54 protein-coding genes (2 of these 54 running past the window's edge) are annotated in these 56,607 nt (G+C 68.0%); 35 read left to right on the forward strand and 19 right to left on the reverse strand.

Annotation, left to right across the window (positions count from 1 at the left end; all coding sequences use genetic code 11):
• The 3 genes in view from B840_RS02245 to B840_RS02255 are tightly spaced (at most 5 nt apart) and all read left to right on the forward strand, a layout consistent with a single transcriptional unit that may run on beyond the window.
• Positions 1-1,176: the 3' portion of an ATP-binding protein gene (locus tag B840_RS02245; protein ID WP_042620779.1), read on the forward strand. It extends 21 nt beyond the left edge of the window; 1,176 of the gene's 1,197 nt are visible here — the last part of the coding sequence; its start codon lies off the left edge, out of view; the stop codon is at positions 1,174-1,176.
• 5 nt (positions 1,177-1,181) lie between these two features.
• Positions 1,182-1,832 (forward strand): LuxR C-terminal-related transcriptional regulator, encoded by a 651-nt coding sequence (locus B840_RS02250; protein WP_042620780.1) that lies wholly within the window; start codon positions 1,182-1,184, stop codon positions 1,830-1,832.
• Positions 1,833-2,051 (forward strand): hypothetical protein, encoded by a 219-nt coding sequence (locus B840_RS02255; protein ID WP_052491060.1) that lies wholly within the window; start codon positions 1,833-1,835, stop codon positions 2,049-2,051.
• Between the two features lie 10 nt (positions 2,052-2,061).
• On the opposite strand, the gene B840_RS02260 is transcribed toward B840_RS02255, so the two are convergent.
• A complete protein-coding gene (locus B840_RS02260; RefSeq protein ID WP_042620781.1) occupies positions 2,062-2,475 on the reverse strand; it encodes a hypothetical protein in 414 nt (137 codons plus the stop codon).
• 78 nt (positions 2,476-2,553) lie between these two features.
• Between B840_RS02260 and B840_RS02265 the strand changes: the two genes are divergently transcribed.
• Both B840_RS02265 and B840_RS02270 read left to right on the forward strand, forming a co-directional pair.
• A complete protein-coding gene (locus B840_RS02265) occupies positions 2,554-3,234 on the forward strand; it encodes a hypothetical protein (protein ID WP_042620782.1) in 681 nt (226 codons plus the stop codon).
• A gap of 1 nt (position 3,235) precedes the next feature.
• A complete protein-coding gene (locus B840_RS02270) occupies positions 3,236-4,798 on the forward strand; it encodes a DNA polymerase Y family protein (protein ID WP_042620783.1) in 1,563 nt (520 codons plus the stop codon).
• Between the two features lie 19 nt (positions 4,799-4,817).
• Here B840_RS02270 and B840_RS02275 read toward each other — a convergent pair whose 3' ends face one another.
• The gene (locus B840_RS02275; protein ID WP_042622450.1) at positions 4,818-5,459 is read right to left on the reverse strand and encodes an AMIN-like domain-containing (lipo)protein; all 642 of its coding nucleotides are present in this window, start codon (positions 5,457-5,459) and stop codon (positions 4,818-4,820) included.
• Between the two features lie 197 nt (positions 5,460-5,656).
• On the opposite strand from B840_RS02275, the gene B840_RS02280 reads away from it, so the two are divergent.
• The gene (locus tag B840_RS02280) at positions 5,657-6,565 is read left to right on the forward strand and encodes a ferredoxin family protein (RefSeq protein WP_042620784.1); all 909 of its coding nucleotides are present in this window, start codon (positions 5,657-5,659) and stop codon (positions 6,563-6,565) included.
• Positions 6,566-6,568: 3 nt separating this feature from the next.
• Here the strand turns inward: B840_RS02280 and B840_RS02285 are convergent, their stop codons facing one another.
• Positions 6,569-6,925: a MerR family transcriptional regulator gene (locus B840_RS02285; protein ID WP_042620785.1), complete on the reverse strand. Its 357-nt coding sequence runs from the start codon at positions 6,923-6,925 to the stop codon at positions 6,569-6,571.
• 102 nt (positions 6,926-7,027) lie between these two features.
• Between B840_RS02285 and B840_RS02290 the strand changes: the two genes are divergently transcribed.
• On the forward strand, positions 7,028-8,527 hold the full coding sequence (locus B840_RS02290; RefSeq protein WP_042620786.1) for a SulP family inorganic anion transporter: 1,500 nt from the start codon (positions 7,028-7,030) through the stop codon (positions 8,525-8,527).
• Positions 8,528-8,544: 17 nt separating this feature from the next.
• Positions 8,545-8,874: a hypothetical protein gene (locus B840_RS02295; protein WP_042620787.1), complete on the forward strand. Its 330-nt coding sequence runs from the start codon at positions 8,545-8,547 to the stop codon at positions 8,872-8,874.
• Positions 8,875-8,989: 115 nt separating this feature from the next.
• Here B840_RS02295 and B840_RS02300 read toward each other — a convergent pair whose 3' ends face one another.
• Positions 8,990-10,528 (reverse strand): CitMHS family transporter, encoded by a 1,539-nt coding sequence (locus B840_RS02300; protein WP_042620788.1) that lies wholly within the window; start codon positions 10,526-10,528, stop codon positions 8,990-8,992.
• A 257-nt stretch (positions 10,529-10,785) separates the two neighbouring features.
• On the opposite strand from B840_RS02300, the gene B840_RS02305 reads away from it, so the two are divergent.
• Together B840_RS02305 and B840_RS02310 are read left to right on the forward strand one after the other, a co-directional pair.
• Positions 10,786-12,462 carry a sensor histidine kinase gene (locus B840_RS02305; protein WP_042620789.1) on the forward strand — a complete coding sequence of 559 codons (1,677 nt, stop codon included), beginning with the start codon at positions 10,786-10,788 and terminating at the stop codon, positions 12,460-12,462.
• A complete protein-coding gene (locus tag B840_RS02310) occupies positions 12,462-13,118 on the forward strand; it encodes a response regulator (protein ID WP_042620790.1) in 657 nt (218 codons plus the stop codon). The genes B840_RS02305 and B840_RS02310 overlap by 1 nt, the downstream gene beginning before the upstream one ends.
• Positions 13,119-13,137: 19 nt before the next feature.
• On the opposite strand, the gene B840_RS02315 is transcribed toward B840_RS02310, so the two are convergent.
• The 3 genes from B840_RS02315 to B840_RS02325 all read right to left on the reverse strand — a co-directional run bounded on the left by B840_RS02315 (position 13,138) and on the right by B840_RS02325 (position 15,858).
• A complete protein-coding gene (locus tag B840_RS02315) occupies positions 13,138-13,815 on the reverse strand; it encodes a methionine ABC transporter permease (protein ID WP_042620791.1) in 678 nt (225 codons plus the stop codon).
• Positions 13,812-14,873, reverse strand: a complete 1,062-nt coding sequence (locus B840_RS02320) for a methionine ABC transporter ATP-binding protein (RefSeq protein ID WP_156971812.1) — start codon at positions 14,871-14,873, stop codon at positions 13,812-13,814. Before B840_RS02320 ends, B840_RS02315 begins: the two co-directional genes overlap by 4 nt.
• A gap of 100 nt (positions 14,874-14,973) precedes the next feature.
• Positions 14,974-15,858, reverse strand: coding sequence for a MetQ/NlpA family ABC transporter substrate-binding protein (locus B840_RS02325; protein ID WP_042620792.1), 885 nt, complete (start codon positions 15,856-15,858; stop codon positions 14,974-14,976).
• 109 nt (positions 15,859-15,967) lie between these two features.
• On the opposite strand from B840_RS02325, the gene B840_RS02330 reads away from it, so the two are divergent.
• Positions 15,968-19,126: an error-prone DNA polymerase gene (locus tag B840_RS02330; protein WP_373285068.1), complete on the forward strand. Its 3,159-nt coding sequence runs from the start codon at positions 15,968-15,970 to the stop codon at positions 19,124-19,126.
• Positions 19,127-19,157: 31 nt separating this feature from the next.
• Positions 19,158-19,664, forward strand: coding sequence for a DUF421 domain-containing protein (locus B840_RS02335; protein WP_042620794.1), 507 nt, complete (start codon positions 19,158-19,160; stop codon positions 19,662-19,664).
• Between the two features lie 29 nt (positions 19,665-19,693).
• Here the strand turns inward: B840_RS02335 and B840_RS02340 are convergent, their stop codons facing one another.
• Positions 19,694-19,894, reverse strand: coding sequence for a hypothetical protein (locus tag B840_RS02340; protein ID WP_042620795.1), 201 nt, complete (start codon positions 19,892-19,894; stop codon positions 19,694-19,696).
• Between the two features lie 98 nt (positions 19,895-19,992).
• On the opposite strand from B840_RS02340, the gene B840_RS02345 reads away from it, so the two are divergent.
• The gene (locus tag B840_RS02345) at positions 19,993-20,442 is read left to right on the forward strand and encodes a PH domain-containing protein (RefSeq protein WP_042622452.1); all 450 of its coding nucleotides are present in this window, start codon (positions 19,993-19,995) and stop codon (positions 20,440-20,442) included.
• Positions 20,439-21,794: a PH domain-containing protein gene (locus B840_RS02350; RefSeq protein WP_042620796.1), complete on the forward strand. Its 1,356-nt coding sequence runs from the start codon at positions 20,439-20,441 to the stop codon at positions 21,792-21,794. The genes B840_RS02345 and B840_RS02350 overlap by 4 nt, the downstream gene beginning before the upstream one ends.
• Here B840_RS02350 and B840_RS02355 read toward each other — a convergent pair.
• Positions 21,762-22,538, reverse strand: coding sequence for a metal-dependent hydrolase (locus tag B840_RS02355; RefSeq protein WP_156971813.1), 777 nt, complete (start codon positions 22,536-22,538; stop codon positions 21,762-21,764). The genes B840_RS02350 and B840_RS02355 overlap by 33 nt on opposite strands.
• Before the next feature lie 45 nt (positions 22,539-22,583).
• Positions 22,584-23,903 (reverse strand): HAD-IC family P-type ATPase, encoded by a 1,320-nt coding sequence (locus B840_RS02360; protein WP_342341962.1) that lies wholly within the window; start codon positions 23,901-23,903, stop codon positions 22,584-22,586.
• A 350-nt stretch (positions 23,904-24,253) separates the two neighbouring features.
• Between B840_RS02360 and B840_RS02365 the strand changes: the two genes are divergently transcribed.
• The 3 genes from B840_RS02365 (at position 24,254) to B840_RS02375 (ending at position 27,067) form a co-directional block, all read left to right on the forward strand.
• The gene (locus B840_RS02365; protein ID WP_042620798.1) at positions 24,254-24,760 is read left to right on the forward strand and encodes a hypothetical protein; all 507 of its coding nucleotides are present in this window, start codon (positions 24,254-24,256) and stop codon (positions 24,758-24,760) included.
• Positions 24,761-25,170: 410 nt separating this feature from the next.
• The gene (locus B840_RS02370; protein WP_156971814.1) at positions 25,171-26,334 is read left to right on the forward strand and encodes a sensor histidine kinase; all 1,164 of its coding nucleotides are present in this window, start codon (positions 25,171-25,173) and stop codon (positions 26,332-26,334) included.
• 97 nt (positions 26,335-26,431) lie between these two features.
• A complete protein-coding gene (locus tag B840_RS02375) occupies positions 26,432-27,067 on the forward strand; it encodes a response regulator (RefSeq protein ID WP_042620800.1) in 636 nt (211 codons plus the stop codon).
• Here the strand turns inward: B840_RS02375 and B840_RS02380 are convergent.
• Positions 27,040-27,510: a tRNA (cytidine(34)-2'-O)-methyltransferase gene (locus B840_RS02380; protein ID WP_042620801.1), complete on the reverse strand. Its 471-nt coding sequence runs from the start codon at positions 27,508-27,510 to the stop codon at positions 27,040-27,042. The genes B840_RS02375 and B840_RS02380 overlap by 28 nt on opposite strands.
• A gap of 24 nt (positions 27,511-27,534) precedes the next feature.
• On the opposite strand from B840_RS02380, the gene B840_RS02385 reads away from it, so the two are divergent.
• Together B840_RS02385 and B840_RS02390 are read left to right on the forward strand one after the other, a co-directional pair.
• Complete coding sequence (locus tag B840_RS02385; RefSeq protein ID WP_042620802.1) at positions 27,535-28,389, forward strand: bifunctional methylenetetrahydrofolate dehydrogenase/methenyltetrahydrofolate cyclohydrolase; 855 nt, start codon at positions 27,535-27,537, stop codon at positions 28,387-28,389.
• The gene (locus tag B840_RS02390) at positions 28,382-28,702 is read left to right on the forward strand and encodes a DUF3017 domain-containing protein (protein WP_042620803.1); all 321 of its coding nucleotides are present in this window, start codon (positions 28,382-28,384) and stop codon (positions 28,700-28,702) included. The genes B840_RS02385 and B840_RS02390 overlap by 8 nt, the downstream gene beginning before the upstream one ends.
• Positions 28,703-28,751: 49 nt before the next feature.
• On the opposite strand, the gene metX is transcribed toward B840_RS02390, so the two are convergent.
• The 3 genes from metX to B840_RS02405 form a co-directional block, all read right to left on the reverse strand.
• Positions 28,752-29,885, reverse strand: coding sequence for a homoserine O-acetyltransferase MetX (gene metX, locus B840_RS02395; RefSeq protein ID WP_042620804.1), 1,134 nt, complete (start codon positions 29,883-29,885; stop codon positions 28,752-28,754).
• Positions 29,886-29,934: 49 nt separating this feature from the next.
• Positions 29,935-31,266 (reverse strand): O-acetylhomoserine/O-acetylserine sulfhydrylase, encoded by a 1,332-nt coding sequence (locus B840_RS02400; protein ID WP_042620805.1) that lies wholly within the window; start codon positions 31,264-31,266, stop codon positions 29,935-29,937.
• Between the two features lie 169 nt (positions 31,267-31,435).
• Positions 31,436-33,649 carry an NADP-dependent isocitrate dehydrogenase gene (locus B840_RS02405; protein WP_042620806.1) on the reverse strand — a complete coding sequence of 738 codons (2,214 nt, stop codon included), beginning with the start codon at positions 33,647-33,649 and terminating at the stop codon, positions 31,436-31,438.
• Positions 33,650-34,021: 372 nt separating this feature from the next.
• On the opposite strand from B840_RS02405, the gene B840_RS02410 reads away from it, so the two are divergent.
• From B840_RS02410 to B840_RS02425, 4 genes are all read left to right on the forward strand, one after another.
• Entirely contained in the window at positions 34,022-35,170 is a 1,149-nt protein-coding gene (locus tag B840_RS02410; protein ID WP_052491209.1) for an MFS transporter, read from the forward strand.
• Positions 35,171-35,175: 5 nt separating this feature from the next.
• Positions 35,176-36,075, forward strand: a complete 900-nt coding sequence (locus tag B840_RS02415) for an exodeoxyribonuclease III (protein WP_042622453.1) — start codon at positions 35,176-35,178, stop codon at positions 36,073-36,075.
• Positions 36,076-36,077: 2 nt separating this feature from the next.
• Positions 36,078-36,944 (forward strand): trimeric intracellular cation channel family protein, encoded by an 867-nt coding sequence (locus tag B840_RS02420; RefSeq protein ID WP_084602723.1) that lies wholly within the window; start codon positions 36,078-36,080, stop codon positions 36,942-36,944.
• A gap of 74 nt (positions 36,945-37,018) precedes the next feature.
• Positions 37,019-37,207, forward strand: coding sequence for a hypothetical protein (locus B840_RS02425; RefSeq protein ID WP_042620808.1), 189 nt, complete (start codon positions 37,019-37,021; stop codon positions 37,205-37,207).
• Positions 37,208-37,306: 99 nt separating this feature from the next.
• On the opposite strand, the gene B840_RS02430 is transcribed toward B840_RS02425, so the two are convergent.
• Positions 37,307-38,458: a calcium/sodium antiporter gene (locus B840_RS02430; protein WP_042620809.1), complete on the reverse strand. Its 1,152-nt coding sequence runs from the start codon at positions 38,456-38,458 to the stop codon at positions 37,307-37,309.
• Positions 38,459-38,607: 149 nt separating this feature from the next.
• Between B840_RS02430 and trpS the strand changes: the two genes are divergently transcribed.
• The 4 genes from trpS (at position 38,608) to B840_RS02450 (ending at position 42,810) form a co-directional block, all read left to right on the forward strand.
• Positions 38,608-39,639 carry a tryptophan--tRNA ligase gene (gene trpS, locus B840_RS02435; protein ID WP_042620810.1) on the forward strand — a complete coding sequence of 344 codons (1,032 nt, stop codon included), beginning with the start codon at positions 38,608-38,610 and terminating at the stop codon, positions 39,637-39,639.
• Positions 39,640-39,742: 103 nt separating this feature from the next.
• On the forward strand, positions 39,743-40,822 hold the full coding sequence (locus tag B840_RS02440) for a YhjD/YihY/BrkB family envelope integrity protein (protein WP_042620811.1): 1,080 nt from the start codon (positions 39,743-39,745) through the stop codon (positions 40,820-40,822).
• A 115-nt stretch (positions 40,823-40,937) separates the two neighbouring features.
• Positions 40,938-41,801, forward strand: coding sequence for an RDD family protein (locus B840_RS02445; protein ID WP_042620812.1), 864 nt, complete (start codon positions 40,938-40,940; stop codon positions 41,799-41,801).
• Between the two features lie 43 nt (positions 41,802-41,844).
• Positions 41,845-42,810, forward strand: coding sequence for an amidohydrolase family protein (locus B840_RS02450; protein ID WP_042620813.1), 966 nt, complete (start codon positions 41,845-41,847; stop codon positions 42,808-42,810).
• Here the strand turns inward: B840_RS02450 and B840_RS02455 are convergent.
• The 3 genes from B840_RS02455 to B840_RS02465 are packed head-to-tail and all read right to left on the reverse strand — an operon-like array spanning position 42,807 to position 45,254.
• Positions 42,807-44,036 (reverse strand): hypothetical protein, encoded by a 1,230-nt coding sequence (locus B840_RS02455; RefSeq protein WP_042620814.1) that lies wholly within the window; start codon positions 44,034-44,036, stop codon positions 42,807-42,809. The two genes, B840_RS02450 and B840_RS02455, sit on opposite strands and share 4 nt — an antisense overlap.
• Positions 44,037-44,058: 22 nt before the next feature.
• Positions 44,059-44,976: a C40 family peptidase gene (locus B840_RS02460; protein ID WP_042620815.1), complete on the reverse strand. Its 918-nt coding sequence runs from the start codon at positions 44,974-44,976 to the stop codon at positions 44,059-44,061.
• Positions 44,973-45,254 carry a hypothetical protein gene (locus B840_RS02465; RefSeq protein ID WP_042620816.1) on the reverse strand — a complete coding sequence of 94 codons (282 nt, stop codon included), beginning with the start codon at positions 45,252-45,254 and terminating at the stop codon, positions 44,973-44,975. The genes B840_RS02460 and B840_RS02465 overlap by 4 nt, the downstream gene beginning before the upstream one ends.
• A 101-nt stretch (positions 45,255-45,355) precedes the next feature.
• Between B840_RS02465 and upp the strand changes: the two genes are divergently transcribed.
• The 4 genes from upp (at position 45,356) to B840_RS02485 (ending at position 49,270) form a co-directional block, all read left to right on the forward strand.
• On the forward strand, positions 45,356-45,991 hold the full coding sequence (upp, locus tag B840_RS02470; protein WP_042620817.1) for a uracil phosphoribosyltransferase: 636 nt from the start codon (positions 45,356-45,358) through the stop codon (positions 45,989-45,991).
• A gap of 67 nt (positions 45,992-46,058) precedes the next feature.
• Positions 46,059-46,535, forward strand: a complete 477-nt coding sequence (locus B840_RS02475) for a helix-turn-helix domain-containing protein (RefSeq protein WP_042620818.1) — start codon at positions 46,059-46,061, stop codon at positions 46,533-46,535.
• Positions 46,536-46,584: 49 nt separating this feature from the next.
• Positions 46,585-47,793: an amidohydrolase gene (locus B840_RS02480; protein ID WP_229676548.1), complete on the forward strand. Its 1,209-nt coding sequence runs from the start codon at positions 46,585-46,587 to the stop codon at positions 47,791-47,793.
• Between the two features lie 67 nt (positions 47,794-47,860).
• Positions 47,861-49,270 carry an NAD(P)H-quinone dehydrogenase gene (locus B840_RS02485; protein ID WP_042620819.1) on the forward strand — a complete coding sequence of 470 codons (1,410 nt, stop codon included), beginning with the start codon at positions 47,861-47,863 and terminating at the stop codon, positions 49,268-49,270.
• Here the strand turns inward: B840_RS02485 and B840_RS02490 are convergent, their stop codons facing one another.
• Entirely contained in the window at positions 49,271-50,593 is a 1,323-nt protein-coding gene (locus B840_RS02490) for a short-chain fatty acyl-CoA regulator family protein (protein WP_042620820.1), read from the reverse strand. It lies immediately after the preceding gene.
• Positions 50,594-50,780: 187 nt separating this feature from the next.
• Here B840_RS02490 and prpD point away from each other — a divergent pair, with 187 nt between their 5' ends.
• The 4 genes from prpD to B840_RS02510 all read left to right on the forward strand — a co-directional run.
• Positions 50,781-52,292 carry a 2-methylcitrate dehydratase PrpD gene (gene prpD, locus B840_RS02495; protein ID WP_042620821.1) on the forward strand — a complete coding sequence of 504 codons (1,512 nt, stop codon included), beginning with the start codon at positions 50,781-50,783 and terminating at the stop codon, positions 52,290-52,292.
• The gene (prpB, locus tag B840_RS02500) at positions 52,292-53,221 is read left to right on the forward strand and encodes a methylisocitrate lyase (protein WP_042620822.1); all 930 of its coding nucleotides are present in this window, start codon (positions 52,292-52,294) and stop codon (positions 53,219-53,221) included. The genes prpD and prpB overlap by 1 nt, the downstream gene beginning before the upstream one ends.
• 29 nt (positions 53,222-53,250) lie before the next feature.
• Positions 53,251-54,435: a bifunctional 2-methylcitrate synthase/citrate synthase gene (locus B840_RS02505; protein WP_042622456.1), complete on the forward strand. Its 1,185-nt coding sequence runs from the start codon at positions 53,251-53,253 to the stop codon at positions 54,433-54,435.
• Between the two features lie 292 nt (positions 54,436-54,727).
• Positions 54,728-56,607: the 5' portion of a pyruvate carboxylase gene (locus B840_RS02510; RefSeq protein WP_042620823.1), read on the forward strand. Its footprint extends 1,558 nt past the window's final position; only the first 1,880 of its 3,438 coding nucleotides appear in the window; the start codon lies at positions 54,728-54,730; the stop codon falls past the right edge of the window.

Genomic DNA, 56,607 nt, shown 5'->3' on the forward strand with positions numbered 1-56,607 from the left:
GTGCCCTACGGGCCGGACCGCCCGGGTGCCGGCCCGTACCCGGTGTATCTGCGCCCCCGTTCGGGGCGCGTCGTCGCGGGGGTCGCCGCCGGCCTGGCGGTGCATCTGCGGGTGGACGTCTTCTACGTGCGTCTGGCGTTCATCATCGGTTCCTTCCTCTCGGGGTTGGGCGCGGCGGTGTACGCGGGCCTGTGGATGTTCTCGAAGGCCTCGGAAGAGGTGGTGCTGCCGCCGCGGGAGCGGGAGCTGTCGCGGTCGGTGTATCTGCTCCTGGCGCTGGTCGGCGGCGCGGGTTTCGTCGTGTCCGCGAGTTTCGTGTCGGGTCTGCCCACCGTGGTGCTCGTCCCGCTGCTGTTGGCGGGCGTGGGGGCGGTGCTGGCGTGGCAGGCCTACGACCGGGGGCTGGATTCCGGGCGCAGCCACCTCACCATCGTCGGCGGCGCGGTGCTGATGCTCGCTGGCATCGTGGTGACGATCTTCTACGCGGAGCGGTCGGGGGGATTCGCCGCGGCGATCTTCGCGGTCCTGCTCACGCTGGCGGGCGCGGCGGCGCTGGGGGTGCCGCTGGTGGTGCGGCTGTGGGATTCGCTCGCGGAGGAACGCGCGGCGAAGGCGGCCAGCGAGGAACGGGCGGAGATCGCCTCCCGGCTGCATGATTCCGTGCTGCAGACGTTGGCGCTGATCCAGAAGCGTTCCGGAGACCCCGCGGAGGTCGTCCGCCTCGCTCGCGGACAGGAGCGCGAGCTGCGGCAGTGGCTCTTCGACGCCGAAGAAAAATCCGCCCAGTCTGTCTTCGCCGCCGTGGAGACCGCCTGCGGCGAGGTGGAGGACCTCTTCGGCGTCCGCATCGCCCCCGTCACCGTCGGCGAGGACACCGCGCTGACGGAGGACACCAAGGCCGTGGTGCTGGCGGCACGGGAGGCGATGGTCAACGCGGCGAAGCACGCGGGCGTGGAGAAGCTCGACGTGTACGCGGAGATCCTCGCCGGGGAGCTGAGCATCTTCGTCCGCGACCGCGGCGCCGGGTTCGATCCCGCGGACATCCCCGCGGACCGCCACGGCATCCGAGACTCCATCGAGGGGCGCATGGAGCGCATCGGCGGGCAGGCGCGCATCCGTTCCATGGCAGGGGAGGGTACTGAGGTCTCCGTGACCTACCGGCTGCCGGTATCGTGAGCGGCATGGTGAAGGTGTTCCTCGTGGACGATCATTCCGTCTTCCGTTCCGGTGTGCGCGCCGAGCTCGACGGGCAGGTCGACATCGTCGGCGACGCCGGGACGGTCGCCGAGGCCATCGCGGGTATCGACGCCGCGCGCCCCGACGTCGTCCTGCTCGACGTCCACATGCCCGACGGCGGCGGCGTCGCCGTCCTGCGGGGTGTGGGAGTGGACACCACCTTCCTGGCGCTGAGCGTCTCCGACGCGGCGGAAGACGTCATCTCCGTCATCCGCGCCGGCGCCCGGGGTTACGTGACCAAGAACATCTCCGGCCCCGAACTGGCGGAGGCCATCGAGCGGGTCCACTCCGGTGACGCCTACTTCTCTCCGCGTCTGGCAGGTTTCGTCCTCGACGCCTTCGCCGGCGGAGAAGTGGTGGAGGACCCGGCGGAGGAGCCCCGCAAGATCGACGACCCGGTCGTGGACGCACTGACCCGCCGGGAGCTGGAGGTGCTGCGGCTGCTGGCGCGCGGCTACACCTACAAGGAGATCGGACGGGAGCTGTTCATCTCCGTCAAAACGGTGGAGACCCACGCCTCCAACATCCTGCGCAAGACCCAGCAGTCCAACCGGCACGCGCTCACCCGGTGGGCGCATTCGAGGGACCTGGACTAGATGCGCACCTACACGTTCCAGCCCGTCCGCGTGGTCGTCGCGGCGCTGATCTTCACGGCGCTGGTCATCTGGCAGGCCGACCTCTTCTGGGGCTGGTGGCTGCCCGCGTTCCTCTTCATCGCGGCGGTGTTCGCCGGGATGCACGCCTTCTACAACTGGGCGAACACCCGGCTCAACGAGATGGGCCGCCGGGCCCGCGAGGTCGAGGACGGGCTGTAGGCCCGGCAACTCACGCGTAGGCCAGGGCCCGCGTGCCGTCGATGTGGGGGAAGACCCAGAACATCCAGGCGGAGACGGCCAGCCACACCAGGGCGGTGCCCCAGGCGGGCAGCGGGGCGAAGACCGGCACGACCATGAGTGCCAGCCACACGAAGAACAACGGCAGAACCTGGCCGAGCCGGGGGCGGAGGACGGCGTTCTTCTCCTCCAGGAACTGCTTGATCTCCCGCCGGTAGGGGTGCCCGAACATGAGGAGCAGCCCGACGGCGATCGCGAGGACCATGACCCCCACCTGCACGCCGCGGGCCAGTCCGGTGGACAGGGCCGCCACCCCGAGCCCGATGAGCAGGGAGGTTCCCGTCCGCACCAGGGGCGGGGTGGGGATGGGGGTGCGGCGCGAACGTAGGTCGGAATAGGCGTTCATGCGGGTCAACGCTACCAGTTGACGGGGTCGCGGCCCCCGGCGCATACTGGAGGCGTGAATGGAACAGGTGTTCGGAAAATGCGGGGAGCAACGGACCTCTCCGGCCTGGACAGGGCCGGGCGGGTCGACCTCCTGCGTTCCCGGATGGCCGCCATCGGCGGCGGGCAGGGCGCTGCCCCGCAGCCGGACATGGCAAGTCCCGATGTCCTCCCCGTCCATCCTGAGCTGGCGAAAGTTCTTCCCGGGGGCGGGCTGGAGCGGCGGGCGATGACGGAGGTGTCGGACTGCCCGGCACTCATCGTCGAACTCATCGGGCAGGTTACCGCACGGGGCGGACATGTCGGTGTGGTCGGGTGGCCGGAACTCTCCCTCGCCGATGTGGTCGAAAGCGGGAGGCTGGACAACGTCATCACCGTCCCTGATCCGGGGACCGACCCACTGGGCATCGTCGGCATCCTCGTGGAGGGCCTGGATCTGGTCGTCGCCCGCTGGGCGGCGCCCCTCGAGCTCTCCCCGGTGCGCGCCCGCCCGCTGCTGGCCAGGCTGCGAGGTGGGGTGGCGGCGCTGGTCCTGGTGGGGGCGCGGACCCCGTCGCCGGCCGTGCGGATCGATGCCGGCGTCACCACCTTCCGCGGCATCGGCGAGGGGACCGGGCGGATCCGGAGCGTGGACATCGCGGTGCGCGTCAGGGCGAAGGGGCGGCCCCCGGAATCGGCGACGGTGACGGTGGGCAGGCGCGCGGGACTGAGGGCGGTCTAGCGTGCGGGTCGCGGTGTTGTGGTTCCCGGACTGGCCGGTGCAGGCAGCCCGGATCGAGGATGAGGCGCTCCCCGGGGCGCTGGTGACCGCCGCCCGGCACCGCATCCGGGTGTGCTCCCCGGAGGCACGCCGGGCGGGGGTGCGCCGGGGTATGCGGGTCCGGCAGGCGCAGGCGGTCTGCCCGGGCCTGGTTGTCCTGGCCGAGGACGCCGACCGGGACGGGCGGATCTTCGAGTCTGTCGCCGCGGGCCTCGACGACGTCGCATCCACCGTCGAGGTCCTGCGTCCCGGCCTGGTCATCGTCGATGCGGGCGCCGCGGGTAGGTTCCACGGATCGGAGGGTGTGGCGGTGGAGATGCTTGTCGACGCCGCCGCGCGCCGCGGCGTCGACGCCGCCGTCGGGGTGGCCGACGAGATCGCCACCGCGCTCATCGCCGCGCGGGTGGGGGAGGGCCGCGTGGTGCCGCCCGGCGGTTCCCGGGAATTCCTGGCCGCCCAGCCCGTCGGCCTGCTGGCCGCCGAGACGTCACTGCAGTGCGGCGCGGCGCTGGTGGATTCCTTCCGGCAGCTGGGGGTGCGCACCCTCGGGGAGCTGGCGGATCTTCCCGCGACGGCCGTGTCCACCCGGTTCGGCGTGGCCGGGCAACGTTGCCACCGCATTGCCCGGGCGGCGGCGGACCGCCGGGTGGCGCCGGAACTGCCGGCGGCGGACCTGTCGGTGGCGGTCACCCCGGAGGACCCCATCGACCGGGTGGATGCCGCCGCCTTCGCCGCCCGTCAGTTGGCGGGCGCGCTGCACGGCCGGTTGCGTGCCGCAGGGCTGGCCTGTCTGCGGCTGCGGGTGCTCGCGGAACTCGCCGACGGCACCCGCCTCGAGCGGATCTGGCGCACCCGGGAAGCGCTCACCGAGGCGGCCACCGCCGACCGGGTGCGCTGGCAGCTCGACGGATGGCTCACCTCGGGCGGGTCGGGGGCGATCGCCTCGCTCATCCTGGATCCGCTGGAGACGGCCCCGCCGGATCCGGCGGGTACCCTGTGGCGGGACGGCACCCCGGGGGGCCGGGAACAGGCGCGCCGGGTAGTCAGCCGTGTCCAGTCGACCCTCGGGACGGAGGCGGTTCTCAGCCCCCGCCCCGCCGGGGGGCGGGGGGTGGCGGAGCGGATCTATTTCGTGCCCTACGGGGAGGAGGGGGACGTCGGCAGGCAGGGGAGCTGGCCCGGCCGGATCCCGGGGCCACTGCCCGCCCGGCTGGGCGGCGGTCCCGCGCACCCCGCGTCGTTGGTGCGGCTCGTCGACGCGGCTGCGGGGGACGTCGTCGTCACCGCCGAGGTGCTGCTGAGCGCGAGCCCCTACGTCCTGGGCTGGGGGAAGGAGAGCTACCGGGTCGCCGCATGGGCGGGGCCCTGGCCCGTGGACGCCGGCTGGTGGGGCAGCGGACCCCGCAGAGTCGCCCGGCTGCAGGTGGTCGGCCAGGCCGAGGATGAAGAACACCCCCGCGCCTGGCTGCTGCTCTGGGTGGGCGGGGGCGCGGGGCGCTGGCGGATCGAGGCCAGCTACTTCTAGGCCGGTTGCGCCTGGGCTTTTAGGCGTGCAGGACGTCGATGACCAGGCGGTGGGGCTCGTGGAGCACCTCCACCGCGTACGGCAGTTTCTCGTTCACCCCGATGACGAACTGCGAATGGCCCTCGAAGGTGCCCGCCGAGATGACCTGTGTGATGCGGCCGGCGCCCGCGACGGTGCCGATGCGCGGATCCTCCCGGTTGAGCTCGAAGGGGTAGGCGGTGCCGTCGATGTGGATGTTGAGCGCCACCGCGCCCTCAAAGTCGACGGGGTTGCCGGAACCCTGCTGGGTGGGGTCGGCGGTGTAGTCGATGAACCAGCCGGGCTCGCCGCTGCCGGCCAGGTCGAAGACGACGCGGTCGAAACCGTCGTGGCCGGCCACCCGGACTGATTCCACCATCAGCTGGGCCGGAGTGTCCGGCCGGGCCGTCTTGCGGGTGAGGTCGGCCTGCCCGACCGAGGCGACCCCGGTCACGCCCAGGGTGGCGGCCTGGAGGGTCTCGGAAAGCGAACGGATGTCCGTCCCGGAGTCCTTCGCGCCCTGAGATTCCGCGTCCGCCCCGGAGCCGCAGGCGGCGAGACCGAGGGAACCCGCCGCCAGTATGGCCGCGAGAATGGTACGACGTTGCGAGGGCTTGCGAACCTGCCCAAGTGAATCAGTCATGCTGAACACCGTAGCCATCCGGCCCGCCGCCCACGAAGCTGAAAAGCGGCTTACAGGGGTATCGTGAACAAATTGTTGTAAATAGGGGGCAAGAAACACATTGATATCGCCTGAGAGTGAGATGGGTCTCACCGGCGGAGGCCTGCGTCACGGCCCGACGTCACGGTCCGCGGGCGGGGATGGTTAGGCTGGTCGCCATGACCACTGCTGACCCTGTCCGTTGCTCCGATGTGCCCGGTGAGCCGCTGCCCGGGTCCGCGAAACAGCAGCGGGCGTACGTCATTCTGGAATGGCCCCACGGCTGGAGCCGGGATGTCCTCGACGGCGGCGTCTTCGGCGAGGAGCTGACCGCGCAGCTGAAGGAGAAGCTCGGAGACGAGGCTGGACTGCAGCTGATCCGCCACCCCGGCCGGGACGGCCGTCGCATCGAGAAGCACCACCTCTTCCTCGTTTTCGCGGATCAGGCGAAGATGGAGCTGCTCCGGGTGGACGGCCCGGAGGCGATCCTCGACCTCGACCTCACCGGGCCAGGCCGCAACGGCGCTGAGCCCGTCGACGGCCCCCTCGTCCTGGTGTGCACCCACGGAAAACGGGACGTGTGCTGCGCGCTCAAGGGTCGTCCCCTGGCGGCGGCGCTCTCGGAGCGCAACCCCGGGACGGTGGTGTGGGAGACCTCGCACACCAAGGGGCACCGTTTCGCCCCGTCGATCCTGCTCATGCCCTGGGGTTACAGCTACGGCAGGCTCAATGAGGAGGCCGGCGACGCCCTGGTCAGGGCTGCGGTGCGCGGCGAGTACTTCTACCCGGGCAACCGGGGCCGGGGTCTCTACGGTCCGCGCGGCCAGGTGGCCGAGCTCGCGGTCGCCCGGGAGCTGTTCGTGGCGCAGGAGAAGCTGTTCTTCGGTAACCTCATGGTGCTCGACGAATCGGAGGCCGGGGTCTTTGTCATCCACGCCGACGGCCGTTCCTGGCGCGTCACGCTGGAACAGCGGGAGGTGGAGGGGGTCATCTCCTCCTGCGGCGATGAGCCGACAACCGGTACTACGTGGGTGGCCACCAGCGTCAAAGCGGATCAGGCTGACCTGGGCTGGGGCGGGCGCGAGTAGCCTTCAGAGACTCTCCGCCAGCCGGAGGAACTCCTCGGCGTAGCCCACCCGGCGGCGTAATTTCTCCAGGCGGGCGCGGGCCTCGGTCCGGAACCGGTCGATGGTCTCCCGCGCGGCGGGGTCGTCGGGGTGATCTGCGGCGTCGAGAAACTCCCGCATCTCGTCGAGGGTGAACTCCAGCGGTTTCATCCGTCGGATGAGCATGATGCGCTCGATGTCGGCCTCGGAGTACAGGCGGAAGCCGCCCGGAGTGTAGCCGGAGGGGCTGACTATGCCGACCTCGCCGTAGTGGCGCAGGGTCCGGATCGACAGTCCCGTCCGTTCCGCGACGTCGCCGATCCTCAGTCCGGTGTCCTCCACGTGTGTTCCCCTGTCAGTCGATTTTGGTGAGCGGCAAACCTAACGTTACGGTAGGTTTTGATAATCGTCATATCTTCTCGCCACCTAGAGAGTCTTTCCGTCATGTCAGACACCGGCATCGTCGCCTCCTTCCGCTTCGCCTTCTCCTCGCCGGCCAGACTGCGCACCGAGGTCCTCGGTGGTCTCGTCGTCGCGCTCGCGCTCATCCCCGAGGCGATCTCGTTTTCCATCCTGGCGGGTGTCGACCCCCGGGTCGGCCTCTTCGCCTCCGTCACCATGGCTGTCACCATCGCCTTCACCGGTGGCCGCCCCGCCATGATCAGCGCGGCGACGGGTGCGGTGGCTCTGGTCATCGCCCCGGTCATGCGCGACCACGGCATGGACTACTTCATTGCCACGGTCATCCTCGCGGGCATCATCCAGATCACCCTGGCACTGCTCGGTGTGGCCAAACTGATGCGCTTCATCCCGCGGTCGGTGATGACCGGCTTCGTCAACGCGCTGGGCATCCTGATCTTCCTCGCCCAGCTCCCGTACCTCTGGGACGTGCCCTGGCTGGTGTACCCGCTGTTCGCCCTGGGCATCGCCATCATGCTCTACTTCCCGCGGATCACCACGGTCATCCCCGCGCCGCTGGTGACCATCGTCATTCTCACCGCCCTCGTCCTGGCCGCCGGCTGGAACGTGCCCAATGTCTCCGACATGGGCGAGCTCCCGGAATCTCTGCCGGAGCTCTTCTTCCCGGCAGTGCCGCTCAACCTGGAGACCCTCCGCATCATCGGGCCCTATGCCTTCGCCATGGCGCTGGTCGGGCTGATGGAATCCCTGATGACGGCGAAGCTCGTCGACGAGATCACCGACGAGCACTCCGACAAGACCCGGGAGAGCTGGGGTCAGGGCGTGGCCAACATCATCACCGGTTTCTTCGGCGGGATGGGCGGCTGCGCCATGATCGGCCAGACCATGATCAACGTCAAGCAGTCCGGTGCCCGCACCAGGCTTTCCACGCTGCTGGCCGGTGTGTTCCTGCTCATCCTGGTGGTGGCGCTCGGGGACCTGGTCGGCCTGATCCCCATGGCCGCGCTGGTGGCGATCATGGTGCTGGTGTCGCTCGGCACGATCGACTGGCACTCGCTCCACCCCCGGACCCTCAAGCTCATGCCGCTGAGCGAGACACTGGTCATGGTGATCACCGTCGTCGCCACGCTGGCGACCAACAACCTCGCCGTCGGCGTCATCCTGGGCGTGCTCACCGCCATGATCCTCTTCGCCCGGCGGGTCGCGCACCTGGTGGACGTGCAGAAGGTCTCCGAACTGGACACCGACAACGACGGCCACGCAGACATCCGCACCTACCGTGTCACCGGGCAGCTCTTCTTCGCCTCGTCCAACGATCTGGTCTCCCAGTTCGACTACGGCGAGAGCGTCGGGCACATCGTCATCGATCTCAGCGATGCGGAGATCTGGGACGCCTCCACCGTGGCCACCTTCGACGCCATCCAGCAGAAATTCCAGAGCCGCGGCAAGATCGTGGACATCATCGGCCTGGACGGGCCGAGCAAGTACCGGCTGGACCGGCTCTCCGGAAAGCTGGGCGGCTGAGGTCTAGGCTCGGCGATGTGAGCAACTTCCAGACCTACGTCGCCGAACAACGGCACCGGGCGGCCTCCGCGATGGCGGAGCTCTCGGGCAACACCTCTGCCTGTGCCATGGGCCGGGCCGGACGGAGTTTCCCCGCCTACAAGTACCACGAGGGCGCCACCGCTGCCTTGGGCGTGCTGGCCCGCAGACTGCGCCGGGACGGGGACGTCGACCCGGCGTGGCTGGTCAACTCGGTGCTGCCGGAGTGGCAGACCCCCGGCGGGGAGGGCCGGGACTGGGAGGCCTACACCGCCGGTGGGCGGGAGGCCCTGGAGGCGGCGGCAGACTACCTCGCCCGGCACCACTGACCCCCGACGACCGCATCCGGGCCGGAGACGTCCGGCTCGCGCCGGACACAGGAGAATTCGCCGGGGCGCCGCAGACTGCGGCGCCCCGGCGACGACACGGATGTATGAGGGAGGGCTACCCGGCGAGGGGGATCACACCGACCAGGACGCCGACCACCAGCATGGCCAGGGAGACGAGGGTGGCGCGCCAGAGCACCTTCTTGTGGTGGTCGCCGAGGTTGACCTTGGCCAGGGAGACCAGCAGCAGGATCGCGGGGACCAGCGGGGACTGCATGTGCACCGGCTGGCCGGTGATGGAGGCACGGGCCATCTCCACCGGCTCGATGCCGAAGTGGGTGGCGCTCTCCGCCAGGACCGGCAGGATCCCGAAGTAGAAGGCGTCGTTGGACATGAAGAAGGTCATGGGGATGGAGAGCACACCGGTGATCACGGCCAGGTAGGGGCCCATGGAGCTCGGGATGATCTGGGTGATCCAGGCGGCCATCGCCTCGACCATGCCGGTGCCGTTGAACACACCGACCAGTACGCCGGCGGCCAGGACCATGGAGACCACGCCGACGATGGAGGAGGAGTGGGACAGGATCTCGGTGGCCTGGTCCTTGACACGGGGGAAGTTCACGGCCAGGGCCAGGCCGGTGCCCACGATGAACACGAAGGCCAGCGGGAAGAGGTCGGCGACCAGCAACACCATGACCGCGACGGTCAGCGCCAGGTTGAACCAGATCAGCTTCGGCCGCAGGGAGGTGCGGTGCGGGTCCAGCATGGTGTCGGTCATGCCGGCCCCGGCATCGGAGCCGAGGGAGACGTGTTCGATGTCTTCGGTCCGGGCCGGGCGGTCGTCGAGAAGCACGCCGCCACCGGTGGGGGTGCGGTCGTCGGAGTTGCCGTGCCTGGCCGTGCCACCCCGCGGGCCGCCGCCACCGGAGCCTGCACCGGTCGCACCTTCGCCGCCGAAGCGGGATGTGTCCAGGGAGCCGCCGAGGCGACGTCGCTCTGCCACGCCCAGGAACCAGGCGAAGACGAAGACGATCACGACGCCGGCCACGAGGGAGGGGATCATCGGCACGAAGACGGCGGAGGGGTCGAGACCCAGGGCGGTCGCGGCACGCACCGTCGGTCCACCCCAGGGGAGGATGTTCATGGTGCCGTTGATCAGGCCGGCGACCACCGTGAGCACGACCGGACTCATGCCCAGGCGGAGATAGATCGGCAGCATCGCGGAGGTGGTGATGATGAAGGTGGTGGAGCCGTCGCCGTCCAGGGAGACCACACCCGCCAGGACGGCTGTGCCGAGCACCACTTTCGCCGGGTCATCGCCCAGGGTGCGGGTGATCGCCCGGATCAACGGGTCGAAGAGTCCGACGTTGATCATGATGCCGAAGAACATGATCGCGAACATCAGCAGTGCAGCGGTGGAGGCCATGTCGCCGATGGCGTCGAGGACCATGTCGCCGATGCCGAATCCGGCGCCGGCCAGGAGACCGAAGACGGTGGGCACCAGGATGAGTGCGACCATCGGGGTGGCACGGCCGGTCATGATCAGCGCCATGAAGGTGAGGACCATGGCGAATCCCAGGGCGACGAGAACGCCGTCGGAGGGGGTGTGGCTCAACGTGTATTCCGCGGCGAGCAGCACGTCTGCGGGAGGGTACATCCGGACTCCTGGTTTCTTGGTTCGGGGTGTGTGGGCTGGAATGCTGGCAACAGCCTAAAGTGATCCCTCTCACTGGCATAGAGTTGAGCGCATTGCCCGCTGTACTGCGCATTAAGGCACTTCTGCGCATTGTGATCAGATGTTTGTCCCGGTCGGACAGCCTGTGCTGGAATGGGCTCTCCCGGGACGAGGCTTTCGCGGGATGGTCCCGTGGGAAGTGTGCGGGGTGGACGGCGACGACAGGCAGGAGCGGGAAGATGAGATTCGGCACCCGGGTGCTGCTTCTGCAGCTGGTTACCGTCGTGGCGGTGGTGGCCGCGAGCGCCGGCGTCTTCATCGTGCTGGGGGTTGAACAGCTCAAGCATGAGACCGAGACCTCGGCCCTCTCGATTGCGCGCACCGTGGCCTCGGCCCCCGTCGTGCGTTCCGAGGTGACCCGGGAGACCAGCCGGGGGATCAACCCCTCCGCGGCCGAACTCGCCGACGGCCCCCTCCAGGCCTATGCCCGGGACGTCACCGGCCGGACGGGTGCACTGTTCGTCGTCATCACCGACGGCGAGGGGATCCGTATGGCGCACCCGGACCCGGGGCAGCTCGACCGCCAGGTGAGCACGAGCTTCGAGGCGGCTCTCCGCGGCGAGGAGGTCATCGCCTGGGAGCGGGGCACGCTGGGCGATTCCGTCCGAGCCAAGGTACCGGTCTTCGCGCCGGGCACTGAGGAACCGGTCGGTGAGGTCAGCGTGGGTTTCGAGCGGGCGGGCGTCTTCGACGACCTGCCGCAGCTGCTGCTCGGCGTCGGTGCGGCCGCCGCAGCGGCCCTGCTGATCGGCATCGGGGCGACCCTTGTGCTGCGGCGCCGCTGGGAGCAGCTGACCCTGGGGGTCCAGCCGGAGGAGCTGGTGGTCCTGGTGCAGAACCAGGCGGCGGTGCTCGACGGAGTGGGGGACGGCGTCATCGCCCTCGACGAATCGGGTGTCATCCGGGTCTCCAACAGCGAGGCGGAGAAGATGTTCGGGCGGGTGCAGCTGGAGGGGATGTCGTTGGGGGACCTGGATCTGCCGGAGGACGTCATCCGCTCCCTGGAGAAGGGCGAGGCTCGCGACGGGGTCGTGGTCGGCGGCAGGGTGCTTTACCTGGACTCCCGCCAGGTGGACCGCGGCGGACAACGGCTCGGTTCCGTGATCATCCTCCGCGACCGCACCGATGTGATGGGCTTGAGTCGACGCCTGGATTCGGTCCGGACCATGACGTCGGCGCTGCGGGTGCAACGCCATGAATTCGCCAACCGCATGCATGTGGCCGCCGGACTGGTCGAGTCCGGGCGCGGGGAGGAGGCCGCCGAGTTCCTGCGCACCATGCGCGACAGGGGGCCGGTGGACTATCCGTTGGCCGGTGCGGACCTGCTCACCGAGCCCTTTCTGCAGTCCTTCCTCGGGGCGAAGTCCCTGGAGGCCGATGAGCGCGGGGTGCAGCTGCTGATCCGGGATGAAACTCTGGTGCTGGGCAGTCTCGAAGGGGTTGAGGGGGTGGAGGACACCGCCACCGTGCTGGGTAACCTCGTCGACAACGCCGTCACTGCGGCCCTGCAGGCCCCGGAACCCCGGCTGGTGGAGGTCACCCTCATGGACGACGGCCCGGATCTGGTGCTGATGGTCGCGGACTCCGGGCCGGGCACAGCGGCCGGAACGGGGGCGGTGGCCGCGCCTCCCGCCGATGATGAGACTGAGGAGACTGCGGTGGACCGGGTCCACGGTCACGGCATAGGGTTGGCACTGTCCCGGGATCTGCTGCGCCGCCGGGGCGGGGAACTCTGGCTCATCGATCCCGGCGGCGGGGCGAGCGGTCGGGGTGCGGTGTTCGGCGCCCGGCTCCCCGGGGTCATGGCCACGGGCGTCGCAGGACAGTCCCGGAACTCCCGAGAGGAAGATGAGTGATGGCCCGGACCTGGTCAGTACTGGTGGTTGACGATGATTTCCGGGTGGCAGGCATCCACGCCGACATTGTGGCGGCCGCCCCGGGCTTCCGGGTGCAGGGGTCGGTGCGCACCATCGCGGAGGCGCGGGAGGCGCTGGCCACGGATCGGCCGGATCTCATGCTCGTCGACGTCTACCTGCCGGACGGGGACGGCATCGAACTGGTCCGTGGCGCAGGGGTGGACGCCTTCATCCTCAGTGCCGCCGATGAAGCGGACACCGTCCGCCGTGCGCTGCACGCCGGGGTCCTGGGATACCTTGTCAAACCTTTCCCGCGGCAGACACTCAGCGAGCGGCTGGACCGCTACGCCCGTTTCCGGCATGTGCTGGCGGGCAGGCGCGGACTCCGGCAGGAGAAGATCGACCAGGCGCTCTCCATCCTGCACGGCCAGACGCCCGGCGCGGTCGTCGTCTCCCGTTCCGCCACGGAGCAGCTGCTTCTCGACGCCCTGGGGGAGGGGGAGCTCTCCGCTGCCGAGGCCGCCGGGCGGGCCGGGGTCTCCCGGGCTACCGCGCAGCGCCGACTGGCCACAATGGCAGGTCAGGGAGTGGTGCAGGTGCGTCTGCGGTACGGCACCTCGGGGAGACCCGAGCACCTCTACTCGAAGCAGGCCTGAGGGGTCATCCGCCGGCCGGTTAGCGGCGCAGGATCCGCCGCGAGAGCCAGTTGCCGAAGAGCTGGGCGATCTGGACGATGATGACGATGACGATGACGGCCGCGTACGTGACCTCGAGGTCGTAGGCGCGGTAGCCGTAGACGATGGCGAAGTCGCCGATGCCGCCGCCGCCGATGTAGCCGGCCATGGCGGACATGTCCACCACGGCGATGAAGATGAACGTGTAGCCGAGGACCAGGGGGCCCAACGCCTCCGGGACGATGACGGTCCGGATGATCCGCCACGGGCCGGCACCCATGGAGCGGGCGGCCTCGATGACCCCGGGGTCGATCGCGACGAGGTTCTGCTCGACGATGCGGGCCACGGCGAAGGTCGCCGCGATGCACATGATGAAGATCGCCGCGGACCGGCCGATGGTGGTGCCCACGACGTTCAGGGTCAGGGGCGCGAACATCGCGATCATGATGATGAACGGGATCGGGCGGATGAAGTTGACCAGCAGGTTGAGCACCCAGTACACCGGGCGGGACTGCAGGATGCTGCCGGAGCGGGTGGTGTAGAGCAGGATGCCCACGGCCAGTCCGGCGAGTCCGCCGACGACCATGGTCAGGGACACCATCACGAGGGTGTCCATGATGGCCTCGAGGAAGGTGGGGCCGAGACGGTTCCAGTCGGCGGCGAGATAGGTGTGGGTCATCGCGTGATCTCCTGGATGTCTGTGGTGCGGGCGAGCGTGGTGCGGAAGCGTTCGACGGCGTCGTCGGGGCCGGCGAGGCGGACGGTCATCTTGCCGAAGGACTGTCGCTGCAGCGTGGTCACGCCGCCGTGGACGATGTTGATGCTCAGGCCCTCCTCCCGGGCGGCGGCCGCGGCGGAGAAGAAGCCTGAGTCCTCGGTGAGGTTGATCGTGAACAGGCGCCCGCCGTGGGCGAGGAGGTCCTCCTCCTCCACGACGTCGGGGGTGTTGCGCAGGGAGGACGAGACGAAGCGTTTCGCGACGTTCGTCCGCGGCGCCGAGAACACCTCGTAGACGCTGCCGTACTCGACGACCTTGCCCGCCTCCATGACGGCGACCTTGTCCGCGATGGTGCGCACGACGTCCATCTCATGGGTGATGACCACGATGGTGATGCCCAGCTCGCGGTTGATCTCGCGGAGCAGGTTGAGCACATCGTGGGTGGTCTCCGGGTCGAGCGCCGAGGTGGCCTCGTCGGCGAGCAGGAGCCGGGGGTTGGTGGCCAGGGCGCGGGCGATGCCCACGCGCTGTTTCTGCCCGCCGGAGAGCTGCTCGGGATAGTTGCGCCCCTTGTCTGCCAGGCCGACGAAGTCCAGGAGCTCCGCCACGCGTTTCCTGCGCTCCGCCTTGGGCATGCCCGCCAGGGTGAGCGGGTATTCGATGTTGCCGGCGGCGGTGCGCGAGCGGAAGAGGTTGAACTGCTGGAAGATCATCCCGATGCCCCGGCGGATCGTGCGCAGCTTGGATTCGGGCATGCCGACGACGTCGGTCCCGTCGAGAAGCAGCTGGCCGGAGGTGGTGGTGTCCAGCCCGTTGATGAGGCGGACGAGGGTGGACTTGCCGGCGCCGGAGTAGCCGATGACGCCGAGAATTTCGCCCGGCTCGACGGTGAGGGTGACGCCGTCGACGGCGCGGGTCTCGGTCTTCTTCTGGTTGGTGAAGACCTTGGTCACATTGCGGAATTCGATGCGGGTTCCGGTACGCGGCCGGATGGGGGGTGCGGAGACTGGTTCGGACACGGGTGATCAGAGCCGTTCTGGGAGGAGGAGAAGGTGACGGTTAAATGCTCAACCCCGCCGCTGGAGGGCGACGGGGTTTGTCATGGCGGCGGTGCGCAGACTACTGGTCGCCGGATTCGCGCAGTCGCTCCAGGATGGCGTCGAGGTCCTCGCGCGGGCGGTCGACCTTGACCGCGGTGTTGCCGGAGGACTCCATGATGGCGTCGGTGACGGCCTGGTCCTTCCAGAGCTCGGCGAGACGGTTGATGGTCTCGTCGTCGGCGCGCTCCGGGGTGGTCACCCAGACGTTGATGTAGGGCTCGGCCTGCTCGGTGTCCGGGTCGTCCTGGAAGATGGCGTCGAGCGGGTCGATGCTGGCGCGCTCCAGGAAGGAGTTGTTGATCACGGCCGGGCGGCCCTCATGGAACACGGCGGTGGTCTGGGCGGCGTCGACCGGGATGACGGAAACCTTTGAGGCGTCATTGTCGATATCGGCCGGGGCCGGGTTGAGCAGGCCCTCCTCGCGGAGGGTGACCAGGCCAGCCTGGACGAGGACGTTGATGGCGCGGCCCTGGTTGGTCGCGTCATTCGGGATCGCGATCTCCTCGCCCTCGATGCCGTCGAGGTTGTCGCGGTCCTTCCAGAACAGGGCCAGCGGGTAGATCTCGGTCGACGAGATCGGCACGAGCTCTTCGCCGGCGCCGGTGTTGTAGTCGTTGAGGAAGAGCAGGTGCTGGAACTTGTTCACGTCGATCTGGCCCTGCGCGACGGCGTCGTTCGGGGTGTTGTAGTCCGAGAACGGCACGATCTCGATGTCGATGCCCTCCTCCTCGGCGAGGTCGGCGAAGACGTCCCACTCCTTGAGGTTGGCGTCGGTGGTGCCGATGCGGACGGTCTCGCCGGCGGCACCGGCGTCGGTGCTGTCGGAGTCGGAGGAGCAGGCGACAAGCCCCGCGGCGGCGATGACCGAGGCGGTGGCGCCGGCGAAAATGCGACGGAAGTTCATGGCTTTGAGGTTCCTTAGACGTTTGTTGAGCAGTTGGTTGTGAAACCTAGCATCAACCGTACCGCTCTGTCTAGGCAGTGGCCGGGAAAAATGCCGGAACCGTGGGCACGTGCGTTCGATTGTGGGTAGGTTGTGGGGCATGGGAGTCAACGGCGGTGCGCCTCTGAGCTGGTCGCGGCTGGAGCGCGTCCTCGCCGGCCGGAAGTCGCCGACGCCGGTGCCGGTCGATCATCTGGCCGCGCCCGCTTCCCGACGTCCCGCCTCTGCCCGCCCCGCCCTCCCCTTCGCCGAGCTGCACGCCGTGAGCTCCTACAGTTTCCTCGGCGGAGCGAGCGATCCCGAGGTGTTGGTCCGGCGGGCCGTGGAGTTGAGACTGTCGGCGTTGGCGCTGGTGGACCGGGACGGTTTCTACGGCGCGGTGAAGTTCGCCGAGGCCGCCGCGGGGGAGGGTCTGCCGACCGTGTTCGGCGCGGAACTCACCCTGGGGGACCGCATCCTGCCGGTGCTGGCCCGCGGGCCCGAGGGGTACCGCCGGCTGTCGCGGCTGATGTCGGACGCGCACATGGCCGCCGGGGAGAAGGGGCGGGTGGAGTACCCGCCGGTGGGGGAGATTGCCCGGTTCCTGGACGGCCACTGCGTGGCGCTGCTGGGGCATGAGTGGGTCGCTGATATCGACCAGGCGGTCGAAGCGTTCGGGGCGGGTAACCTGGTGCTGGAATATGCGGTGACCATGACCCCCGAGGACACCGACCGCCACGAGAAGCTCGACGAGTGTAGACGGCATGGTCTACGCGGCATCGTCACCGCGTTACCGGCCGCCGCCACCCGGCAGGATGCCCGACTGGCCGGTGCGAAGCGCGCCCTGTCCCGCCGGCTCTCCCTGGGCGAGGCAGAACCGGACCTCCACCCGATGGGCGCACCCTGGCTGCGCTCCGGCGCGCAGATCGCCGCACTCCTGCCCGGCCGGGCGGAGCTGATCGCAGGCGCGGTCGACCTGGCTCGCGAGTGCGCCTTCACCCTCGACCTCGTCGCCCCCGACCTGCCCGGTTGGCGCACCCCGGCGGGGCACACCGAGATGACCTGGCTGAGTGACCTGACGCAGGAGCGGGCGCGGCGTCGATACGCAGGCAGGCCGGACGGCGTCCGGGCGAAGGCGGAGAAACAGATCGCGCACGAGTTGGGGGTGATCGGCAAGCTCAACTTCCCCGGCTACTTCCTCATCGTCACCGACCTGGTCGACTTCTGCCGGGAAGCGGACATCCTCTGCCAGGGCCGCGGCTCCGCGGCGAACTCGGCCGTGTGCTTCGCCCTGGACATCACCAACGTGGAGCCCATCTCCGCGGGCCTGCTCTTCGAGCGTTTCCTCTCCCCGGACCGCGACGGCCCGCCCGACATCGACATCGACATCGAATCCGGCCGACGCGAGGAGGTCATCCAGTACGTCTACGGCCGTTACGGCCGCGACCGGGCAGCGCAGGTGGCCAACGTGATCACCTACCGCACGAAAGGCGCGCTCCGCGATGCCGCCCGCGCCCTCGGCCACCCCCAGGGCTCGGCCGACGCGTGGTCGAAGGGGACGGCGGAACCGCCTGCCGAGGTGGTGGAGCTGGCCGCGCGCTTCAAGGGGCAGCCCCGCCACCTGGGCATCCACTCCGGCGGCATGGTCATCTGCGACCGCCCCATCGCCGACGTCGTGCCCGTCGAGTGGGCCAGGATGGAGGGGCGCTCCGTGGTGCAGTGGGACAAGGACGACTGCGCCGCCGCCGGGCTGGTCAAGTTCGACCTGCTGGGCCTGGGCATGCTCGAGGCGCTGCACCACATGATCGACCTCGTGGCGGAGCAGCACGGCACCCGTGTCCACCTGTGGGAGCTCGACCTCGCGGACCCCGGCGTCTACGACATGCTCTGCCGCGCCGACGCCGTCGGCGTGTTCCAGGTCGAATCCCGCGCGCAGCTGTCCACCCTGCCGCGCCTGAAACCGCGCACCTTCTTCGACCTGGTCGTGGAGGTCGCCCTCATCCGGCCCGGCCCCATCCAGGGCGGTTCGGTGCACCCCTACCTGCGCCGGCGGGACGGCAGCGAGCCCGTCACCTACGACCACCCCGTCCTGGAGAAGTCCCTGGGCAAGACGCTGGGCATCCCGCTGTTCCAGGAGCAGCTCATGCAGATCGCCGTCGACGCCGCCGGGTTCAGCGGCGCGGAGGCGGACGCCCTGCGCCGCGCGATGGGGTCCAAGCGATCCCCGGCGAAGATGGCGGAGCTGAAGGGCCGTTTCTTCCGCGGCGTGCGCGACACCCACGGCATCCCCGGGGAGACGGCCGAGAAGCTGTGGAACAAGATCGTCGCCTTCGCCGCCTACGGCTTCCCCGAATCCCACTCCCAGTCCTTCGCCTCGCTGGTGTACTTCTCCGCCTGGTTCAAACACCATTACCCGGCGGAGTTCTGTGTCGGCCTGCTGCGCGCCCAGCCCATGGGCTTCTACTCGCCGCAGTCGTTGATCCAGGACGCCCGCCGCCACGGCATCGGGATCCTGCCCGTCGACGTCAACGAATCAGGCGAACAGGCCCGCGTGGTGGACGGGCGGATCCGGGTGGGGCTGAACCTCATCAACGGCCTCGGCGCGGCGGCGGCGAGGATTGAAAAGGCGGCGCCGTTCACCGGTATTCCGGACCTGTCGCGCCGGGCGGAGCTGAGCGTCGAGCACGTGGAGTCCCTGGCGCGTGCCGGGGCCTTGGACTGCTTCGGCGTCGACCGCCGGCAGGCCCTGTGGCAGGCGGGCGTGGCGGCCACCGAACGCGAGGGCATGCTGCCGGGGTTGTCGGCCATCGAATCCCCGTCGCTGCCGGGCATGAGCACGTTCGAGCTCATGGTCGCCGACGTCGCCGCCACCGGCGTGACTCCCCGGCGCCAGCCGATGGAGCTGGTGCGCGGCCAGCTTTCCGACGCCGGGATCCTCACCGCCGCCGCCCTCCGCGACGTCACCGACGGCACCCGTGTGCGCGTCGCGGGCGTGGTCACCCACCGGCAGCGCCCGCAGACCGCCTCCGGCCTGACCTTCCTGGGCATGGAGGATGAGACCGGTCTGATCAACGTCATGGTCTCCGTCGGCCTGTGGAACCGTCAACAGGTGCTCGCCCGGACCTCGCGGGCGCTGGTGGTACGCGGAATCGTGCAGAACGCCACCGGTGCGGTGACCGTGGTGGCCGACAGGCTGGAGCCCCTGGCGGTGGGGGAGTGGTTCAGCCGGGGTTCGCGGGATTTCCGGTGACGGCGCCCCGAACGGCACCTACCATGGGCGCATGTGGTTCTCCGGCCTCGACCCCATCATCCGCATCCTGCTGGTTGGCACCGCCAGCTACCTCATCCTGCTGGTGATCCTCCGGATCACCGGCGCCCGCTCGCTGGCCAAGCTCAACGCCTTCGACTTCACCGTCACCATCGCCCTCGGGTCGATCCTGGCTACGGCACTGACCAGCGCAGACCTGTCCTGGGCCTCCGCGGCCACCGCTCTGGGTCTCCTCCTCGGCCTGCAGTACGTGGTGGCCAGGGTGCTGCGGGCCGTGCCCGCGCTGCGGGGCGCGGCCACGGCGTCTCCGGTCGTCATTGTGCGCGACGGGCGGATGCTGGAGGAGGGCATGCGGCGGGCCCGGGTGGGGGAGGCGGAGGTGCGTCAGGCCGCCCGATCCGGCGGATACGGCGACCTGGGCGACGTCGGGGCGATGATCATGGAGACCGACGGCACGCTGTCGGTCATCGGCGCCGACGCCATGGGTGACCGCGGGACGCTCGAAGGCCTCGACTCCTGAGTGCAGGGGCGCTGACGGGCCCTGCGCCGTCACCGGTCCCGGAACATCTCGATGCCCGCCAGGATCACCGCGGCGATGATGCTCAGCGCCAGCCAGACGCCGAGGAAGAAGAGGATGTCGGTCAGGCCCAGGGGCCAGTCCCGGGTGAGCAGGGTGGAGATGAACGCGATGATCACCGCGATTGTCGCACCGGTGGGCAGCTTGGCGATGAGGTACTCGAGACCGGACATGCCCCCAGCCTATCCCGCGCAGTTTCGCCGGATGTTCTGGCAAGGTGGTGCCCATGAGCGATGAGGCAGTGCACGGCGCGAGCATCAGTCACCGGGACATGAACCCGGTGTCCCCGAAATTGACCACCGCCCGCTACCTGGGCAGACTTCCCTGGATCGCCGTCGTTCTCCTGGTTTTCGCCGTCCTCGGCTTCGCCCTCAGCCCCTGGTTCCACATCGGCACCGCGGTACTGCTCATCCTGCTGCTCTGGCAGGCGTGGCTGATCCCGGCGCAGGTCCGGCTGCTGGGGTGGCGGGAGACCGGCGACGAGCTGCTGATCACCAAGGGTCGGCTCTGGCACACGTTCACCGTGATCCCCTACGGACGCATCCAGTACGTCGACGTCACCGCCGGGCCGATCGAACGTTCCCTGGGGATGAAGACCCTCCAGCTGCACACCGCCTCCGCCACCTCGGACGCGTCGGTCCAGGGACTGCCCGCCGAGACCGCCGACGCCCTGCGGGACCGGTTGGCGGTCAAGGCCCGGGAGAGGATGAGCGGGCTGTGAACGAGGACTACCGCCGCGTCCACCGGTTGACGCCGCTGCTGCGTTTCTGGACGGTCATCCTCGCCGCCGTCACGATCTTCTTCGTCAACCTGGACATAGCGGCCATCGGTGCGGCGTTGGGCTGGCTGGGCAGCGGGAACATCCTGCCCGTCCTCATCGGGGCCGGGGCGTTCCTGGTCGGCTGCGGCCTGGTCTGGCTGGTCTCCCAGGTCTGGTGGCGGGCCACCGGATACCGGCTCACGGAAGAAGAGGTCTCGCTCAAAAACGGCGTGCTGAACACCCGGCTGCGCACCGCCCGTTACGACCGGATCCAGGCCGTCGACGTCGTCGAGTCCGTCATCGCGCGGATTTTCCGGTTGGCGGCCGTCCGCGTGGAGACCGCCGGCGGCGGGGACTCCGTCATCGAGATCGCCTACCTCCCGCGCGACGTCGCCGAGCAGCTGCGCGCGGAGGTCCTGGAGCGTACCCGCGGCACCGTGCCAGCGGCCGTGTCGGCTGTGGCGGCCCCCGCCGCCGACACAGCCGGGCAGGTCGTCATCCCCGAGATCCCCATCGCCCGTTCCCTGACGGGCGCCGCCCTGCAGGGGGTGTCCCTGAGCGCGGCGCTGATCATCGTCGGCCTTGTCATCACTCCGCTGACCTGGGCCGCGGCCCTGCCCGTCGCCATCGGCATCGTGCCGGTCATCTGGAACCAGATAGACAGCAGCTGGCGGTTCACCGCCCGTCTGACGGACGGCACCCTGCACCTCTCCTACGGCCTGGCGGACAGGCGTCGCCAGTCGATTCCGCTGCGGCGCATCCACGGGGTCACCGTCCATCAGCCGGTCCTGTGGCGGATACCGGGCTGGTGGTGCGTCAAGGTCTCCGTCGCAGGCTACGGCGCCGAGAACGAGAAGGGCTCCGGCACGACCCAGCTGCTCCCGGTGGGGTCCCGTGGGCAGGCGCTGGCGCTGCTGGCGCTGGTCAGCCCGTTGGACGCGGTGACCATCGAGGCGTCGGCACGCCCGGAAGGCGCGACCATCCCGATGTTCACCTCACCGCCGGTGGCCGGGTGGGTCTCGCCGGTCGACCTGCACCAGCAGGCGGTGACCCTGCTTGCCGACGCCGTCGTGGTCCACCGCGGCCGCTTCGGTCGGCGAGTCAGCGTCATCGACCCCGCACACATCCAGGAGCTCTCCCTCACGAGGGGACCCCTGCAGCAGATGTTCGGCCTGTGCACCGTGCGTTTCGACCTCGTCCCCGGCCCGGTGCGCATGGCGGGTGAGGATCTGACGCCCGAAGCCGGCGGGGTGCTCCTGGACGCCCTGCGTCAGCGCGAACTACCAGCCCAGCGCAGTAACCAGTGGCGGTGATGCGATGAGGCTGATCTGGGCCACGACCAGCACTGAGAACACCAGGAGCAGGGCCTTGTCCGCCGGTCCGGAGGCTCGGATGCTGAGGAATCGGGGCAGGCGCAGGTTCCACCAGCGCCGCCCCCGCAGGGGCACCAGCGGGGCGAAGACCGGGATACCCCGTTTGGTGGCCATGTCGCCGAGCAGGTGGGCGGCCACACCGGCTGTCACCGCCGAACCCAGCACCAGCCCCAGGGAGGCGGCGGGGATGAAGTACCAGGCGCCGTAGGCGAGCCCCGCCGCCGTGCCGGTGACCACGATCCAGTCGCTCTTCTTGGACCATTCCGGCAGCAGACCGCGGATGGCCAGGCTCAGCAGGAAGAACAGCAGCCCGATCACCGCCGACTTGCCGTAGGCGCCGATCAGCGCGGTCGCCCCGGCACCCGCCGCGAGTGCGAACCACACCGTGTGGGTCAGGGTGCGGTGACCGTTGTTGCAGCGCGGGTCCCTGCGGCCGCGGGTCAGGTTCACGAAGCCCTGGGAGAAGTTCTCGACCGTCCGGGAGGCCACCTGGGACAGCAGGCCGAAGGAACGCGCAACCGTGGCCTGCGGGGAGTCCAGGTCGGGCAGCAGCGCCGCGCCGGCCGCCAGGCCCGCGTAGACGAACGCCTCTTCCGCGGTGGTCACCCCGCCCCACTCGGCGGGCAGCACCTGCGCGATCGCCAGCCCCACGGCGGCCCCGCTCATCGCATGGGTCGGTCCCATCACCACTTGCCATCACTCCCTCGGTGTCGTTCCTGGGGAATGACCTTACGACACCTCTTCGAACGGATGTTTGCGGGGTGGCACATGGTCCGCAGGGGGAAATCGGTCGGCGCACTGGGCCGGCGGAGTGCCGGCCGCGGCCATGGCGACGTCGACGGCGTCGCCGACCAAGCCGGTCTCCGCGTCCTTGTGATGCGTCGCCTCATTGCTGAGTGCGCCGGTGCGCAGTGAGCTCCGCTGGGTGGTGCTGAGGCCGCCGCCGTTCGCGGGAACCTGGGTGACGTCGAGTTCCCGGCCGTCGGGGGTCCAGAGCCGCTCGACGGTCATGCGGTTGATGGTGAGGGTGCCAGTCTTGTCGGAGCCGATGACGTCGATGGAACCGAGCGTCTCGACGGAGGGGAGGTTGCGGATCACGGCGTTGCGCTTCGCCATGCGGGACACGCCCACGCCGAGTGCGACGGTGAGGACAATGGGCAGGGCCTCGGGCAGCGCGGAGACGATGAGCGCCACCGCGTTGCGGAAGACCTCGGAGGCAGTGGTGCCCAGCGGGACAGAGACCACGGAGATCAACGCGGCGATCGCGATGACCACTACGGCGATGTACTTCTCCAGGCGGTCGGTGAGCTTCTGCAGTGGGGTCTTCTGGGTTTTGACCTGGATGGATTGGGCGATGGTGCCGAGTTCAGTGTCCAGGGCGGCGGCGACGACGGTGCCGCTCGCGTGCCCCGAGGTCACGAGCGTGCCGGAGTAGGCCATGTTGAGCCGGTCACTGCGGTCGGTGTCCTCGGGATGCGGACCCGTCGATTTCAGCACAGGCAGCACTTCGCCCGTGAGCATTGACTCATTGATCTGCCGGTCATGCACGTCCGTCAGGCGGAGGTCAGCCGGCACCTTGTCACCGGATTCGAGCCGGACGAGATCACCCACCACCAGTTCACGCGCAGCGATGCGCGCGGCGGTACCGGAGCGCACCACCGTGGCTTCAGCGACCGTCAGCTGTCTGAGGGCCTTGACGTCGTGTTCTGCCTTGCGCTCCTGCCAGAATCCGAGGGAGGCGTTGAGCAGCAGGGTCAGCAGGATCACGAAGGAGTCGAACCACTCGTGCAGGAACAGGGTGATCACTGCGGCGCCGAGAAGAAAGAGGATCATGGGGGACCGGAACTGGCGCAGCAGCACCTGGTACCAGCGTTCCGGCGCCCGTTCCTGGATCTCGTTGGGCCCGAGATCCGCCAGACGGGCACGCGCTTCTTCGACGCTGAGCCCTTCTGCAGTGGTCCCTAGTAGAGTCCGGAGGCAGCCCCAGTGCGTGCCATTGTTCCGGGCTTGTAGCAGGCTGGGACACCATGCACCTCTGATCGGAGACAGCTTTTCACTTTCCGCAGTGAGAACCTTGCGGTCCGAATGCCACCGGAAACATGCCCCGGGTGTGGACTTGACCCGACTCTATTTGTACCGCTCCCAGAAAACCCAGGTGGCGTGATACCCGATAGGTGGCAACGGCCAGGGTGTCTCCCGCGTGTCACTGCACCTGCGTAGGGCTTGGTGCCGTGTCTGAGCCGTGAGCATGGTGCAATAATTTTTCGGGGGGAACCAAAAGTTCCTGAAGACCCGGGGATGGAACACCAGCGGCCTGGTTTCCTGCGAAGCTGAAGCCAACGCCTCCAGCAGAGAATTGGGGGCGTTAATTCAGTGCAGTAACAATGAGGAGGAGACAAGTGACTTTTATTAAGCGGTCATCGTTGTTGATTGGCGTGTTCGTCACGGTACTGGCGATGGTTCTGTTCACGGCGCAGGGTGCTTCCGCGAAGGAAGCCAGGGGAGCTGCTGATGGCGTGGAAGGTATTCAGGTGACCCAGCTTGATGACGGAAGAACTCGTGTCGTGGTCGATGATGAAGTCACGTTTGTGACTTTCGATGATGTGAATAATTCTGCCGTGGTGGAAAATGCTGACGGAACCATGGCCAATGTAGATATGACAGGATTTTCTCTTGAACAGAACGTAGACCAGCTCAGCCAATCAGGAGATGGACAGTACACACCACAGAGTGACGGACTCTCGTGCACATTCTTGATGTGGGTTGTGCAGACTGTCCACACGGCAGGATGGGGCGCCGCAATCGCGATCGTGGCCGCCACAGGGGCGGCAGGGGCCGCCGCCCTGCTGCTGATGTATTCGCTTGGCGCATCAGGATTTCTGGCTTATGTCAGCTCGCGCTGCTAACGGGAAGGAAAGCCATGGATGCTCGTGGGAAGAAATCAACAGCTGAAGCGCTCAGAGCGCTTACCGTCACCGTGACAGTGGTGACTCTGGTCTGCGCCGGGGCATTATTTTTCCTTGGGTGGGAAACAGCAGCCGTTTCAGCCATTGTGCTCGCAGTGCCACTGTTGGCGGTCCTGCTGTATGTGTCTGCCAGAAGACGGAGCGGCCAACCGACGGGAGATCAGTCTCAGCGCCAGCGCAGGACTGGTACGGCACTCGTGGTTTTCGGTGTGGTCCTGACGGTGGGGTCGGGGGTCCTGTACTTCTTCAACGCGGATTTTCTGGCACGATGGTTGATATTCGCAGGCCCTGGGCTTGCCATGGGCGGAGCCATCGCTTTCTGGCTTGCCCGGGGGCAACGCTGACGAAACATGAGGGGTGATCTGGTGAGAGTGAATGCCGGCGAATTATCGGTGCTGTCGGCCAAGCCCCGTTTTGAGATCTACCTGGCCTTGATAATTGTCGGCGTTTCTCTCCTTTTTCCGGGAGCCGGATACCGGGACGCACTTTTCCAGCTCGTCTTTGTCTCTGTCATCCTGGTGGCCCAGCATTTTCCACTTGCGGTCTTTGTTCCGATTCCCGTGGCATCAATCATATGGGCGAGTGGCTATGTGGATCAGTGGCAGCTTGCCCCGATCATCGTCTATGTGGCTGTTCACGTGATTTCTTTTCGGGTGGGGGTCATGGCGGCAGTGGTGGTCTCATGTGAGTGGATAATTCTCGCTTACATCATTTCGGTGCAGTCTTTCGAATTGGAGGCGTGGTTCTACTCGCTCATCCTTGAGTCGTTTCTGCTGGCCTTCCTTATCTTCATAGGAAAAAACCGGAGAAACCGAATCTTTGAGGAGTATCAGGCCCGCGAAGAGAGGAAACAAGCGGAGGAGAAGCTCTTTGAGAATCTCAATCAGTATCTGCATGACAGCATCGCCAGGAAACTGACGATGATGACTATTCTTGCGGATCGGATCCACTCTGAAATTGATGCATCTCCTGAACATGATCGAATAGCAGAGGTGGCTGAATTGGGGCGGAGTGCCCTGATGGATCTTGAGGAACTGATGCGGGAGATGAAAGCCGGAACGACCGGGCACCTGAGTTCTTCGGACGGTATGTGGAGCCCAGAACCCCTGTCCCAGGCAGTTCAGTCCGCAATGGTGAGTCTGGGAGATATGGGTTTTAACGTCGTCTTCAGCGGGAATACTGATCCGGGGCCTCTGGCTTCGTCAGTGGAAAATGCCCTGACCCTGTCTTTTCAGGAGGCCGTGGTCAACATGGTGAAATACGCCCCTGCCCGGAGCCGGGTGCACATCGAGATGCTGAGTCGGGATGATGAGCTGGGACTGGTGCTCGCCAATACTGTGGAACGGGGTGACAGTGGGCAGATGGGTGAGTTCTCAAACAGACTGGGGCTACCGAGTGTGTCCCGTCGGCTAGAGGGTGTCGGAGGACGGATTGCTGTGACTTCGACTCCAGGATCGTGGAGTATTGACTTAGCTGTTCCGGTCGAAATTAACAGGGATGAAGGAAATGTTTGAGACCATCAGTGCGTTTATGGATCTATCGCCAATGATTTTCTGCGAACTGTTTGCCGGGTTACCTCTCTGCAGGCGGTAGATGACTGGGTAGGTTGACATGATCAATATGGTGATCGTCGATGACGAAGAGTTCTTCCGTGATGAGATGGCATTCATGGTGGGTACAGAGGAGAACATCAGTGTTATCGCGACCTGTGCCACCGTGGATGAAGCCCTCGAGGTGTTGTGGCAGTCCGACATCGATGTTGTGTTGTGTGATGTGCGGATGCCTGGGAAGAACGGTGTGGAATTTATGAGACTGAGCCGACTGGTGCCTTCTCCTCCTGCCGTCGTCGCGGTGACATCATTTAATGATGACGTGGCGATGGTGGACATGCTCACGGCCGGAGCCCGGGGATTCATCCTCAAGAGCGCCAAGAGGACGGAGATCATGGCAGCGATCCACAGCGCGAGGGAGGGCGGTACCACCATATCGCCGTTGGCTGCCTCGAGGCTCCGTCAGTACATTATTCCCCTCGAGGTCGCGGTGGAAGGACTGTCTGCTCTGGACACCCGGGTGCTGCGGTTGCTTCATCTGGGGAAGAGCAACGCGTCCATCGCCGATGAGATGAATATCTCCGGCTCCTCGGCAAAAAAGTCCGTGGCCCGCCTGATGCAGACCTTTGACGCTAGTAGTCGACTTGAGCTGGTGTTTCTCAGCCGCGCCTACACCCCGCCCGGAAACCCCAGCTGACGCCACGCCTCATACGTGGCCACCGCCGCCGAGTTGGAGAGGTTCATCGAACGGCGCCCCGGGATCATGGGGATACGCACCTCGTGCTCGATGCGTGGATGAGCCAGATGCTCCTCCGGGATGCCGGTCGGTTCGGTGCCGAACAGCATCGCATCCCCTTCTCGCCACTGGACCTGCGTGTGCCAGACGGGGGCGCGGGTGGTGAAGGCGAAGATGCGGGAGGAGGGCAGCGTCGAGAAGCATTCGTCGAGGTCCGGGTGCACGGTGACGTCGGCGAGATCGTGGTAGTCCAGCCCCGCGCGGCGCAGATGCTTCTCGCTGAGATCGAAACCCAACGGTTCCACCAGGTGCAGATGGGCGCCCGTACCGGCGCACATGCGGATGGCGTTACCCGTGTTCGGCGGGATAACCGGATTATCGAAGATGACGTGCAGTCTGGCCATGACCGAGAGTCTAGGATGAGAGGCGTGACTGCGATCAAACTTGACGGACAGCTCTACCGAGACGAGATCTTCCAGGACCTGGGGGAGCGGACCGCCGCCCTCCGGGAGAAGGGGATCGTGCCGGGCCTGGCCACCGTGCTGGTCGGCGATGACCCGGCCTCCCACTCCTACGTGAAGATGAAGCACCGTGACTGCGAGCAGATCGGCGTGAATTCCATCCGGAAGGACCTGCCGGCGGATGTCTCCCAGGAGGAGCTGCTGGCGGTCATTGAGGAGCTGAACAACGATCCGGCCTGCACCGGTTACATCGTTCAGCTCCCGCTGCCGAAGCACCTGGATGAGAACGCCGTGCTCGCCGCAATCGACCCCGACAAGGACGCCGACGGCCTGCACCCGGTCAACCTGGGCAAGCTGGTCCTCAACGAGCCCGCCCCGCTGCCCTGCACCCCCAACGGCGCCATCCACCTCCTGCGCCGCTTCGGCGTCGAACTCAACGGCGCGAAGGTCGTCGTCATCGGCCGTGGCGTCACCGTCGGCCGCCCGATCGGCCTCATGCTCACCCGCCGGTCCGAGAACTCCACGGTCACCCTCTGCCACACCGGCACGAAGGACCTCGCCGCCGAGACCCGCGCCGCCGACGTCATCGTCGCCGCCGCCGGCCAGCCGCACATGCTCACCGCCGACATGATCAAGCCGGGCGCCGCGGTCCTCGACGTGGGTGTGTCGCGTCTGGACGGCAAGCTCGCCGGCGACGTCCACCCCGACGTCTGGGATGTCGCGGGATTCGTCTCCCCGAACCCCGGCGGCGTCGGACCGCTGACCCGGGCCTTCCTGGTGCGCAACGTCGTCGAGAGGGCGGAACTGCTCGCAGGTGAGTAAACCGCTGGACAACCCCCACGACCTGGGTGCGCCGCCGTCCCGCCTGCCCCTGTGGGCGCAGCGGGCCGGCATGGTGGTATTCCTGGTCGGAGTCGTGGCGGCCGGCGGTTTCGCCTTCACCGAACACTGGCGTCGCGCCACTTTCGCACTGGGGGTGTCCCTCATCTGGCTGGCCGTGGTGCGGGTGACCTGCGATTCCCGTGTCGTCGGAGTATTCGCGGTGCGTTCCCGGCGATTCGACGCCATCTTCACCGCCGTCGTCGGCGGCGCCATGGCGTTCCTCTCGGCCTCGGTGGACGCGCTGGGCTCATGAGGTTCGCGCTTCCCGGTGCGTTCCCGCCCGTCAGGCCCCGCAAAACCGGCTAGATCGAGTAGCCGCCGCGGCCCTCTCCAGCCGCCACCTCTGCGGTGGACAGGTCGAGGAAGCGTCGCAGGATGCGGTCCATCTGCCGGAACTCGGTGAGGAAGGCGTCATGGCCGACGGGGGAGACGATCTTCGCCATGCCCAGCAGGTTGCCGACGTTGCGAGAGAGGTGTTCCTGCTGGTGGTAAGGGTAGAGGATGTCGGTGTCCACACCCACGATCATCGTGGGCACCTGCGTGGAGGCGAGGGCCTTGTTCAGCCCGCCCCTGCCCCGGCCGACGTCGTGGCGGTTGAGGGAATCGGTGAGGATGACGTAGGAGCCGGCGTCGAAACGCTCGACGAGCTTGACACCCTGGTAGTCGAGGTAGCTCTCCACGGCGAAGCGCTGCCCGGGGGAGCGGTAGGGGCCGAGGGGGTTCTCGCCGGACTGCGGGGTCGTGCCGAAACGCTCGTCGATCTCCTGCTCGCCGCGGTAGGTGAGGTGGGCGATGCGGCGGGCCGCGGCCAGGCCCGCGTCGGGGGAGCGTCCGGTGCCGTGGAAGTCGCCGCCCTGCCAGTCGGGATCTCGTTCGATCGCGCTGATCTGGGCGGCCTGGATGCCGATCTGCCAGGCGCTGGCCCGGGCGGAGACCGCGATGACGCACGCGGAAGACAGCGCCGCGGGGTACATCAACGTCCACTCCAGCGCGCGGGCCCCGCCCATGGATCCGCCGAGGACGGCGTGGGTGTGGCGGATTCCCAGGACGCGGAGGAACTGGTGCTCCACCGCCACCTGGTCGCGGATGGAAATCGCCGGGAACCGGGAGCCCCACACCCGGCCGTCCGGATGAGGGGAAGCCGGGCCCGTGGAGCCCTTGCAGCCGCCGATGACGTTGGTGGACACCACGCACCAGCGGTCGGTGTCGAGGGCCCTGCCGGGGCCGACGAGGTCGCACCACCAGTCGGCGACGTTGGTGTCGCCGGTCAGCGCGTGTTCGACGAGCAGGACGTTGTTGTTCCCGTCCGCGTCGCCCCGGAATTCCCCCCAGCGCTGGTAGGCGATGGTGACGTCGGGGATCTCCACGCCGGCCTCGGTGGTGAAGTCGCCGATGCGCAGCGGGGTGAGAACTCCTTCAGGGGCGAGCTGGACCATGGGTTACCTGCTTTTCGTCGATGCTGGGCGCCGAGATTGGGCGCCGGTACTAGGCGCCGGCCACGGCCGCGAAGCCGCGCTCGAGGTCGGCGATGATGTCGTCGACGTTCTCGATGCCGACGGACAGGCGGATCGTCGCCTGGGAGATGCCCGCCCGCTTGTGGCCGGCCTCGTCCGACTGGGAGTGGGTGGTGGATGCCGGGTGGACGACCAGGGAGCGCACGTCGCCGAGGTTGGCCACGTTGGAGTGCAGCCGGAGGGCGTCGATGAACCGCCAGGCGTCGGTCCGGTCGGCCTGGTCGCCCTTGAGGGTGAAGGCGAGGACGGAGCCGGTGTACTTCAGGCCCAGCTTCTCCTTGACGTGGTACCAGGGGGAAGACTCCAGGCCGGCGAAGTTGACGGACTCGACCTGCGGGTGGGCCGCGAGGAACTCGGCGACCTTGATGGCGTTGTCGTTGTGGCGCTCCATGCGCAGGGAGAGGGTGTCCAGGCCCTGCATGACCAACCAGGCGTTGAACGGCGAGATGGCGGCACCGGTGTCGCGCAGGTAACCGACTCGGGCTTTGAGCGCGAAGGCCGGTGCACCCAGGTCGGAGTACTTCAGGCCGTGGTAGGCCGGGTCCGGGGTGACGAACTGCTCGAAGACCGGCTTGCCGTCGCGCTCGACGGTCCAGTCGAATTTTCCGCCGTCGATGATCACGCCGCCGATGGAGGAGCCGTTGCCGGTGTAGAACTTCGTCAGCGAGTTGACCACGATGTCCGCGCCGAGCTCCAGCGGACGTGCGAGGGCCGCGGTAGCTACGGTGTTGTCGACGATCAGCGGGACGCCGTTGCGGTGGGCGACCTCGGCGACGGCCGGGATGTCCAGGACATCAGCGATCGGGTTGCCGAAGGCCTCGCCGAAGAATGCGCGGGTGTTGGGCCGCACGGCCGCCTGCCAGGACTCCGGGTCGTCCGGGTTCTCCACGAAGGTGAACTCGATGCCCAGGCGCTTGAGCGTGACCTGGAAGAGGGTCTCCGTGCCGCCGTAGAGGCGGGGGGAGGTGACGATGTGGTCGCCGGCGCCGGCGAGGTTGAGGATCACGGCGGTCTCGGCTGCCTGGCCGGAGGCGAAGGCGAGCGCCGCGACGCCGCCCTCGAGGGAGGCCAACCGCTCCTCGAGCGCGGCGACCGTGGGGTTGTTCAGGCGTGTGTAGATGTAACCGGACTCGGAGAGGTTGAAACGGTTCGCGGCATTCTCCGCGGAGTCGAAGACGTAGGAGGTGGTCATGTGGATCGGCTGGTTGCGGGAACCGGTGTCGCCGTCCAGGCCGCCGCCTGCGTGGATGGAACGGGTCTCGAAAGCCCAGTCCCCGGCACTGCTGTTGTCGTACTTCGCCATAATGCGTCCTCTTCGAATTTTACGGAGCTGATCTGCCTCCATCACCATAATGGACAGCTCGGTCTAGGGCAATCAATCGGCCGAATCCATTCAGCTGGGTGACGCGGGCCCGTCCACGAGGAAACCCCGCTCACCGGGAAGGTGGGCGGGGCGTCGGCAAGCGGGAACTCTACTTCAACGAGTCGATGATCTTGTTGAAGGTCTCGGAGGGGCGCATGACCTCTTCGGTCTTCTCGTCGGACGGGGCGTAGTAGCCGCCCAGGTCGACCGGGTTGCCCTGGTTGGCGATGAGCTCCTTGTCGATGGCGGCTGCGTTCTCGGCCAGCTCTGCCGCCAGGGGGCCGAAGGTCTCGGCGAGTTCTGCGTCGTCGGACTGCGCGGCCAGCGCCTCGGCCCAGTAGGACGCGAGGTAGAAGTGGGAGCCGCGGTTGTCGATCTCGCCGACCTTGCGCGACGGGGACTTACCCTCGCTGAGGACCCTTTCGGTGGCGACGTCGAGGGCATCCGCCAGTGCGGCTGCCTTGGCGTTGTCCTGGGTGCGGGAGACGTGGCGCAGGGACTCCGCCAGGGCGAGGAACTCGCCGAGGGAATCCCAGCGGAGGTGGTTCTCCTCCTGAACCTGCTGGACGTGCTTCGGGGCGGAGCCTCCGGCACCGGTCTCGAACAGGCCGCCGCCGGCCATCAGCGGCACGACGGAGAGCATCTTGGCGGAGGTGCCCAGCTCGAGGATCGGGAAGAGGTCGGTGTTGTAGTCGCGCAGGACGTTGCCGGTCACCGAAATGGTGTCCTCGCCGCGACGGATGCGCTCGATGCTCAGCTTGGTGGCCTCGATCGGGGAGAGGATGCGGATGTCCAGGCCAGCGGTGTCGTGGTCGGCCAGGTACTTCTCCACCAGGGCGGTGAGGTTGCGGTCGTGGGCGCGCTCCGGGTCCAACCAGAAGACGGCCGGCATGCCGGAGATGCGCGCGCGGTCGACGGCGAGCTTGACCCAGTCCTGGATCGGGGCGTCCTTGGTCTGGCAGGCGCGCCAGATGTCGCCGGCGGCCACGTCGTGGGACAGCAGTACCTCGCCGGCGGAGTTGCGGACCTCAACCTTGCCGTCGGAGGCGATCTTGAAGGTCTTGTCGTGGGAGCCGTACTCCTCGGCCTTCTGCGCCATCAGGCCGACGTTCGGGACGGTGCCCATGGTGGTCGGATCGAAGGCGCCGTTGGCCTTGCAGTCCTCGATGACGGCCTGGTAGATGCCGGCGTAGGAGGAGTCCGGGATAACCGCCAGGGTGTCCTGGGTCTGGTCGTCCTTGTTCCACATCTGGCCGGAGGTGCGGATCATGGCCGGCATGGAGGCGTCGACGATGACGTCGGAGGGGACGTGCAGGTTGGTGATGCCCTTGTCGGAGTTGACCATGGCCAGGGCCGGGCCGTTCTCGAGCTCCTCGTCGAATGCCCGGCGGATTTCCGCGCCGTTCTCCAGCTCCTCGAGCCCGGAGTAGATGGCGGCCAGGCCGTTCTCGCCGTTGAGGCCCGCGGCCTCGAGCTGCTCGCCGTACTTGTCGAAGACGTCGGCGAAGAAGGTGCGGACGACGTAACCGAAGATGATCGGGTCAGAGACCTTCATCATGGTGGCCTTGAGGTGGACGGAGAAGAGGGTGCCCTCCTTCTTGGCCTGCTGAACCTGCTCCGCCAGGAACTTCTGCAGTGCGGCGGCGCTCATGACTGTGCCGTCGACGACCTCTCCCGCGAGGACCTTGAGGTCTTCGCGGAGCTTGCTCTCGGTGCCGTCGGCGGCGATGTGCACGAAGGAGAGGGAGTCCTCGGCCGGGAGGATGACGGACTGCTCGTTGTGGCGGAAATCATCGGCGTCCATGGTGGCGACGTTGGTCTTGGAGTCTGCGGACCACTCGCCCATGCGGTGCGGGTTCTTCTTGACGAAGTTCTTCACGGCCTCCGGCGCACGGCGGTCGGAGTTGCCCTCACGGAGTACGGGGTTCACGGCGGAACCCATTACTACGCTGTAACGCTTGCGGGCGTCCTTCTCCTCGTCGGTCTCCGGGGAGTCGACGAAGTCGGGGAGGTCGTAACCCTGCGCCTGCAGCTCCTTGATCGCGGCCTTCAGCTGCGGGACGGAAGCGGAGATGTTCGGGAGCTTGATGATGTTGGCGTCCGGGTTTTTCGCCAGCTGGCCCAGCTCGGCGAGGGCGTCGTCAACGCGCTGCTCTTCGGTCAGGCGGTCCGGGAACTGCGCCAGGATACGGCCGGCCAGGGAGATGTCGCGGGTCTCGACATCGATGCCTGCGGTGCGGGCGAACGCCTCGACGACGGGCTTAAACGAGTAGGTAGCAAGCAGCGGTGCCTCGTCGGTACGGGTCCAGATGATCTTGGCCATGAGTCTCCCTCGTGGTAATCGGCTTAATATACAGGTTCACAGCCTACCCTCTCCGATCCCGCGTGGCCGGTGGTGGGGCCACCGGATTTTCCGGGAAACGGCCGATGCATCCTCATCCCGACTGCGCCGGGGTGCCGGGTCGGACACGGAATCACCTGGGCACCGCCCGATTATGGGATGATCATTTCCCGCCGGTCCTCCGTGGCCGAGGGGAGCGCTCCGGAGACAATTCCGCGAAACTCCCGCGGGCAGAGGCGTGGCGTAGTATGCCCACACGTGAAAGACCGCCTCCGATCCGCCCGCACCGTCGTCCCCTCCCGCCGCCCCCGGCCGCGGCAGACCGAGATCTCCGAACGCCGCCGCATCATCGTCATGGTCGCGCTCGCCCTCGGCGGATTCGCCATCGGCACCACGGAGTTCGTCTCGATGGGGCTGCTGCCGCTCATCGCCCAGGACTTCGGGATCGAGGAGAACCAGGCAGGCCACGTCATCTCCGCCTACGCCCTCGGTGTGGTGGTCGGTGCCCCCGTGATCACCGCGCTGACGGGGCTGGTGCCCCGGCGCCGGCTGCTCCTGCTGCTCATGGTCGCCTTCACTGCCGGACATGTCATCGCCGCGCTGGCTGACAACTACGCGCTGCTCATGGCGGCACGCTTCCTCGCCGGTCTGCCGCACGGCGCGTACTTCTCGGTGGCCGGGCTGTCCGCGGCGTCGATGGCGCCGCCGGGGCAGCGGGGCCGGGCCGTCGCCTTCATCGGGATGGGCCTGTCCGTCGCCACCGTCGCCGGTGTGCCCGCCGCCCAGGCCCTCGGCCAGGCCTTCGGCTGGTCGGCGGCGTACCTGCTGGTGGCGGTGCTCGGCCTCGCAACGTTCATCGCGCTCTGGTTCCTCATGCCGCACATGACCCGGATGGCCCCGACCTCGGCGCTCACGGAGCTCGGCGCGCTGTCCCGGTCGCAGGTGTGGCTGACACTGGGTATTGGCACGGTCGGTTTCGGCGGCATGTTCGCCGTCTACACCTATATCTCCTGGACCATGACGGACCCCGGGCGCGCCGGAATTGATATCGGGTGGATGTGGCTGGTGCTCATGGCTTACGGCGTCGGCTCCGTCCTGGGCAACTGGTTCGGCGGCCGCCTGGCGGACCGCAACCTCGAGTACGGGATCCTCTTCGCCCTGGTGATGGTCGCAGTGGTGCTCACGGCCTTCTACTTCAGTTCGGTGCATCCCGTGGCCGGCACGCTCAACTTCGCGTTCATCGGATTCTTCGGCGCCTCCCTCGTCCCCTCCCTGCAGATCCGCCTCATGGACGTCGCCGGCGACGCCCAGACGTTGGCCGCGGCACTCAACCACTCGGCCCTCAACCTGGCTAACGCGGGCGGCGCCGCGCTCGGCGGCGCGGTCATCGCCGCGGGCCTGGGCTACTCGGCCCCCGCGCTGGCCGGGGCGGGGCTGGCGGTCGCCGCGATCGCCATCTGGTTCCCCGCGGTGTGGCTGCGTCGACGGGCGAGGATAAGGTGACGGTCATGAGTCTGACCATCACCTCCATCAACGTCAACGGAATCCGCGCCGCCGTCAAACAGCGCAACGAAGACAACCCAGGCATGCTGGCCTGGCTGCGGGAATCATCCTCCGATGTGGTCCTTCTCCAGGAGGTGCGGGCCACGGTCGACGAGTCCGTCAAGGCGTTGCAGCCGGCTCTGGACGCCGGCTGGCACTACGTCGGCGCCCCCGCAGCCGCCCGCGGCCGGGCGGGCGTGGGCATCCTGTCCCGCGCCCCGCTTGACGACGTCCGCGTGGGCCTGGGCTCCTTCGCCGATTCGGGCCGCTGGATCGAGGGCACCTTCGACGGCGTGCGGGTGGCCTCCCTCTATCTTCCCTCCGGTTCTGCGGGGTCGGAGAAGCAGGACGAGAAGTACCTGTTCCTCGACGAGTTCGGCCCCGTCCTGGAGGAGCGCGCCGGGGAGTTCCCCGACATGGTCATCGGCGGAGACTGGAACATCTGCCACCGCCGGGAGGACCTGAAGAACTGGAAGGGGAACATGAAGAAGTCGGGTTTCCTCGCCGATGAGCGTGCCTTCCTGGACTCCGTGTTCGGCCCCCACCCGGACGAGTCCCCGCAGGAGAAGCCCGGGTTGGGGGAGTACTTCGGTGTGGTGGAGTACGGCGGGCGTACCATCCGGGGTGCAGCCACTGAACCGAAGTGGTTCGACGTGGCCCGCCGCCTCCAACCGGAGGGGGAGGGGCCGTACACCTGGTGGACGTACCGCGGCCAGGCGTTCAACAACAACGCCGGCTGGCGCATCGACTATCAGGCGGCGACCGAGAACATGCTCGGCCGCGCCGAGCGCAGCTGGGTCGACCGCGCACCCACCGTGGAGACCCGCTGGTCCGACCACTCCCCGCTGAATGTGACCTATGCCTGACCATGAACGCCGTTGACACCGCACACCTGCTGACCGCCCTGTTCGTCGTCGGCATCACCGCCGAGGCCATCACCGCCGCCCTAGCGGCGGGCAGGCAGAAGATGGACCTGTTCGGGGTCGTCGCCCTCGCCGCGCTGACCGGCCTGGGCGGCGGCACGATCCGCGACATGATCCTGGACACCTACCCGCTGACCTGGGTGGAGGATCCGATCTACCTCGTCATCGTCGTGGTCGCGGCGCTGGTGACGGTGTCCCTGTCGTTCCTCATGCACTACTTCCGGAAGCTGTTCCTGCTCGCCGACGCCGTGGGACTGGCCACCTTCTCCGTCATCGGCACGCAGATCGCCCTGGAGCAGGGCCACGGCTTCGTCATCGCGTCGGTGGCGGCGGTGGTCAACGGCGTCTCCGGCGGCGTGCTGCGCGACCTGATGAGCGACCGGATGCCGCTGGTGTTCTCCAAGGAGTTGTACGCGTCCATCTCGATCATGGCGACGGGCATCTACATGAGCCTGCTGGCGGCCGGGGTCAGCGAGAACTGGACCATCGTGATCACCCTGGCGGCGGCCTTCGGCATCCGCGTCATCGCAATGTACTTCGGGCTCAGCCTCCCGGTGTTCGACTACCGGGGCGCCGATCAGCCGATCGACCCGCGTGCCTCGCTGTCCTACCAGTCGATGCGCCGGCAGCTGCGCCTGTCACGCCGCCGCGTCACTTTCGACACGTCGCGGTACTCGCTGCTGGGCAAGCTCAACGGGCGCCGGGGCAAGGGCCGTAAACAGCGGTGGTCCCTACCGGAGGATGCCACGGGCGGGGACCCGGACGAGAAGCTCGATCCGGAGGACGGGGACGGGGCAGTCAGCCCCCGTTGACGACCCCCCGCTGCTAAGATGTGTCAACGACTGACATCATCTCGTCCTGACGAACTACGGAAGTGGAAACTCACATGCGCGCTCTCATCTACCTGATCCTCGGTGCTGCCCTGCTGGCCGCCGGCATCTTCTGGTACAACGCCATCGGCTTCTCCGTGCTGGCCATCGTCGCCGCACTCGTCATGGCCACCGGTGGCGCCCTCATCGTCGCCGCCATCGCCATCGGCCTGGACAAGTACAGCCCCACCTCCCACAAGCTTTAGCGGCAGGGTGGGACAGAGGCGGCGTCGATAAGCAGGCATCGGCGCCGCCTCCGCCGTTGCCGGGTCACGGACCGCCTTCCCGGGGCGGTCCGGCTGACGTCATGACGGGGCGGTACGTGCTGGTTGTCTGCGACCGTTGCGCAGCCCGATTTCGTATGAGGTGAAGGCGATCAGGGTGACAGCCACCAGCGGCAGGACGAACCAGACCATCACGGCGGTGAACCCGCCCAGGGCGTCGTGCTCGGTGGCCGCGAGCACGAGGTAACCGGTGTAGGCGAGGTAGAGGCCGAAGAAGACGGCTCCCTCCCACCGCGCCACCACGAAGCCGGTGAAGATGACGGGCAGCAGGGCGGCCGCCGCGGCCAGCATGACCGGGATGTCCAGGGCCACCGCTGAACCGGCCACCGGAATGCCGCCGCCGGAAATCATGGCCGGCAGCCCGAGCACCACTCCGATGTTGAAGATGTTGCTGCCCACTATGTTGCCTACCGCGATGTCCCGCTCGCCGCGGCGCACGGCGGTGATGGAGGTCACCAATTCGGGCAGGGACGTGCCGACTGCGACGACGGTCAACCCGACCACCAGGCTGCTGACACCCAGCGAGGTGGCGATGTTGACGGCGCCTTCGACCAGGACGGTGGCCCCGCCCACCAGCAGCCCGATTCCGGCCGCTATGAACAGCAGCGACCAGGCGGTCGACGTGGCAGTCGACGTGGCGGGCGGTTTCACGTCCCCGCCGCCGGCGCCTGCGGCAGAGGAATCGGGGGCGGACTCCGCGGCACTGCCCGGCGTCCGGGCACTGCGCCGGCCGGCGGTGATCGTCCACACGGTGTGCGCAACCACCACGGAGAACAACACCAGCCCGTCGACGGCACCCATCACCCCGTCGAGGGACAGCAGGAGCAGGCCGGCGGACATGCCGACCATCAGGGGGACGTCGAACCGCACCAGTCCGCGCGTGACGGCCAGGGGGAGGATCAGGGCGGAGAGCCCGAGTATGAACAGGATGTTGACGATATTGCTGCCGACCACGTTCCCGACGGCCAACCCGGGTTCGTCCCGCAGGACCGCCCCGACGGTGATCGCCAACTCCGGTGCGGACGTGGCCGCCGAAACCACGGTGAGTCCGACCACCAGAGCGGAGATCCCCACCCGGCGGGCCAGCGCTGAGGCGCCCCGCACCAGGAACTCCCCGCCCAGGATCAACAGCACCAGTCCGATGATGATCCGCCCCGCATCCAGCAGTTCCATAGGACCGAATTGTACCGGGGACAGGGTGCCGGCGGATGATCCGCAGAGCGATCGGGAGGAGGATGCCGGCGGAGGCAGTCGGACGTGATCCTTCCGGCCGGTAACCCGCGGGGCCACAGTCCCCGGCCGCGGTACTAGACTCGTTCCTCATGAGCGAGCAGACCCCGTCGACCGAATCCCGCCAGCGCGTCCTTTCCGGCATCCAGCCGACCGCGGACTCCTACCACCTGGGAAACTACCTCGGTGCGCTGAAGCAGTGGATCGAACTGCAGGACCATTACGATGCGTTCTACTTCATCCCCGACCTGCACGCGATCACCGTCGATCAGGACCCGGCGGAGCTGCGTCAGCGCACCGTGGCGGGCACCGCCCAGCTCATCGCCCTGGGCATCGACCCGGACAAGTCGACCCTGTTCGTGCAGTCGCACCTGCCGCAGCACGCCGAGCTGACCTGGGTGCTCGGCTGCCTCACCGGTTTCGGCGAGGCCTCCCGCATGACTCAGTTCAAGGACAAGTCCGCGAAACAGGGAGCCGACCGCTCCACGGTGGGACTGTTCACCTACCCCGTGCTCATGGCCGCGGACATCCTCCTCTACCGCCCGCAGCTCGTGCCGGTGGGTGAGGACCAGCGCCAGCACCTGGAGCTGACCCGCACCCTGGCGGAGCGATTCAACTCCCGGTACGGGGAGACCTTCGTCGTGCCCGAGAGCTTCATCCCGGAGGGTTCCGCCAAGATCCAGGATCTGCAGAACCCCACCGCCAAGATGTCGAAGTCGGGCGAGAACCCCAAGGGTCTGGTCAACCTGCTCGACGATCCGAAGGTCTCCGCCAAGCGCATCCGTTCCGCCGTCACCGACAATGACGGCGTGATCGCCTACGACCGGGAGAACAAGCCCGGCGTGTCCAACCTGCTGGCCATCCAGTCGGCGCTCACGGGCGAGAGCATCGACGCCCTCGTCGCCGGCTACGAGGGGGCCGGCTACGGCGCCCTCAAGGTCGACACCGCCGACGCGCTCGAGGCCTTCACCACCCCGCTGCGCGCCCGCTACGACGAACTCATGGCCGACCGCGGCGAGCTCGAGCGCATCCTGGCCAAGGGGGCCGAGCGGGCCGGCGAGTACGCGGAGGCCGTGGTCCAGGAGGTCTACGACAAGGTCGGTTTCCTCCGTCCGCTGCGCTGACCCGCGTAACGGTTCCGCCCGACCAGGTGCACGGAGCTGAATTCTTCCCTACCGTTGGTGTCATATATTACCGCAAGGACTTATCGACGGCTAAGGAGCAGGCGTGGCCACCAGCACACAACCCGACCAGCGCTACACCGATGAATTTGGCATTGAACGTGTCCACGACGATGATCCGGGCGCCGTGGACAAGGTCCGGGACAAGTCTGAGACCGTAGACCATGTGATGCGGATGCAGGAGCGGTACTCCTCCATGGGCGGAAACCAGTACTCCGCCGGCATCACTTATTTCTCCGTCCTCTCGGTCTTCCCGGTCATCATGCTGCTCGTCGCGGCCGCCGCCGCTTTTCTGGCCAGCCGGCCGGAGGCGTTGACCGAGCTGCAGAATCAGATCGCCGGGTCAGTGGAGGGCGAACTGGGCACCCTGATCAATGACATCCTCACCACCGCGATCGAGCAGCGCGGCGCAGTCGCCGGCATCGGTGGCCTGACCGCGTTGTGGTCCGGCCTCGGATGGATGAACAACCTGCGCTACGGAGTGTCCAAGATGTGGAAGGTCGACCCGACCGCCGTCGGCAACTTCTTCGTCAACAAGTTCAGCGATCTGATGGGGCTGCTGGGCCTGTTCCTGGCACTCGCGGTGGCGTTCGCCGTCACCGCCATCGGTAGTTCCGGGGCCACCCAGTACCTTCTCGACTTCGTCGGGCTCGGCGGCATCCCGGGTATCCGCTTCATCACCTTCGCCGTCGCGCTGGCGGTGGGGCTTCTCGCGAACTTCCTCGTCATGGCCTGGATGATCTTCTACCTGCCCCGCACGAAGGTGCCCCGCCGCTCCGGGCTGAAGGCCGCGGCGATCGGCGCCGTGGCTTTCGAGGTGATCAAACAGCTCGGCACGGTGTTCGCCTCCAACGCCCTGTCCAACCCGGCGGGCGCCACCTTCGGCCCGATCATCGGACTCATGGTCGTGCTGTACCTGGTGTGGCGCATCGTCATGTACGTCTCCGCCTGGGCGGCCACCACGGAGGAATCCATGCGGCTGGCGCAGGCGCCGTCCCCGGAGCCGGCCATCATCCGGGTGCGCGAGGAGATCAACCGCGGGCCCGGCGCGGGCACCGCCATCGGGGTGGGTGCCGCGCTCGGCGCCGTGGGTGCGGGTGCCATCGCGCTGCTGCGCCGGAAATAACGCTCCTCAGGGTGCAGATGTCCGGGGTGAGTCAGGGGCATTCCGGATACCGGAGCCCCGGCTCCGGCCTTATCCTTGAAGTCAACGATCAACCCAAGGACACAAGGTGGATGCCATGACCTCTCCGACTCCCGACCTCTACCAGATCCACGGACTGGACCGCTCCGCCTCGGCCGAGGACCTCGGACGTGTCATCGCGGAACGCGACCTCGACCTGGAGATGCAGGCCATCTCCGACAGCGACCCCCGGCGGAGGCAGCTGCACACCGCCTTCGCCGTGCTCGCCGCCGAGGACCGCAGAGCCACCTACGACGACGCCCTGGACGCCGGGCTCAGCCTCACCTGGGACGACCTGGAGTATCTGGGGAACTTCGGCGCCTTGCCGGATCTTTCGCTCTACCCTCAGCCGGGACCCCAGATGCAGCAGCCGCCGCAACCGCAGCCGAACTCCTACAACTACCCCACCTACACTCCGACCCAGCCCCAGCCGGACCCTTTCGCCAACCCCTCCCAATACACGGCCGGGGTGCCCGCCTACCAGGCGGCTGCGGCGGCGCCGGCCGACCGGCCGGGGGCGGGCCTGCGCCTGGGCATGATGCTGCTCGACGGCCTCGCCGCCTCCATGGTCACCGGGGTATTCGCGGCGATGCTCGGTGCGGACGGTTTCCTCAGCTGGCTGATCGTCAGCCTCGTCGGCCTCGCCTACTTCCTCGGTTTCGAGGTGTACACGGGAGCCTCCCCGGTCAAGCACCTCTTCGGCTATGAGGTCCGCGACTCGGCCACCGGCGGGAAACTCACCCTCGAGCAGTCGGCGAAGCGACAGTGGTGGCGCATCATCAACATCGTCCCGGGCATCGGCTCGCTGATCGCGCTGGTCGGCATGATCGTCATCGGCACGTCCATCAACCCGGCCAACCAGAACATCGGCTCCCACGACCGCTGGGCCGGCGCCGAGGTCGTGCGCAAGCCGGGCCGCTAGGCGGCGGCGCCGGGGGCGCGGGGGTCCTATTAGCATGGACCCCATGCATGAGACCCCCGACATCAGCCCGGACCGCAAGACCGTCAACCGTGAAGTTCTCGCGGGCCTGCCCAAGGTCCTCCTCCACGACCATCTCACCGGCGAACCCGCGCAGACCCCGGAGACCCTCACCGCCCAGGTGCGCGCGCAGCTCACCGAACTGGCCGCCGACAACGTCGTCTACGTCGAACTCCGCATCTCCCCGGAGCTGCACACCCACGGCGGCCTCACACTGCAGGAGGTCGTGGACTGCGCTGTCGCGGGGCTCGACGTCCCGCGTATCGACGCCCGCCTGATCCTCACCGCCCAGCGCGGCCGGCTCGTCGCCGAGACCGCGGACCTCGCCGTGCACAACCACGGCGGGAAGGTCGTCGGCTTCGACGTAGCGGGGCCGGAGGCCGAATCATTGGCCGGGCACGCTGACGCCTTCCGCCGCCTGCGCGAGGCCTACGTCCCCTTCACCGTGCACGCCGGTCTCGACGGGGGAATCGACTCCGTCGCCGAAGCCGTCCAGCTGGGTGCGGTCCGCCTCAGCCACTCCGTGGAGTTGATCGATGATTTCCGCATCGACACCGAGGGCTTCGAGGGGGTCCTGCCCGGACAGGTCTCCGGCTGGGTCCGCGACCGACACATCACCCTCGAATTCGCCCCCACCCTGGAGGTGCAGCTCGAGGCCGCCGAAGAGTTGGGCGACCACCCGTTGACCCTCCTGCAGCAGCTCGGATTCACCTGCACCGTCAACACCGGCGACCGCGCCGTCGCGGGATCCCTCACCGACCAGTTCACCGTCCTGGCGGAGGCCTTCGGCTACGGTCCCGAGGAGTTCTTCGACCTGACGGTCAACGCCGTGCGGGCCGCCTTCATCACTGAGGTGCAACGCCAGGACCTGCTCGAGCGCGTCATCCTCCCCGCCTACGAGGCCCAGGACTTCGAGGCCCTGGACGTCGAGGCGGCTCCGGTGGAGGACTAGAACTTGGAGAACCGCTTGATCAGCATGTCCTCCAGGTCCTTCCACGCGGTGGAGTGGTCGTTGAAGGGCGCGGAGGGCACGTAGCCCGCGTTCTCGGTTGAGCCGAGCATGTAGGAGAGGTAGTCCTGCATGCGGGGGTTGGCCAGGAGGTAGGAGTTGAGCGAATCGTCGGCGGCCCAGTCGGCGGCGTCGGCGAACAGTTCGTAACCGCGGCTCATCTGGGCGGTGTCGACGGCGTCGGGGCCCTTCTCGATGTCCGCCACCAGCCCCTGGTAGGAGTACTCGTTGTCCGGGTGGACTGTGATGTCCAGCTCGCCGGCGTTGGCGAGCGTCATCACCTGCTCCCAGGTGGCGAGGGGCGCCATGTCGTGCTCGTCGTTCTCCACCAGCCAGCGCGAGAGCTGGCGGTGGGTGGGGAAGGTGAAGATCTCGCCGTAACGGCCGAGGAACACCGGCCGGCCCTCGACGTAGGTGCGCAGCGTGTACACGGATTTGCCCTGGAGGGTGATCTTCACCGGGTCGATGCCGGCCGCACCCCAGACAGACGAATCGTAGGGGTCGGCCTGCTTTTCGGCTTCCTTGGCCGCGAGTTCGGCCTTCGCTCGGGCCTCGGCGGCGGCGATGTGGGCGGCGTCGATGAGCGACTGTGCTTCGGCGGTCTCCTTCTCGTCCACATCGATGACGCGGACCTGCGCGTCGAGGGATTCGACGACCTTCCGCCAGCCGCCCAGGACCGTGCGGCCCACCGCGGACCACTCGCCCATGCCATGCTCGCCGGCGTAGTGCTCGGCGCCGCGGTGGACGTTGCCCAGCATCGAGTGGGAGGCGAAGAACAGGACGGCGTCGTCGGCGCCGGTGACCTCGCCGAGGGAGCGGGTGAGGTGGAAGATGCGGCTGAGCGCCGAGACGTTCTCGTAGGACGGGCGGCCCGCCAGCAGCTCGGGGGCGCCGACGATGTCGTAGACATCCTTCTTGTCCGGCACGATCAGGTCGGCCGGCTGCGCCTCGAAGGAGCTCCACTTCGGGTGCGAACGAAGGTCGTGCTTCCTGCCCGAGTTGAGGAAGGCCAGCAGCCTGGCAGGCGAGGTGAAGAGGAACAGCCCCGCGTCGTCGCCGAGGAAGGCCTGCCACTCGGCACCGTGCTCCTTCCAGGTGGGCGCCCAGAGGGTGTAGTAATCACCCTCGGTAAGAGACAGTTTCACGGGGATGATCGCACGGGAGGTCATGGGCCGGGATTCTACCGGAGTCTCACCCGGTCGGCCGCCAGAAACCCTTGAAGGCCATCCCCATGTTGGTGGTCCGCAGAGGATTGGTCTGCACGGGGTCGCCGGCCTCCACGATCCGGCCGTCCCCGGCGTACATCGCCACGTGGCCGTCCCACACCACGAGATCGCCCGGAATGAGCTCCTCCGCGCCCACCTGCCTTCCCACGTCCTGCTGCTCCGCCAGCCGGGGCAGCTCCACGCCGGCCTGCCGCCAGGCCCACTGCGTCAGGCCGCTGCAGTCGTAGCCGCCGTTCCCGGTGCCGCCCCAGACATAAGGCGTGCCCACCTGGCTGAGGGCGGCGGCGACGGCGGCCTCGCCGGAACCTGCGGGCGGCGGTGCTTCCCCGGGAGAGGCCTCTACGGATGCTTCGGGGGAAATCCCGGGGGATCCCGGAGGCCCGGGGCTCGCGGGGTGGCCGACGGCGGGGTCCGGCAGCGGGGCAGTGTGCGCCGTCCGGCTGACCCGGTCGAGATCGTCGGCCAACGGGTCGAGCGACTCCCGGAGTTCGAGCGCCCGGTTGGCGGCCGCGCCGGTGAAGACGTCCGCCAGGTGCCGCAGTTCCAGCAGCGCCCCGGCCTGGGCACCGGGGGTCGGCGAAAGGAGGCGGGGGAGCACCTGCGCGGCCTGCCCGCCCAGCTCCCCGGCCAGGTGGAGCAGTTCGGCGCGGGCGGCCTCCACGTGCTCCCCGGCCAGGTCGTTGATGCGCGACACCAGCTCCCGGTCCGAGGTGACCGCCTGTGCGGTCTGCACCAGGGTCGCCCCGCCCGGCGAGCCGGCGGCGATCATCTCGCACAGCGGCAGTGCGGCCTGGAAATCCGGTAGGCCCGGCAACCGGACCTGTGGCAGGTGCGCCGGCTGGAGGGCGGCGATGTGCTGGAGGGCGGAGATGATGTCCCTCATGGCAGCCTCCCCAGCCGCGCCGCCGCCGCGTGGTCGGTGTGTTCGGCGGCGTCGATGACCTGCCGGGAGCGCTCCGCCAGCACCCGGGCCCGGTCATGGACGCGCCGGGTCTGGTCGCCCAAGTGTGCCAGCGCCCCGTGCAGGGAACCCGCGAATCGGCCGAGTCCGGCGGAGGTGTCGGCGTGGGGCAGAGGGGTGTCGGGGAGGCGGGAGGCGGCGTCGAGAAGTTCACCGGCCAACAGGCGGGCGCGGTCGGGATCCACGGAGAAGGTGCTCATGCCTTAATTGGACTGCCGGCGGGCGCGGAAGGTTCCCGGGCGGCGGAAAATCCGCGCGACCATGCGCGGCGCGGGCCGGGCCCGGGTCTAGCATGGGGACCATGGAGATAACCATCGTCAACCATCCGCTCGCTGCCTCCCGGCTGACCATCATGCGCGACCACCGCAGCGACAACACGGCCTTCCGCGCCGCCCTGGCGGACCTGGGCACCATGCTGGTGTACGAGGCGTCCCGGGATCTGACCGTGGAGCATTTCGAATGCCAGACCCCGGTCGCCGTCGCGGAGGGCACGCGGCTGGAGAACCCGCCGATCATCGTGCCGGTGATCCGCGCCGGGCTGGGCATGATCGACCCGGCGCTGTCGATGATCCCCGACGCGCAGGTGGGATTCATCGGCCTGGCCCGCGACGAGGTCACCCACGAGCCCGTGCCCTACCTCGAGGCGCTGCCGCACGATCTGACCGGGCGCACCGTCTTCGTGGTGGACCCGATGCTGGCCACCGGCGGTTCTCTGTTGCACGCCATCCGGTTGCTGGCGGACCGCGGTGCCACGGACATCACAGCTGTCTGCATGGTCTCCGCGCAGCCGGGCGTGGATGCGCTCGCGTCCTCCGGCCTGCCCTGCCGCCTGATCACGGCGTGCATCGATCCGGAGCTCAACGATGACGCCTACATCGTGCCCGGCCTGGGCGACGCCGGCGACCGCCTCTACGGCCCGCGCAACATCGACCTCTAGCAGCCCCCTTCGATCCTGCCCACTGCAGTGGGCGGTGATCTCCCACCGTGGTGGGCACGTTGGAGGAATGGCGCAGAGAAGCGAGTGGAAGCCGTGGCCGAGTTACGGCCTGCGGCTGGGCAGAAATCTCTCCACGCTGCGCAGGTTGCGCGGGCTGACCCAGGAGCAGTTGGCCTCGTTGTCAGACATCTCGCGCAACTCCATCTCCAACATCGAGCGCAACCTCAACAACTCCGGCACGGCCACGGACCCGCACCTGTCGATCGTGTACCGGCTCGCCCGCGCCCTCGACGTGCCGCCGGCGGCGCTGCTGCCGGGCGGCGACCGCCTGGTGGCGGACATCTGCTCGGCGGACGAGGTGGGCATCTCGATCGACTGGCCGGGCGGGGAGAAAGACGTCCGCCCGTTCCGGCGCGCGTTCGCGCAGCAGGGGCGGGGGCCCCGCTACGAGGAGGATCCCGTCCTCGGCGAAGCTGACCTGCCGCGGGCGGTGGATGAGTCCGGACCGAAGGCGGTGGAGGGTCGGGGACCTGTCACGGAGTAGGCTGGGTTCCGTGGATCTTCGCTCCGAGGTCTTACGGAAAGGACAGTCCGTGCAGGGTATCGCCGCGCTTATCGACGAGTGGCTCGTCGCTCACCGGGACGAGGTGCTCGGCTGGCGCCGCCACGTGCACTCCCGTCCGGAGCTGTCGCACATGGAGTACGAGACGACGGAGTTCCTCGAGGAGACGTTGAAGTCCTACGGACTCTCACCCCGGCGTTTCCCGGGAACGGGCCTCATGGTGGACATCGGCCCGGACTCCGGCAGCCGCCTGGCGTTCCGCGCCGACATCGACGCCCTCGCCCTCACCGAGCTGACCAGGCTCCCGTACGCCTCCGCGGTCCCGGGTGTGGCGCACGCGTGCGGACACGACGTCCATACGACCATCGCCCTGGCGCTGGCGTGCGCGCTGGCTGACAACGAGGCATCGCTGCGGCACGGCATCCGCGTCATCTTCCAGCCGGCTGAGGAGGTCATGGACGGCGGGGCTTCGGACGTCATCGCGTGGGGTGGGCTGGACGGCGTCGACTCGATTTTCGGCCTGCACGTGGAACCGAAACTCAAGGTGGGCAAGGTGGGCGTGCGCACCGGCGCGATCACCTCCGCCGCGGACGTGCTGCGGATCAAGGTGACCGGGCCCGGCGGGCACTCCGCGCGCCCGCACCTGACCAACGACGTGGTCTTCGGCCTGAGTTCCCTGGTCACGCAGTTGCCGGCGCTGTTGTCCCGGCGGGTGGATCCGCGGACGGGCACGGTGCTGGTGTTCGGTTCGCTCAACGCCGGCTACGCGCCGAACGCGATCCCGGAGTCGGGCCAGCTGACCGGCACGATCCGGACGGCGGATGTCGCCACGTGGCGTTCCCTGCAGACGCTCCTGGAGGAGATGATCGCGCAGGTTCTCGCCCCCACGGGGTGCTCACACGAGCTCATCTACCAACGGGGTGTGCCCCCGGTGATCAATGACGACGTCGCCACCGCGATGCTTGCCGACGCCGCCCGCGCCATCGACCCGCAGGCCGTCGTCCAGGCCCCGCAGTCCAGCGGCGGGGAGGACTTCTCCATGTACCTCGAGCATGTGCCGGGTTCGATGGCGCGCCTGGGCTGCTGGTCCGGCAAGGGGAGGATGCAGGACCTGCATCAGGGCGACCTGGACGTGGACGAGCGTTCGATCGGCGTCGGCGTGCGCCTCTTCGGCTCGGTCGTCGAACAGTACGGCGGGGACGCGGGGGCCGGTGCAGGCAACGGCGGGTTCCTCTCCTAGGGACTAGACTGGGCCGGGCAATTGTCCACAACCGACGTGGATTTTCAACGACGCGCGGAGGAAACCCTTGAGCAATCGAATCGTCATCATCGGCGGAGGCCCGGCCGGCTACGAGGCGGCGCTGGCCGGAGCCAAATACGGGGCGGATGTGACGATCATCGAGGAGCGCGGCATCGGCGGCTCCTCCGTCCTCCTCGACTGTGTCCCGTCGAAATCCTTCATCGCGGGCACCGGAATCAAGACGGATCTCCGCCGCGCGGACGACATGGGGCTCAACAGTCTGCTGGGCCGGGCGCGGATCCACCTGCCCGCGCTGAACAAGCGTGTGCAGGTGCTCGCGCAGGAGCAGTCCGACGACATCCACGTCCAGCTCGAGCGGGCGGGCGTGCGCATGGTCCACGGACGCGGCCGCTTCGCGGAGTCCCAGCTGGAGCAGCTGCACCACCGGGTCACCGCCACGCTCGAGGACGGCACGGAGGAGATCTTCGAGTCCGAGCTGGTGCTCCTGGCCTCGGGCGCCACCCCGCGCATCCTCCCGGGCGCCGAGCCGGACGGAGAGCGCATCCTCACCTGGCAGCAGGTCTACGACCTGGAGGAGACCCCGGACCACCTCATTGTGGTGGGTTCCGGTGTCACGGGCGCGGAATTCGTGTCCGCTTTCGCCGAGCTCGGCGTGAAGGTGACCATGGTCGCCTCCCGCGACCGTATTCTCCCGCACGACGACGCCGACGCCGCCGACGTGCTGGAGCACGTCCTGTCGCAGCGCGGCGTATCCCTGGAAAAGCACGCCCGCGTCGAGTCCGTGACCCGCACGGAAGACGGGGGAGTCCGCGTCAAGACCACCGACGGCCGCGAGATCTTCGGGTCCCACGCGATCATGTCGATCGGTTCCGTCCCCGCGACGGAGGGTCTCTCCCTGGAGAACGTCGGGGTGGAGACCACCCCTTCGGGCCACATCAAGGTGGACCGGGTCTCACGCACGAACGTGTCGGGCATCTACGCCGCCGGCGACTGCACCGACCTGTTCCCGCTGGCCTCGGTCGCCGCGATGCAGGGCCGCCTGGCCATGTACCATGCCCTCGGCGAGGGCGTCAGCCCGATCCGCCTGAAGACCGTGGCCACCGCCGTGTTCACCCGGCCGGAGATCGCCGCCGTGGGAGTGACCCACGCGCAGGTGGAGAGCGGCGAGGTCTCGGCGCGTGCCGTCGTGCTGCCGCTGCAGTCCAACCCGCGCGCGAAGATGCGCTCCCTCAAACACGGCTTCGTCAAGCTGTTCTGCCGGCGCAACTCCGGCCTGGTCATCGGTGGCGTGATCGTGGCACCGAGCGCCTCGGAGCTCATCCTGCCCATCGCCATCGCGGTGTCCAATAACCTCACCGTCAAACAGCTGGCCGAGGTGTTCGCGGTGTACCCCTCGCTGTCCGGTTCCATCACCGAGGCGGCCCGGCGCCTGGTGGCGCACGACGACCTGGAGTAGTCAGTAAGTGGTGTAGGAGAAGTCGAGGGTGGCGTCGAGGTCGACGACCACCCGCCCGCCCGCGTGGGGGAACGCGCGCTGGGGGCAGCGTTCCCGCGGGCAGGCGGTGCAGCCCGGCCCGATGGGGGTGGCCGAGGCGGGGGAGAGGTCCAGTCCGTTGGCGTAGACAAGGCGTTCGGCCTGGTCGAGGTCGCAGCCCAGCCCCACGGCGAACTCCTTGCGGGGCCGGCCGAAACCGTGCGCCTGCCCGCGGACGGTGCTGGCGATCCACAGATAGTGCCGCCCGTCCGGCATGCCGGCCACCTGGCGGGTGACCCGTCCCGGGGTCTCGAAGGCGCGGTGGATCACCCACAGGGGGCATGAGCCGCCGGAGCGGGAGAAGTGGAAGCCGGTGGCCGACTGGCGTTTGGAGATGTTGCCCGCACGGTCGGTGCGGACGAAGAAGAACGGGACTCCCCGGGCCCCCGGCCGGTTGAGGGTGGACAGGCGGTGGCAGGTGGTCTCGAAGCCGGTGCCGAAGTGCGTGGCCAGGCGGTCGATGTCGTAGCGGACCTCCTCCGCGGTGCTGAGCATCGCCTCGTAGGGCATGACCACAGCCGCGGCGAAGTACTGGGCCAGCGCGAGGACTGCGATGCCGCGGGACTCCTCCGTGGGCAGGGATGCAGCGAGTTCCCGCAGCAGGTCGGCGTGCCCCGTCAGTGCGTACTGCAGGGCCAGCTCGAAGCAGAGCTGGGCTTCGCTCAGCCCGGTGCGCAGGTGGAGTTCCCGGGTCTCAGGGTGGTACACGCGCCGCGGCCCGTTGCTGATCCGGCGGAATCGGACGACCACGCCGAGGTCGCGGTCCAGGGTGGTCGCCAGGCGCGTGAGCCGGAGCTGGGGGTCGCCGAGCCGGCCGGCCAGTTCCTCCCCGAGCGTGTCGAGTTCGTGGATGTAGTTGTGCGCCTCGTAGAAGAAGTCGCGGACGAGGCGGTAGGGGGAGTCGTCGGCCCGCGAAGGGGCGCGGTCGGCGAGCTGGAGGACTTCCGCGACCAGTTCGGGGTAGCGGGCGACGAGGTCGGCGAGCTGGGTGTCGGGGACGGTGGGGAAGGCCTCCCGCAGCTCACCGACAGTGCGTGCGTCGTGGTCGGGGGAGAAGAAGGCCGGGTCAACGTCGAAATGGCGGGACAGGGACATGAGCACGGTGACGGTCAGCGGCCGCTGGTCGTTCTCCAGCTGGTTGAGGTAGCTGGTGGAGAGGTTGAGTCTGCGCGCCATCTCCTGCTGGGTGAGGTTGCGGGTGCGTCGGAGCGTGCGGATCCGTGCCCCCGCGAAGTGTTTGCCCATGGGTGTCCTGTGCTTCCGAAGTGGGAGGTGACCTGCAGTTTCCACAAGTTTCGCAAAATGCATGAACTGATACCGCTACTTTACGCAAGATTTACTGTGACTGCCAACACATACTTCGCATTAGTGTGAGGCTCAGCGCAATCCGCATCGAGCACCGAGCACCGAGCAAGGAGTAGAACCCACCGCCATGATCAACCACACTGTGCGTACCCACCGCTCCGCCGAAGAATTTCCCTACGAGGAGCACCTGGCACACAAGATCGCCCGCGTCGCCGCCGACCCCGTCGAGGTTCCGGAGGAGACGAAGGAGATGATCATCAACCGGATCATCGACAACGCCGCCGTCTCCGTCGCCTCGGCTCTCCGCCGCCCGGTCACCTCCGCCCGCGTCATGGCGCAGGCCCGCCCGGCCACCACCGGCGGCGCCTCCGTCTTCGGCCTGCCGGGGAAGTACGCCGCCGAGTGGGCGGCCCTGGCCAACGGCACCGCCGTCCGGGAACTCGACTTCCACGACACTTTCCTCGCCGCCGAGTACTCCCACCCGGGCGATAACATCCCTCCGATTCTCGCCGCCGCCCAGCAGTCCGGCAAGGGCGGCCGCGAGCTCATCCGCGGCCTGGCCACCGGCTACGAGATCCAGGTCGACCTGGTCCGGGGCATCTGCCTCCACGAGCACAAGATCGACCACGTGGCGCATCTCGGCCCGTCGGCGGCCGCCGGCATCGGCACCCTGCTCGATCTGGACGTGGACACCATCTACCAGGCCGTCGGCCAGGCGCTGCACACCACCACCGCCACCCGCCAGTCCCGCAAAGGCCTGATCTCCTCCTGGAAGGCCTTTGCCCCGGCCTTCGCCGGCAAGATGGCCATCGAGGCGGTCGACCGCGCCATGCGCGGCGAGGGTGCGCCGGCCCCGATCTGGGAGGGCGAGGACGGCGTCATCGCCTGGCTGCTTTCCGGCCCGGACCACGAGTACACCGTCCCGCTGCCGGGGGAGGGCGAGGGGAAGCGCGCCATCCTGGACACCTACACCAAGGAGCACTCCGCGGAGTACCAGTCCCAGGCGCCGATCGACCTGGCCCGCCGGATGGGAGAGCGGCTCGCCACCGACGGCAGGGACCTGCGCGACGTCGAGTCCATCGTCCTGCACACCAGCCACCACACCCACTACGTGATCGGCACCGGGTCCAACGACCCGCAGAAGTTCGACCCCGCCGCCTCGCGTGAGACGCTCGACCACTCCATCATGTACATCTTCGCCGTGGCGCTGGAGGACCGCGCCTGGCACCACGAGCGCTCCTACGCGCCGGAGCGAGCCAACCGTCCGGAGACCATCGAGCTGTGGCGCAAGATCTGCACCGTCGAGGACCCGGAGTGGACCCGCCGCTACCACTCCACCGACCCGGACGAGAAGGCCTTCGGCGCCCGCGCCGTCATCACCTTCCGCGACGGCACGGTGGTCGAGGACGAGCTCGCGGTGGCCGACGCCCACCCGCTCGGTGCCCGCCCCTTCGCCCGCGAGCAGTACATCGCCAAGTTCCGCACGCTGGCAGAGGGCATCGTCCCCCAGGCAGAGCAGGACCGCTTCCTCGCGGCCGCGGAAAACACCGAAAACCTCAGCGACCTCTCCGAACTCAACATCGAGCTGGGCGAGGATGTCCTGGCCAAGGCCCCGACGATCCCGGGAGGGCTGTTCTGATGGCCGGTCTCTTCTCCTCCACTGTGACGCCGACGGAGCGTCGCCGAGCGTTCCGCGACGGGCTCAACAGCGGCCGGATCCAGCGCATGCCCGGAGCCTTCTCCCCGCTGGTGGCCCGCGCCATCCAGGAGGCCGGCTTCGAGGGCGTCTACGTCTCCGGCGCGGTGGTGGCCGCCGACCTGGCGCTGCCGGACATCGGCCTGACCACGTTGAGCGAGGTTGCCCACCGTTCGTCCCAGATCGCCCGGGTGACCGACCTGCCTGTGCTCGTCGACGCCGACACCGGTTTCGGCGAGCCGATGTCCGCGGCGCGGACGATCTCCGAGCTCGAGGACGCCGGCGTCGCCGGCTGCCACCTCGAGGACCAGGTCAACCCCAAGCGCTGCGGCCACCTCGACGGCAAGGAGGTCGTGCCGGTGGAGCTGATGCTCCGGCGCATCACGGCGGCCGTCAACGAGCGCCGCGACGACCAGTTCGTCATCTGCGCCCGCACCGACGCCGCCGGGGTCGAGGGCATCGACGCCGCGATCGAGCGCGCCAAGGCCTACGCCGACGCCGGCGCGGACCTCATCTTCACCGAGGCGCTGCACACACCGGCGGACTTCGAGAAGTTCCGGTCGGCCGTGGACGTGCCGCTCCTGGCGAACATGACCGAGTTCGGTAAGTCCGACCTCCTCTCCGCCGGCCAGCTCGAGGAGCTGGGCTTCAACGCGGTGATCTACCCGGTGACCACCCTGCGCATCGCGATGGGCCAGGTGGAGGAGGCGCTCGGGGAGATCGCCGCCACCGGCACACAGGCCGGGTGGGTCGACCGGATGCAGCACCGCTCCCGCCTCTACGAACTACTCCGATACAACGAGTACAACGCCTTCGACCAGCAGGTGTTCACCTACTCCGCCGACAGCTACCAGCCCACCTTCACCCGTTGAACCTTCCTATCGAACAGGGGATGAGCATCATGACCACCAGCACCGCCACCACGAACACCGCCGCCCAGGCAGCGCCCGAGCCCGACGTCCGGAAGGGGCTCTACGGGGTTGTCGCCGATTACACCGCCGTGTCCAAGGTCATGCCGGAGACCAACTCCCTGACCTACCGCGGCTACGCGGTCCAGGATCTCGTCGAGCACTGCTCCTTCGAGGAGGTCTTCTACCTCCTCTGGAACGGTGAGCTGCCTACCGGGGATCAGCTGGCCGAGTTCAACAGGAAGGGCCGTTCCTACCGCTCGCTCGACCCGGGCCTCATCTCTCTGATCCACTCCCTGCCCACCGAATGCCACCCGATGGACGTCATGCGCACTGCCGTGTCCTACATGGGTACTAAGGACCCGGAGCACTTCACCCCCGACACCGAGCACATCACCCACGTCGGCCACAACCTGCTCGCCCAGCTGCCGATGGTGCTGGCCATGGATATCCGCCGCCGCCAGGGCAAGGACATCGTCGCCCCCGACCCGGAGAAATCCGTCGCCGAAAACCTGCTCTCCATGGTCTTCGGCAACGGCCCGGAGTCCCCTGCGTCGAACCCGGAGGACGTCCGCGACTTCGAGAAGTCCCTCATCCTCTACGCCGAGCACTCCTTCAACGCCTCCACTTTCACCGGCCGGGTGATCACCTCCACCCGCTCGGACGTGTATTCCGCCATCACCGGCGCCATCGGCGCCCTCAAGGGTCCGCTGCACGGCGGAGCCAACGAGTTCGTCATGCACACCATGCTCGCCATCGACGACCCCGGCATGGCCTCCGATTGGGTGAACAACGCCCTGGACAACAAAGACCTCATCATGGGCTTCGGGCACCGGGTGTACAAGAAGGGTGACAGCCGCGTGCCGTCGATGGAGAAGTCCTTCCGCGCGCTCGCCGAGCGCCACGACGGAGCCAAGTGGGTGGCGATGTACGAGAACATGCGCGACGCCATGGACTCCCGCACCGGCATCAAGCCGAACCTGGACTTCCCGGCCGGCCCCGCATACCACCTGCTCGGCTTCCCGGTGGACTTTTTCACTCCGCTGTTCGTCATAGCACGGGTGGCGGGCTGGACCGCCCATATCGTCGAGCAGTACGAGGACAACTCCCTGATCCGTCCGCTGTCGGCGTACAACGGTCCGGAGCAGCGCGAGGTTGTCCCGATGGATCAGCGCTGAGTCACCCCTGACCGGAACCCACGGTGAGGTCCGCACCCGCGGACGGGCACTGTGGGTTTCGTCACGCCCCTCACTGGCTTATATTCCGCTCGGCGGAAAAGTATTCATAATGCCTATCAGTTTTATAGTGTCACCTGGAATCGGGCATCGGGCATCGAAATCCTGCCCGGTTGGCTTAAATCCGGCGGGGACGCCCGCCCGAGGCTCACCCCGACATTGCGTTAAAGTGAACTGGAAGAGAGTTTCCCACCTCTCGGACGCACCCCCGATACATTCCAGCGTGCAAATCCGCATGCGCTCGGAAAGGACCTGCCTCGTGGCCACCACCACACTGCCAGCATTCAAGAAGGTGCTTGTCGCCAACCGCGGTGAGATCGCCGTGCGCGCCTTCCGCGCCGCCTTCGAGACGGGAGCCGCCACCGTCGCGGTCTACCCCAAGGAAGACCGTAACTCCCACCACCGGTCGTTTGCCTCCGAGGCGGTCCGCATCGGCACGGAAGGCTCCCCGGTCAAGGCCTACCTGGACATCGACGAGATCATCCGCGCGGCGAAGAAGACCCACGCCGACGCCGTCTACCCCGGCTACGGCTTCCTCTCCGAGAATGCCCAGCTGGCCCGCGAGTGCGCCGAGAACGGCATCACCTTCATCGGCCCCCCGCCGGAGGTCCTGGACCTGACCGGTGACAAGTCCGCGGCCGTCGAGGCGGCCAAGAAGGCCGGTCTGCCGGTCCTGCAGGACTCCGAGCCCTCCACCGACATCGACGAGCTCGTCGAGATGGCCGAGGACTTCACCTTCCCCATCTTCGTCAAGGCAGTGGCCGGCGGCGGCGGCCGCGGTATGCGTTTCATCGCCAACCCCGAGGACGTGGCGAAGCTCTCGGTCGAGGCGTCCCGCGAGGCGGAGGCGGCGTTCGGCGACGGCCGCGTCTACCTCGAGCGCGCCGTGCTCAACCCGCAGCACATCGAGGTGCAGATCCTCGCCGACCACACCGGTGATGTCATCCACCTCTACGAGCGCGACTGCTCGCTGCAGCGCCGCCACCAGAAGGTCGTCGAGATCGCCCCGGCGCAGCACCTCGACCCGCAGCTGCGAGAGAAGATCTGCGCCGACGCGGTGAAGTTCTGCCGGGAGATCGGTTACCAGTGCGCCGGCACCGTGGAGTTCCTCGTCGACGAGAACGGAAACCACGTCTTCATCGAGATGAACCCGCGCATCCAGGTCGAGCACACCGTCACCGAGGAGGTCACCTCCGTCGACCTGGTCAAGGCGCAGATGCACCTGGCCGCCGGCGCGACGCTCAAGGAGCTGGGGCTGACCCAGGATTCGATCAAGCTCCACGGCGCGGCGCTGCAGTGCCGCATCACCACTGAGGACCCGTCCAACAACTTCCGCCCGGACACCGGCACGATCACCGCCTACCGTTCCCCGGGTGGTGCGGGCGTGCGTCTCGACGGCGCGGCCTCCCTCGGCGGTGAAATCTCCCCGAACTTCGATTCCATGCTGGTGAAGATGACCTGCCGCGGCGCCGACTTCGCCACGGCCGTGGCCCGTGCCCAGCGTGCGCTCAACGAATTCACCGTCTCGGGTGTGGCCACCAACATCGGTTTCCTCCGGGCCCTACTGCGCGAGGACGACTTCCAGACCAAGCGCATCTCCACCAACTTCATCAACGACCACATCCACCTCCTGTCCGCGCCGCCCGCGGACGACGAGGCTGGCCGGATCCTCAACTACCTGGCCGACGTCACGGTCAACCGTCCGCACGGCAAGCGGCCCACCGAGATCCGCCCGGTGACCAAGCTGCCCCCGAAGAGCGACGCGCCGATGCCGCGCGGGTCCCGTGATCTCCTGCGTGATCTCGGGCCGAAGCGATTCGCCGAGCACCTGCGCGAGCAGGACGCCCTGGCAGTCACCGACACCACCTTCCGGGACGCGCACCAGTCGCTGCTGGCCACCCGCATCCGTTCCTCCGCGTTGGTGGCCGCCGCCGAGCATGTCGGCCGCACGACCCCGAACCTGCTGTCCGTCGAGGCCTGGGGCGGTGCCACCTACGACGTGGCGATGCGTTTCCTCCACGAGGATCCGTGGGAGCGTCTCGACGCGCTGCGGGCGGCTATGCCCAACGTCAACATCCAGATGCTGCTGCGCGGGCGCAACACCGTCGGCTACAC

Source organism: Corynebacterium marinum DSM 44953 (assembly GCF_000835165.1).
GTDB lineage: Bacteria > Actinomycetota > Actinomycetes > Mycobacteriales > Mycobacteriaceae > Corynebacterium > Corynebacterium marinum.

Excerpts from the sequence above, each read along its gene's own strand:
- B840_RS02250 (WP_042620780.1), top strand. The coding sequence starts at position 1,182 with ATGGTGAAGGTGTTCCTCGTGGACGATCATTCCGTCTTCCGTTCCGGT.
- B840_RS02255 (WP_052491060.1), top strand. The coding sequence starts at position 1,833 with ATGCGCACCTACACGTTCCAGCCCGTCCGCGTGGTCGTCGCGGCGCTG.
- B840_RS02260 (WP_042620781.1), bottom strand. The coding sequence starts at position 2,475 with ATGAACGCCTATTCCGACCTACGTTCGCGCCGCACCCCCATCCCCACC.
- B840_RS02265 (WP_042620782.1), top strand. The coding sequence starts at position 2,554 with ATGCGGGGAGCAACGGACCTCTCCGGCCTGGACAGGGCCGGGCGGGTC.
- B840_RS02275 (WP_042622450.1), bottom strand. The coding sequence starts at position 5,459 with ATGACTGATTCACTTGGGCAGGTTCGCAAGCCCTCGCAACGTCGTACC.
- B840_RS02280 (WP_042620784.1), top strand. The coding sequence starts at position 5,657 with ATGACCACTGCTGACCCTGTCCGTTGCTCCGATGTGCCCGGTGAGCCG.
- B840_RS02290 (WP_042620786.1), top strand. The coding sequence starts at position 7,028 with ATGTCAGACACCGGCATCGTCGCCTCCTTCCGCTTCGCCTTCTCCTCG.
- B840_RS02300 (WP_042620788.1), bottom strand. The coding sequence starts at position 10,528 with ATGTACCCTCCCGCAGACGTGCTGCTCGCCGCGGAATACACGTTGAGC.
- B840_RS02305 (WP_042620789.1), top strand. The coding sequence starts at position 10,786 with ATGAGATTCGGCACCCGGGTGCTGCTTCTGCAGCTGGTTACCGTCGTG.
- B840_RS02310 (WP_042620790.1), top strand. The coding sequence starts at position 12,462 with ATGGCCCGGACCTGGTCAGTACTGGTGGTTGACGATGATTTCCGGGTG.
- B840_RS02315 (WP_042620791.1), bottom strand. The coding sequence starts at position 13,815 with ATGACCCACACCTATCTCGCCGCCGACTGGAACCGTCTCGGCCCCACC.
- B840_RS02325 (WP_042620792.1), bottom strand. The coding sequence starts at position 15,858 with ATGAACTTCCGTCGCATTTTCGCCGGCGCCACCGCCTCGGTCATCGCC.
- B840_RS02335 (WP_042620794.1), top strand. The coding sequence starts at position 19,158 with ATGTGGTTCTCCGGCCTCGACCCCATCATCCGCATCCTGCTGGTTGGC.
- B840_RS02340 (WP_042620795.1), bottom strand. The coding sequence starts at position 19,894 with ATGTCCGGTCTCGAGTACCTCATCGCCAAGCTGCCCACCGGTGCGACA.
- B840_RS02345 (WP_042622452.1), top strand. The coding sequence starts at position 19,993 with ATGAACCCGGTGTCCCCGAAATTGACCACCGCCCGCTACCTGGGCAGA.
- B840_RS02355 (WP_156971813.1), bottom strand. The coding sequence starts at position 22,538 with ATGGGACCGACCCATGCGATGAGCGGGGCCGCCGTGGGGCTGGCGATC.
- B840_RS02370 (WP_156971814.1), top strand. The coding sequence starts at position 25,171 with ATGAGGGGTGATCTGGTGAGAGTGAATGCCGGCGAATTATCGGTGCTG.
- B840_RS02375 (WP_042620800.1), top strand. The coding sequence starts at position 26,432 with ATGATCAATATGGTGATCGTCGATGACGAAGAGTTCTTCCGTGATGAG.
- B840_RS02380 (WP_042620801.1), bottom strand. The coding sequence starts at position 27,510 with ATGGCCAGACTGCACGTCATCTTCGATAATCCGGTTATCCCGCCGAAC.
- metX (WP_042620804.1), bottom strand. The coding sequence starts at position 29,885 with ATGGTCCAGCTCGCCCCTGAAGGAGTTCTCACCCCGCTGCGCATCGGC.
- B840_RS02400 (WP_042620805.1), bottom strand. The coding sequence starts at position 31,266 with ATGGCGAAGTACGACAACAGCAGTGCCGGGGACTGGGCTTTCGAGACC.
- B840_RS02405 (WP_042620806.1), bottom strand. The coding sequence starts at position 33,649 with ATGGCCAAGATCATCTGGACCCGTACCGACGAGGCACCGCTGCTTGCT.
- B840_RS02410 (WP_052491209.1), top strand. The coding sequence starts at position 34,022 with ATGGTCGCGCTCGCCCTCGGCGGATTCGCCATCGGCACCACGGAGTTC.
- B840_RS02415 (WP_042622453.1), top strand. The coding sequence starts at position 35,176 with ATGAGTCTGACCATCACCTCCATCAACGTCAACGGAATCCGCGCCGCC.
- B840_RS02420 (WP_084602723.1), top strand. The coding sequence starts at position 36,078 with ATGAACGCCGTTGACACCGCACACCTGCTGACCGCCCTGTTCGTCGTC.
- B840_RS02425 (WP_042620808.1), top strand. The coding sequence starts at position 37,019 with ATGCGCGCTCTCATCTACCTGATCCTCGGTGCTGCCCTGCTGGCCGCC.
- B840_RS02430 (WP_042620809.1), bottom strand. The coding sequence starts at position 38,458 with ATGGAACTGCTGGATGCGGGGCGGATCATCATCGGACTGGTGCTGTTG.
- trpS (WP_042620810.1), top strand. The coding sequence starts at position 38,608 with ATGAGCGAGCAGACCCCGTCGACCGAATCCCGCCAGCGCGTCCTTTCC.
- B840_RS02445 (WP_042620812.1), top strand. The coding sequence starts at position 40,938 with ATGACCTCTCCGACTCCCGACCTCTACCAGATCCACGGACTGGACCGC.
- B840_RS02450 (WP_042620813.1), top strand. The coding sequence starts at position 41,845 with ATGCATGAGACCCCCGACATCAGCCCGGACCGCAAGACCGTCAACCGT.
- B840_RS02455 (WP_042620814.1), bottom strand. The coding sequence starts at position 44,036 with ATGACCTCCCGTGCGATCATCCCCGTGAAACTGTCTCTTACCGAGGGT.
- B840_RS02460 (WP_042620815.1), bottom strand. The coding sequence starts at position 44,976 with ATGAGGGACATCATCTCCGCCCTCCAGCACATCGCCGCCCTCCAGCCG.
- B840_RS02465 (WP_042620816.1), bottom strand. The coding sequence starts at position 45,254 with ATGAGCACCTTCTCCGTGGATCCCGACCGCGCCCGCCTGTTGGCCGGT.
- upp (WP_042620817.1), top strand. The coding sequence starts at position 45,356 with ATGGAGATAACCATCGTCAACCATCCGCTCGCTGCCTCCCGGCTGACC.
- B840_RS02475 (WP_042620818.1), top strand. The coding sequence starts at position 46,059 with ATGGCGCAGAGAAGCGAGTGGAAGCCGTGGCCGAGTTACGGCCTGCGG.
- B840_RS02490 (WP_042620820.1), bottom strand. The coding sequence starts at position 50,593 with ATGGGCAAACACTTCGCGGGGGCACGGATCCGCACGCTCCGACGCACC.
- prpD (WP_042620821.1), top strand. The coding sequence starts at position 50,781 with ATGATCAACCACACTGTGCGTACCCACCGCTCCGCCGAAGAATTTCCC.
- prpB (WP_042620822.1), top strand. The coding sequence starts at position 52,292 with ATGGCCGGTCTCTTCTCCTCCACTGTGACGCCGACGGAGCGTCGCCGA.
- B840_RS02505 (WP_042622456.1), top strand. The coding sequence starts at position 53,251 with ATGACCACCAGCACCGCCACCACGAACACCGCCGCCCAGGCAGCGCCC.